Here is a 41916-nt window from a genome sequence, read left to right as displayed (position 1 = left end):
CAGAGGTTTCATTCAGAAAAAAAATTGAAGAATCTGCTGATATGTCTGCCAGACTGGAACAAGAACGAGATACATATATGAATATATGTGAAAAAAATGAAGAAAGTAACCGTGAAATCCAACAGCGGATGAATACCATATCAAAAGAAAAGGAAGAGCTAACCATTAAGCTGCAGGAACGTGAAGATGGACTAGTATCCCGGGATGACCTAGTGGAATATGAATCCATTGTTTTGGAAAATGAGGAATTGAAAAAACAACTCGACGCTTATAAAAAAAATATACATGATTATGCTGAACTAAATAAACAACTAAATCAATTAAAGGCGACTGTCAAGGATTTAAATACTCAAATAGAAGATTATGAAGAAAATGAAGCAACCCAACAATCCTATGACATAATCTTGGCTGAGAATGAAATTATTAAGCAAAAATATGAAGAGGCTGTTTATGAAAGCAGCATGGCATTGGCTGAAAAAGAGTCCTTTATTGAACAAAATAAAAGAATATCCGATAGTTTAATTGCAGTCAATGAAAACAATAAAGAATTAAGAAATGCGATAACAACCTCTAAACTGAAAACCAGGAAAATGATTGCTGAATTTAAAGCAAGAGCTTATGAATGCGAACAAAATCATCGAAAAAACATTGATGAAATTGCCGGAAATATTTCAAACACCTTAAAGATTCTTCATAATGAAAATAAGGATATTGCAAATCTCATTAGCAGTCCATTTGAAGAATTCGAAATTGAAACAGAAGATACGAATGAGGAGTTGGGATCAACTGCATCATTTGTTGAAGGGTTAGAAGCCATAGCCACCCTCACAGCTTCCCTGGAGAAAAAACTTCTTTCTAAAAAGAAACATTAAGTTAAAGCATGTATTAGAAAACTAAAAAAAGATGCTTTAAATTAAAAAAAAGTGATAACAAAGAAACAAATTATTTGCTTGGGAGGTTTATCAGTGAATGCTAAAGAAATAATAGTCGGGAAAAAATTGGAATTTGAAGTGATCGCTACATTAGATTCAAAAATAAGTAAAACCTATAATAGTCAGTTTATAGAAATTATTAGTAATACTGAAGTTGTTATGTCTTCTCCAGTGGAAGAATTCGAAGCTATATTACTTCCGTCAGGGACAAAAATCAGGGCAGTTTTCTTGCATGAAATTCATGGCATGCTGGGTTTTGAAGGTACCATCACTCATATCGAAAAAAACGAGGCATTAATATTGTTTCATACTAGAATTGACGATAATTTCACACTGATTCAAAGACGCAAATATTTCAGGATTGACCATTATCTTGAAGCAGAATACCATTTAATTGAAGAAGTTAATGTCCCGTACAAAAGGGCTTTGATCAAAAATATCAGTTACCACGGTGCACTCATTGAAATCGATGAGAATATCCCCGAAAATTCAATAATTGATTTGATCATATGGCTCTCAGATAAGCCTGACATAAAAATGAGATGCAGTATCATTAAAATTTCGGAAAGTGAAGTTAGAGGAATGAAAAAATATGAGCTTAACCTGAGTTTGATCTATATGAATCAGCGTGATAAAGAGAGTCTTAAAAAGTTCATTACAAGAAGTGTGACCTGTTAAAAAAACAGCAATCAAATAGAAGGGTCCATATTTAATTCCCGGGCCATTTCGACTTGCTTTAATTTGTAATCCATTCGGACTTCTTTGGGCCTTTTTCCAAGGCTTTTTTTTAACGTTGGCAATTTCCTTTTCCTTTCGTCTCATCATCAAAAAAATATTTGTTTTTAGTTTCTGTGTATATGGTATAATCCACTGATTGCACAGGCAATGTTTCAGTGATCAGGCCTGGCAGAATTGACCATGGGCTTTAGATTTTAATTAAAGGAGAATAGAGTATGACAGTTGATAACAAATTAATGGAAGCCACCGTGGTTAAATCAAATGATTTGATTTGTAACATGAAAAGTAAATTAGATTTAAACGAACAGAAAGTTGTTTTTTATTACCTGAGTCAGATTTCCCAAATGGACCCTTGTTTTAAAACAATCACAGTGTCTTTAACTGAATTCTGCGACCCCACTGACTTTGATTGTTGTAACCTAAAGCAAGTCATTAAGCATTTAGCAGGTCAAACCATTAAAATTCAAGAGAATGAGAAAATAATCAGCATGCAGTTATTTGAATCCATTGGCTTTGATCAGGAAAGCGAGTTGATGGAAATGCGTCTGGCTGATTCATTAAAACCTTACTTCCTGGGACTGACCGATTCATTTACATGTCTCCCGCTTAAAAGCGTCTTTTCGTTGAGATCCGGCACGAGTGTTCGGCTTTATGAAATATTGAAATCACAGGACAAGGTGAAGAGCATGGCCTTCACAATTGACGAATTAAGTGCGTTAACCGACGACGATGAGGACCTTGACGAGGATGAAGACCTTGACGACGGCACGATGGTTTTGTCAAGCAGAGAAATCTTAGCTTTTGCGGTGGATGATATTAATCAACACACCGATCTGGCGATTACCTATGCGTACATCGAACCGGACACCATTCGTTTTAACATTAAATGAAAAATCAACCATTTTAAAAAGCAGGTTTCCTCTTCGTTATAAACAGAGGGAAGGTGTTTTTTTTACGATTCGACAAGGATATTTACAAATATATCAAAGCAAATATAGAAATTTCGAATAGTTTAAACCATGAATATCTTAATGAACAAACATTGGGTTTGAGCATCAGTTTTTTTATATTCAAAAAGAGTTTCTTAAATCTAAAGGGTTGTGATAATATATTCGAAATGATTATTGAGGAGAATAAATAATGGATGAAAAGATATATTGGATCTGGTTTATGGGCCTTGAAAAAATATCCCTGAAACAAAAAAATATAATGATTAATCGATATAGTTCTCCTCAAACAATTTTTTCTTTAAGTCAAGAGTCCATGAAAAAATCAGGGATTTTAAAAGAAAAAGGATTGGATTATTTTTTGCAGTCAAAAAATTTAGATAATGCAAAACAAACAAGGGATTATATGGAAGTCCATCAGATTGAATTAATCACAAGGGAATCCTCTTACTATCCGGAGTCACTAAAAAATATTTATTTACCACCAGTTGCTTTTTTCACAAAAGGGGATGTTACCTTACTTGAAAATAGTTTGACCATTGGTATTGTCGGTTCCCGTAACCCAACTGTGCAAGGTGAGAAATACGCTAAGGGGTTTGCCAAAGCCCTTGCCACTGTTGGCATTACAATCGTCAGCGGTTTGGCATCCGGCATAGATGGTAACAGCCATTGGGGGAGCCTTGATGAATTGGGTAATACCATTGGGGTTTTAGGGACAGGAGTAGATGAATGTTATCCAAGATCGAATCAAAAACTTTACGATCGGATGGCTGAGAAATCCTTGATTATCAGTGAATTCAACCTGGGAGAAAAGGCATTGCCCTTTCATTTTCCCCTTAGAAATCGAATCATCAGCGGTTTATCCCAGGGTATTTTGATTATTGAAGCCCGAAAAAAAAGCGGATCATTGATTACAGCAAACCATGCTCTGGAACAAGGGAAAAATGTGTATGTTATTCCTGGAGATATTTGTTCGGTTCACTGGGCCGGGGGAAACCAGTTATTAAAAGAAGGTGCTAAATTGGTTACCGAACCCAAAGATATTCTGGAGGATTATGTTATTCCAGGAAACACTTCGGAATGGGAAAATAATTTCACCCCTGAAATCCAAATGAAAAATATAAGTGATCCGGATGAGAAAAATTTATATGATCTTATTCGTAAAGGACACGTCACCATTGATCAGCTTGTATTAATTTCAGGATTACCAGTAAATCAGGTGAACAGCTTATTAACCATGATGGAAATTGAAGAAGTCATCCAAATTAAGTACGGAAATATAATATTGACTTAAGGTGTCTGGGTTATATTATATGGCAGCATTTGTAATCAAATGTTTTTTTTGCTATAATGTTGCTGCTTATGAGTTGTTATAGTTATATATATGAATAAAAAATACAAGGAGGTATTCAATGGCTAAAACCTTAGTTATTGTTGAATCACCGGCAAAAGCAAAAACAATTAAAAAATATTTGCCTAAAGGATATGAGGTTGAAGCGACCATGGGTCACGTCATCGATCTCCCTAAAAGCCGAATCGGCATCGATATAGAAAATAATTTCACCCCAGAATATATTAAAATTCGAGGCAAGGCTCAGCTCTTGAAAAGCCTGAAAAAAGCCGCCAGCAAAGCGGATTTTGTTTATTTGGCAACTGACCCTGACAGGGAGGGAGAAGCAATCTCCTGGCATATGGCCAATTTTTTAGAAATCGACTTAAATACCAAATGTCGAATTGAGTTCCATGAAATTACAAAAAAAGCAGTCAATGCGGCCATCGATAATAAACGAAACATTGATATTGACTTAGTTAACTCCCAACAGGCGCGGCGGATTCTCGATCGACTGGTTGGATATTCGCTGAGTCCTTTTTTGTGGAAAAAAGTCAAAAAAGGCTTAAGTGGCGGACGTGTTCAGTCCGTGGTTACCCGTATCATCGTTGATCGTGAAGAAGAAATTGCAGCCTTTATTCCTGAAGAATATTGGAATCTTGATTTGTTGCTTAAAAAAATGAATGATGACAAACAATTCATTTCAAAATTTTATTCGGAAGATAAAAAAAAGAAAACCATTTTAAATGCAGAAGAGGCTTGCCGTCTGGAAAAAATTGTTTCCGAAAACCCCATAGTGGTGGATAAGGTTAAAAAACGGATTCGCAACCAGAAACCTCAACTCCCATTTACCACCAGTACGTTGCAACAGGAGGCCTATAAGGTGCTTGGCTTTACAACCCAAAGAACCATGCGATTGGCCCAGCAACTTTTTGAAGGTGTCAATATTGAAGGCAGTGGTTTAACCGGTCTGATTACCTATCTCAGAACCGACTCTACCCGAATTGCCGATGAAGCGGTTCAGGAATGCAAGGTTTACATAGAGGATCATTTTGGTGATGAATATCTTGGTAAAGAAAAAAAAGTTGTCAAGAAGAAAAATGTCCAGGGTGGCCATGAAGCCATTCGTCCGTCCACAGTAGTCATTACCCCGGCAATCGCACAGGGATCTCTTGAAAAAGATCAATATCGATTGTACAAGCTCATATGGGATCGACTCCTCAGCAGTCAGATGTCAGATGCCCAGTATTTTGTTACCGATGTTGATGTTGCCTGCGGGAATTTAATTTTTAAAACCAAAGGCGAAATACAAAAATTTGATGGTTTTACAAGAATTGGAAAAAATGCAAGTCTAAGCGATGACAGTATTCTTCCCGAATTGGTTGAAGGTGAACCTCTGGAACGGATAAAAACATCAACAGAACAGAAGTATACCAAACCACCGGCCCGTTATACTGAGGCCTCTCTGGTCAAAATTCTGGAAGAAAAAGGGATCGGTCGTCCAAGTACCTATGCACCAACCATTGCCACCATTAAGAATCGTGATTATGTTGAGGTCGTTGAAAAGCATTTTAAACCCACCGAACTAGGCGTAACCGTTACGGCCTTAATGAAGGAATACTTCAGTGATGTTGTGAATGTTACCTTTACCGCTGAAATGGAAGATAAGTTGGATGTGGTTGCTGAAGGTGAGCTTGATTGGGTTGAGGTATTAAAAAACTTTTATACGGGATTTGAGAAATCATTGACCAATGCCCAGGAAAATGCCGAAGCCATTACCATTCCAGATCCTGAATCAGATGTGGACTGTGAGTTATGCGGCCGTCGAATGGTCATTAAAAAAGGAAAGTTTGGCCGGTTTCTGGCATGTCCCGGATTTCCTGAATGCAAGAATACAAAACCTTATTTCGAAAAAACAGGAGGTCTCTGTCCACGATGTGGCGGCGAAATTGTTAAAAGAATGTCTAAAACAGGACGTACTTTTTATTCATGCAGTAACTATCCTGAATGTGACTATATGAATTGGGATTTACCGGTTCCCGACTTATGTCCCCAATGCGGATCCACATTGTTTCAAAAAGGTTTGGGGAAACGAAAAATCCTGTATTGTGACAAGCAGGATTGTGAATATAAAACATCTAATTAAGTTTTAGAGTGTAAGATCAGTGCATTAATTAATATTTGGAAAAAATTAAAGTAGAAAGAGGAGAATATCATGTTTCATGCAACTACAATTGTTGGTATTCGTCATAATGGGGAAGTTGCTATTGCTGGGGATGGACAAGTCACCATGGGCGAAAGCATCATTATGAAAAATAATGCTAAGAAAATCAGAAGAATCTATCATGACAAAATTTTAGTCGGCTTTGCAGGTTCGGTAGCTGATGCATTTACGCTTGTTGAAAAATTTGAACACAAAGTAGAGCAATACAACGGTAATTTAAAACGTGCTGCAGTTGAATTGGCAAAGGAATGGCGTTCAGATAAGATCTTAAGAAAACTTGAGGCATTACTCATTGTTATGGATCAGACAGAAACCCTGATTTTATCAGGTAATGGGGAAGTCATTGAGCCGGATGATGATATTGCAGCCATTGGTTCCGGTGGATCCTATGCCCTTTCAGCCGCACGGGCTTTAAAAAGTCATTCAAGTCTCAGCGCAAAAGAAATAGTTTATGAATCATTAAAAATCGCATCTGAAATCTGTGTTTTTACTAACGACAATATTTCGGTTGAAGTATTGTAGAAATGGATGAATGGAAATGAAAGAATTAACACCTAAAAAAATTGTTGAAGAGCTGAATCGTTATATTATTGGACAGGAACCGGCTAAAAAAGCAGTGGCTGTTGCGCTTAGAAATCGATATCGACGAAGCTTATTATCCGAAGAGTTAAGAGAGGAATTCACGCCTAAGAATATTATCCTTATGGGACCTACCGGGGTCGGTAAAACAGAAATCGCAAGACGAATGGCAAAGCTTGTTAAGGCGCCTTTCATTAAGGTCGAAGCAACAAAGTTTACGGAAGTTGGGTATGTGGGCAGGGATGTCGAATCAATGATCCGCGATCTCGTGAGTACTTCAATACGTAAAGTTCAGCAGGAAAAAATGAAGGAAGTTTATGCTGAAGCAGGAGCGAATGTCAACAAGATTATTCTTAACATACTGGTCCCTTCAAAAAAGAAAAAAGAAACCATAAAAAATCCTTTTGATTTATTTATGAAACCTTCACAACCAGCGACACCCAGCCAAAATCAAATTGACAGTGATGCTGAAAAAGAACAGACAAAAAAAGAAAAAAGAGAAGCACTCGCAAAGGATCTCGAAGCAGGACTCCTTGAAGATGAAATCATTGAAATAGAAGTTGATGATGATGGTTCAAAATCTATTGGTATTATGCAGGGTATGAACAACGATAGTATGAGTATTAACATGAATGATATTCTCGGGGATCTGATACCTCAGAAAAAGAAAAAAAAGAAAGTGTCTGTTGCAGATGCTCGAAAGATTCTCATTAATCAGGAAGCCCAAAAGCTCATTGATATGGATCAGGTACAGGAAATTGGTATTCGTGAGGCCGAACAGAACGGGATTATTTTCATTGATGAAATTGATAAAATTATTGGAAATGGCAGTAATCAAGGTCCGGATGTTTCAAGAGAAGGGGTGCAACGGGATATTTTACCTATTGTTGAAGGAAGTACCGTCAATACAAAATATGGTCCGGTAAAAAGCGATTTTATTCTTTTTATTGGTGCCGGTGCCTTTCATGTTTCGAAAATTTCTGATATGATCCCGGAACTTCAGGGACGATTTCCAATCAGTGTCCAGTTGGATAGTCTTACCGAGGATGATTTTATCCAAATACTCACGCAAACAGAAAATTCGGTTATTAAGCAATATCAGGAACTCATCCGAACAGAAAATGTTAATATAATTTTTGAAGATGGATCCATTGAGCACATTGCTAAAATTGCCTTTTTACAAAATGAAGAGGAAGAGAATATTGGTGCCAGACGTCTTCATACGGTGATGGAAAAGCTGTTGGAGGAAATTTCTTTTTATGCTTCTGACTACGAACAGGATGATTTTGTGATTGGTAAAGAATATATTGAAGGTGTTTTCAAACTATCTGAAAAAGTTGATAATTACCAGAAGTATTTACTTTAATCCATCATAATCCATTATTAATGTAAATAATACTTGTAACCATCAAAGCCTTATGTTATTATTTTAAGGTATGTATTACACACATTCTCTGACAGGGATCGGGTGCCTGATTTCAGGTCGAATTTTCTGAGTGATGAGAATGGAGGAAAAAACCTAGGAGGAAAATTATTATGGCATGTGTTTCAATGAAACAATTACTGGAAGCTGGGGTGCACTTCGGGCATCAGACTCGACGATGGAATCCAAAAATGGCTCCATACATTTTCACAGAAAGAAACGGAATCTATATTATCGATTTACAGCAAACTGTGAAAAGAATCGAAAAAGCTTATAACTTTGTAAAAGAATTAGCAGCAGAAGGCGAAGAAATTCTGTTTGTGGGAACAAAGAAACAAGCTCAAACCAGTATTGAAAGAGAAGCAAAACGTAGCGGAAGCTACTGTGTTAATCATCGTTGGTTAGGTGGAACCTTAACAAATTTTGGTACCATCAGCAAGCGAATTGATCGTCTTCATGAATTAGAACAAATGGAAGAAGATGGCACTTTTGCTCTTTTACCTAAAAAAGAAGTTATTAAATTAAAACGCCAACGTGAAAAATTGCAAAAATTCTTAGGCGGTATTAAAGAAATGAAGGGCATCCCTGGTGCGATTTTTGTCATTGATACCAAAAAAGAAAGAATTGCGATTGCGGAAGCTAAAAAACTAGGCATTCCAATTATTGGAATCGTCGATACAAACTGTGATCCTGATGAAATTGATTATATTATTCCTGGTAATGATGATGCTATCCGTGCCGTTGCTCTAATCTTATCTGTTATTTCAGATGCGATTATTGAAGGACGTCAGGGAGAACAACAAGAAGAAGAAGCGCTGCCAGTTGCTCAGACAGCACCAGTTGCTCAGACAGCACCAGTTGCTGAAGTAGTCAGTGCTGTGGAAACTGTAGCCGTTGAATCTGTAGTTGTTGAAAAAGTAACAGAATAATTTTATAAAAAAATTCCAGGAGGATAAATGTGGACGCAAAATTAGTAAAAGAATTAAGAGCAAAATGCGGTGCCGGAATGATGGACTGCAAAAATGCTTTAGTAGAAACTGATGGAGACATAGAAACAGCGATGACACTTTTGAGAGAAAAAGGTCTGGCTGCAACGAATAAAAAATCAGGAAGAATCGCAGCGGAAGGCATCGTAGATTCTTACATTCATATGGGTGGGAAGATTGGTGTATTGTTAGAAGTAAACTGTGAAACTGATTTTGTGGCAAAGAATGAAGGCTTTAGAACATTCGTTAAGGATGTCGCCATGCATATTGCAGCAAGTAACCCTCTTTATATTTCAAAAGATGAAGTGCCAGCTGAAGAAATCGAAAAAGAAAAAGAAATTCTTCGCGCACAGGCATTAAACGAAGGAAAACCTGAACAAATCGTTGATAAAATGGTTAAAGGACGGATTAGTAAATTCTATAAAGAAATTTGTCTGCTAGAACAACCTTTTGTTAAAAATTCAGATTTAACCATTGAAGATCTGGTTAAAGAACAAATAATGACCATTGGTGAAAATGTTAAAATCAGACGATTTGCCCGTTTCCAAATGGGCGAAGGTTTAGAGAAAAAGACTGAAAACTTTGCGGAAGAAGTCGCTAAGCAATTAAACACATAAGTTTAAAAAAAAGGACACATCAGTGTTCTTTTTTTACAGTTAATGGCGTTGTAAATTTTAAACAATTAAGATATAATATGACAAAGGAAAGTATGACACAAGAAAGGGGGGTTATTTTTGGAACCGAAATATAAACGCGTAATAATTAAATTGAGTGGTGAAGCGATGTCAGGTCCGGCAGGACATGGTATCAATACGCCCACAGTAATGGCTATTTGCGAACAAATCAAAGAGGTTTTTGAACTGGGAGTAGAAATTGCTATTGTTGTTGGTGGTGGAAATTTCTGGCGTGGTCGAAGTGGTGAAGGTATGGATAAGTCCACTGCTGACTATATGGGAATGCTTGCAACAGTTATTAATGCTCTGGGTTTACAGGATGTTCTTGAAGAAATGGGTGTGCCTGTTCGGGTGCAAACAGCCATCGAAATGAAACAGATTGCGGAGCCTTATATTCGGCGAAAAGCGATCAGGCATCTGGAAAAAAGAAGAATTGTTATCTTTGCTTCAGGTACCGGTAATCCCTTTTTCACAACGGATACAACAGCTGCATTAAGAGCAGCAGAAATCGATGCAGAAATCATCCTGCTGGCAAAAAGTATTGATGCTGTTTATGATTCAGATCCTTTAATAAATCCTGATGCGAAACGATATACAGAATTAACGTATATCGAGGTTTTAAATAAAGGTCTTAAGGTAATGGATTCAACAGCAACATCATTATGTATGGACAATCATATTCCAATTCTTGTATTTGGTTTAAATGATCCAAAAAATATTCTGCGTGCCATAATGGGCGAAAAAATTGGTACAATTATTCAGGAGGTGTAGATCATGGTAAATGATATAAAAGCAACTACGGTCGAAAAAATGAACAAGGCCCTTAATAATCTTAATGAAAGCTTATCCAGCTTACGAGCAGGAAGAGCAAATCCAAGAATTCTTGATAAGGTACTTGTAGATTATTACAATACTCCAACCGCACTCAATCAGCTTGCAAGTATCAGCACACCTGAAGCAAGAATGATTGTTGTCCAACCCTATGATTCAACAGCAATACCTGCCATTGAAAAAGGAATACTAAAATCTGATCTTGGATTTAATCCTTCAAATGATGGTAAAATCATTCGGCTGCTTATTCCTCAACTCACAGAAGAGCGTCGAAAAGACCTGGTAAAGCTTGTTAAAAAATATGGTGAAGAATGTAAGGTTGCCATCCGTAACATTCGAAGGCATGCGATCCAGGATTTAAAGGATAGCCAAAAAGAAGGTTTGATTACTGAAGATGACTTAAAACAAGGTGAAAAAGAAATCCAAAAGTTTACAGATGATGAGATTAAAAACGTTGAACTCATTCTAAAAGATAAGGAAGCAGAAATTTTAGAAGTGTAGTTGTTTTTATGAGATATGAATTTATTAATTGTAGGTACAATTCAATAAAATTTCATTAAGAGTGGGGTAACCCACTCTTAACTATTTTTACCGCAAAGGTAATTCATAGTAATTCAGACAAAAAGGAGATTTTATGAAAAAAGTTTCAAGAGAAGTTTTATTAGAAGAACTAATTACTCCGGCTGTAGAATCTCTCGGCTATGAGTTGGCAGATCTTATTTTCGAAAAAAGAGGTAAGGATTGGTTCTTAATACTTTTTATCGACTTGGATGAAGGTATAACAATGAATGATTGCGAAGTAGTCAGTCGAGCGATCAGTGATGTTCTTGATGAAAGTGACCCCATTGAACAAAGTTATTTTCTGGAAGTTTCATCTCCGGGAATAGATCGTCCGATAAAGAAAGAACGTCACTATGTGGCAAATATTAATAAAAAAATAACCATACATCTCTTTGCGCCATTGAACGGAAAGAAAGACTACTCTGGGATTTTAAAATCTTATACCAGTGAGTCGCTCTCTCTTGAACTTGAAACCGGTGAGATTATTCATATGGATAATAATAAAATAGCTAAAGCAAATGTTTTGGATGAGTTGAATTTCAAAGCTCAACCTAAACCTGAATAATATGGAAGGCGGAAAAAATTATGAACCCGGAGTTTATCAGAGCTCTAGATAAAATTCAAGAAGAGAAATCAATTGATAAAGAAGATTTAATTGAAGCAATTGAGGCGGCTATTACCACAGCATATAAAAAAAATTATGGTAATGCCCAAAATGTTGAAATTAATATAGATCGCGAAAAAGGGGATATCCAAGTTTTTGCAATGAAAGAAATTATGGAAGTTCCGGAAAATGATCTTTATCAGATCTCACTTGAAAAAGCAAGAGAAGTTGATCCTAACTATAAAGTTGGCGATCTTTTTAGGAAAGAAGTACGGCCAAGAGATTTTGGTAGAATTGCTGCACAGAATGCCAAGCAATTAATCATCCAGCGAATCAAAGAAGCAGAAAGAAATATTATTTATAACGATTTTCTTGAACGACAGGACGAAGTTTTAACAGGTATCATCAAACGTATTGAAAAAGGAATTGTCTATGTTGAGGTTGGAAAACTTGAAGCGGCAATGCTTCCCTCTGAACAAACACTGGGTGAAACTTATGAAATTAACCAGAGGATAAAAGTCTACTTGCTAATGGTTAAGAAGACAACTAAAGGTCCCCAGGTTAATGTTTCAAGAACTCATCCGGGATTGGTAAAACGCCTTTTTGAATCAGAAGTGCCAGAAATATTTGATGGTATTGTTGACATTGTTTCAATATCCAGAGAAGCAGGTTCAAGAACAAAGGTTGCGGTTAAAGCAAATGATCCGAGCATTGATCCGGTAGGAGCATGCGTTGGCCAAAAAGGCGTCCGGGTTCAAAATATTATCAATGAGCTTTCCAATGAAAAAATTGATGTCATTAAATGGAGCGAACATATTGAAGAATATATAGCCAATGCTTTGAGTCCTGCAAAGGTTGTAAGAGTCATTCCTCATAAGGAAGATAAAACGGCAATAGCTATTGTTGATGACTATCAACTTTCATTGGCCATTGGAAAAGAAGGTCAAAACGTTCGTCTGGCTGCAAAGCTGACGGGTTGGAAAATTGATATAAAAAGCAAACTCACTTATGTTGGCGATCCTATGATTCCCGAAAAACCTGTAAAAAGCTCTGAAGATATTTTAATGGAATTGAAAGACGAGCTTGAACTGGAATTTTAATCGTTTAATCAATATTTTAGCTTTGTTATGATATAATATTCTCATTGTCAATATTAGAGAGGTTGAATATGAAAAAAATTCCACAGCGAACCTGTGTCATATGCCATTCAAAATATGATAAACGTGACTTATTACGGATTGTTTCAGATAATTCCGGACATATTTTCTATGATCCTACTGGAAAAGCGAATGGTCGTGGTGCATATTTGTGCAAATCCGAAGAGTGCATTAATCAATTTTTAAATAAAAATTATCTGGAACGGGCTTTTAAAAGAAAAGTGGAGAAGGAAGTCGTCGAAAGTGTGCGACAGCAACTCGCTGAAAAAATAATTACTAAATAAATACATAAAATTTGAAGGGAGGAATAATATGTCAAAATTAAGAGTATACGATTTTGCAAAAAAATATAATATTCCAAGTAAAGAATTCGTAGCCATTTTAAATCAACACAATATTCCTGTAAAAAACCATATGAGCGCCCTAACTGAACAACAAATTTCTGAATTTGAAGAAAAGTTTGATAAGGAAAAATATTTTAGGGATGCAGAAAAAAACGTACCTGTTGGTTCTCAAGAGAAAAGTCCAGTAAAGGCTGTTCAAAATGAAACTCAGGAACAAAAAAAAGAACAGGAAACAACTACTAAGAAAGAACCTGTTAAAAGTAAAAATACTTCCGGAGGTTCGTTTAAAAAACCCGGAGACAAAAAGCGCCCGGGTTCTGGAAACCAGGGATCTCAACCCAAAACACGAGATCACACTAAAAAAGAGAAAACAGCAAGAAGTGTTTATAAACGGATAAAGGATGAAAAAAAGAAAACCGTTCAGGAAAACCAAGTCTATCAAATTCCTGAAATTCTTACCGTTGGAGAACTTGCAGATATTCTTGAAATAAATGTTACTGATATCATTAAAACATTAATGATGGCTGGTACGATGGTCAGTATAAACCAGGAAATTGACTTTGATACGGCTTCACTTGTTGCTTCAGAATTTGGTTTTGAAGTTGAAGCCATTAAAATCGAGGATGTTGTTGCTAAAATCCTTGAGGAATATGACGAAGAAGAAACTGATAATGCAACCATACGTCCGGCAGTTGTTACTGTTATGGGACATGTCGATCACGGTAAAACATCTCTTCTTGACCGCATTCGTAAAACAAATGTTATGTCCAGTGAAGCAGGTGGGATTACCCAGCACATTGGGGCTTACACGGTTAACGTTAAAAATCAATCAATTACATTTATTGATACACCGGGTCATGAAGCCTTTACAGCAATGCGTTCGCGTGGGGCTCAAATTACGGATATTGCGGTTCTGGTTGTTGCTGCAGATGACGGCGTTATGCCACAAACAGTAGAAGCCATTAATCATGCTAAGGCAGCCGGTGTTCCGATTTTAGTTGCTATTAATAAAATTGATAAACCAGGTGCTGATCCTGATCGTGTCAAACAGGATTTAACCAAATATAATCTTGTCGTAGAAGAATGGGGCGGTGAAACCATCGCTGTGCCTGTATCTGCTAAAACAGGAGAAGGTATAGACAGCTTGCTTGAAATGATCATCATGATGTCGGAAATGGAAGAATTAAAAGCTGACGCCGGACGTGAAGCTCGAGGGAGTGTCATTGAAGCCCAGGTAAAAAGAGGCAAGGGCCCAGTAGCAACACTATTAGTTCAGCAGGGAACTTTGCATGTAGGAGATTCCATTATTTCAGGTACAACTTATGGTAAGGTAAGAACCATGGTTGATGATAAGTCAAAGCGTCTTAAAAAAGCAGGGCCTTCAGTGCCGGTTGAAGTTTCAGGACTTTCTGATATTTTGGTTGCCGGAGACGATTTTATTGTTCTTGAAAATGAAAAAGAAGCCCGACAATTAGCAGAAAAACGCAAGGAACTTCAAAAAGGCGAAAAAGTACGTCGTACAAATATTTCTTTGGATGATCTCTTTAGCCAAATTACGGATGGTAATATTCAGGATATTAACATTATTATTAAAGCTGATGTCCAGGGGTCTATTGAAGCCATTATTCAATCCCTTGAAAAACTGGACAATGCTTCAGTGAGAATCAATGTAATTCATGGTGCGGTTGGTGCCATTAACGAAACCGATATTCTGCTTGCATCCACATCCAATGCTATTGTTATTGGATTTAATGTTCGACCTGATAAAAATGCATTGAAATTGGCAGAAACTGAAGAAGTTGATATTCGTCTATACCGTGTAATTTATGATGCCATTGATGACATAAAAAAAGCGATGGAAGGCATGCTGGCACCAGAATATCGTGAAAAAATTCTGGGAAATGCTGAAATACGAGAAGTCTTTAAGATTCCAAGTATTGGTACAATTGCCGGTTGCTATGTTACTGATGGGAAAATCAATCGAAACGATGACATTAGAATTATCAGAGATGGAATTGTTGTGTTCGAAGGCAAAATTGAATCTTTAAAACGTTTCAAAGATGATGTTAAAGAAGTCAGTACCGGATATGAATGCGGTATTGGTATTGAAAATTACAACGATCTAAAAACTGGTGATGTTATTGAAGCATTTACCATGGAAAAAATTGAAAGATAAACAATTGTTTTTCTTTCATAATGAAGGAGGCCAAAATAATGGCATCACATCGCAGTGAAAAAATTAATGGACAAATTCAAAGAGAATTGAGTTTGATCATTATTCATAAAATGAAAGATACACGGATCACAGACAGTAATTTAAGTATTACCAGTGTTAAGGCAACCACAGATTTAAAAACAGCGACGGTCTATGTCAGTGTTTTTGGAAATGAAGCTCAGAAAAAGGCAGTGATTGATCTTTTGAACAATGCAAAGAGTTTTTTAAGATCAAGTCTAGGTCAAGTCATAAAAGTCCATTCTGTTCCCGCATTAGTATTTGAAATTGATGATTCTGTTGAATATGGAATGCACATCGAATCTATTTTAAAAGACATAGAGGATAAGAAAAAGTTGAAGGAATCAAATGAAGAAGATTCCGAATGAAATTATTGAATGTTTAAATGAAAACAATAGTTTTCTTATTTTATTACATCAAAAACCTGACGGAGATGCAATCGGCTCAGCTATTGCCTTGGGAAAAGGATTAAAAGAGTTGAACAAATCTGTTGATTATTATATTGAAATGCCTATTGAAGAAAAATTACTTTTCTTTCCAGAGATTAAGTGTTTTAATCAATCCTTAAAGGACGAATATGACATTATTATTTTTCTGGATTGCTCCAGTTACGAATTTTCTTTCAAGCCTGAACCATTTCCCAGGGCGAAGGCAAACATGGTTATTGATCATCATAAAAGCAATAATTGTTTCGGCGATCTTAATTTTGTGGAAATTACAGGAGCAACGGCTGAAATTGTATTTCGTATCATAAAAAAATTGGGCGTTAAGATAAGTGAAGAAATTACAGATGCTGTCTTTACAGGGATTTCTACAGATACTGGAAGTTTTCAGTTTTCAAATGTTACTGCAGATACGCATACAATTCTTAGTGAAATATACATGATTAAATCAGACTTTGCACCTTTGTCAAAAAGATTGCATAGCCAGAAAAATTTTTGCCAAATGAAAATGACGGGTGCTGCAATACACTCTTTGGAGATAATGACAGATACACCCATTGCAATAATGGTTCTGGATCATGATACCATTACAAGCTACGGTGGGACACTGAATATTAGTGAAGATGTTGCAAATATCGGCCAAAACACCAGTGGTGTCATTATTACTGCACTTTTGAAAGAAGTTAAAGAAGGTGAGTATCGGGTATCCCTTCGAGCAAAAGCTCCTTTTGACATACATAAGGTTGCCTTAAAATATGGTGGTGGCGGTCATGAACGTGCAGCAGGATTTAGTTTTAGCGGAGATATTGACCTTTTGAAAAAAGATCTTCTCGATGTTTATCAAACCCAGTGTGATTTAATTGACTGAGTATAATGGGTATCTCAATGTTTACAAGGAAAAAGGGATGACGTCCCATGATGTTGTTTTTAAAGCACGAAAAATTCTGAAAACAAAAAAAATAGGACATACCGGTACTCTTGATCCTGATGCTGAAGGCGTTCTCGTTTTATGTATTGGAAAAGCCACTAAAATGGTTGAATACATCATAGAGCATGAAAAAACCTATGAAGCTCAAGTGATTCTTGGGTTTGAAACCGATACTGCTGATATTTCCGGAAAGGTTATTAAGGATGGCGGATCAAAGGTTACTGATGATGCCTTTAGAAAAGTATTAAACCAATTCACCGGAAATATCATGCAAAAGCCGCCTATCTATTCAGCAATAAGAATTAATGGAAAAAAGCTGTATCATTACGCAAGAAATGGCGAAACCGTTGAAATACCATTTCGTCCTGTTTATGTATCAAAACTGACGCTTCTTGATTTCTCAGAGGAAAAACAAAGTGCAAAAGTGATGATCACCTGCTCAAAAGGAACGTACGTGCGATCGTTGTGCCGGGATATCGGTATGGCTCTTGGTTCCTATGGTTGCATGGGTAGTTTGCTTCGCCATAAGGTTGGTGATTTCACAATTGACACAGCGCATAAACTTTCTGAAATAGAAGAAAAAGAAGCCGGAAATCAATTGAATGATTTCATATTTTCCATGGAATATTCCCTTGACCGGTATCGACGTGTTACCGCCAATGAACAAGGTAAAAAATTTCTGATCAATGGGAATAAGCTTTACCAATGGAATGCGGTTGAATCTTTTGATACGTATCTTCCATCAGAAATATTGCGTTTATATGTTGACAACGAATTAGTGGGCATGGGTTCTTTTTACCCAAGTGAAGAAGATGCCTATGTAAAACCAGTAAAACTATTGTGAGGCAGATAATGAAAAAACTAGCATACAAGGGAGACGAAATTGTTTTAGCCCTTGGTTTTTTCGATGGTGTTCATCTGGGGCATCAAGCCCTCTTAAATGAAACAATTAATATCGGAAAAACCAAGGGATATAAAACAGGTGTCGTGACATTCAAAGAGCATCCATTAGAATTGATTTTCCCGAAATATTCACCTTGGTTAATTACTTCAAATGATGAAAAACAAGCTATGATTCTTGAACTGGGAATTGACTATGTTTTTTTAAACGCTTTTAATTCAAAACTCATGAAGCTTACCCCGGAGAAATTTATTGTGGATTATCTTTTAAAGAAATATAAGGTAAAGACAATTGTGGTGGGCTTTAATTATAATTTTGGATATAAAGGAACGGGAACAACAGCAGATTTAATAGCCCTGGGCGAGAAATACGGATTTACAGTTTCAATTGTACCACCATGCATAGTTGACAAAAATCGAGTGAGTTCTTCTTATGTGAGAGAATTGATCAGTTGTGGACAGGTAGAAGAGGTAAAAACATTTTTGGGCCGGGACTACGCATTAACCGGAAAAGTTGTTGAAGGGAAGGGTCTTGGTCGACAATATGGGATTCCAACCGCAAACCTGCAACTACAGAAAAAGATTGTTTTGCCAAATACCGGGGTTTACTTTACTTATGTTTATCATAAGGGTGAATGCTTTTATGGTCTTACCAATTTAGGGTTTAATCCAACTTTTGAAAAGCATCCCTTTAGCATTGAAACTTATATTTTTAATTTTGAAGAAGATATTTATGGGGATGAAATTACAATTGTTTTTAAGAAAAAAATTCGCAATGAGATTAAATTTAATAATATTAATGAATTAATTTTACAGATTAAAGATGACATAGAGTATGTGAGAGAACATTATATTAATTAAATCCATTTACACTCCATGCCATTTATGCTATGATTACTAAGTTAATTCCATTCTCTTAGTTTTTTGATACTCCAACAAAATTCTCAGTCTATGGATAATTTATTCAAAAAGGAGATTTTAAAATGATTAGCAAAGAATTAAAAGCACAAGTAGTCGAAGACTACAAAACACACGAGGGTGATACTGGATCACCTGAAGTTCAAATTGCACTATTAACTGCAAGAATTAATGACCTTAATGGGCATCTTCAAATCCATAAGAAAGATCATCATTCACGCCGTGGTTTATTAAAACTTGTTGGACAGCGAAGAAGACTTTTAACTTACCTTAAAGGTAAAGCTATCAATCGATATCGTGAACTAATCCAAAGATTAGGCTTAAGAAAATAATCTGGGGCGGAGTATTCCGCCTCTTTTTTTTAAAAAAAAAAGAAAGTGAGAAAAAATGAATATTTTTGAAACACAAATTGCTGGTCGTCCGTTCCGGGTGGAAATTGGTGAGGTTGCCCAACTCGCTAAGGGCGCTGCCATGATTAGATATGGTACAACAGAAATTTTGGCTGTGGCTTCAGCCTCTAAGAAACCACGTGAAGGTATGGATTTTTTCCCTTTAAGTTGCGATTATGAAGAAAAACAATATTCAGTAGGGAAATTTCCCGGTGGTTTTATTAAACGTGAAGGCCGACCAACTGAAAAAGCAATATTAAGCAGCCGACTCATTGATCGACCCATCAGACCGCTTTTTCCTAAGGGATTTAGAAATGATGTCCAAATTATAACGACAGTTATGTCAGTTGATCAGGACAACGCCCCTGAAATCGTTGCAATGATTGGCTCATCCATCGTATTATCCATTTCAGATATTCCTTTTAATGGTCCAACTGGAGCTGTTGAAATAGGATACCTTAATGGAGAATACATTGTTAACCCTAATGAAGAACAACGCCACCTCAGTGAGCTCAGCTTAATCGTATCTGGAACAAAAGATGCCATTATGATGGTTGAAGCCGGTGGAAATGAAATTTCTGAAGCAGTTATGCTTGACGGAATTTTACTGGCACACGAAGAAATTAAAAAAATATGCGCTTTCCAGGAAGAAATCATCGCTGCTGTAGGAAAAGCAAAAAAAGATTATGTTCTTTTTATACCTACCGAAGAAATGAAGGCAGAAGTTGTAGCCTTTTTAGGCGATCAATTGACAAGTGCAGTTAAAACAGCTGATAAGCTTGAACGACTGGAAAATATCGATGCAACAAAAGATCTCATTAGAAAACATTTCTCCGAAATTTATCCAAACCAGGGAAATGAAATTGATGATGTCTTTAGTTCCCTTTTGAAAAAAGAAATAAGACGTCTTATTCTTGAAGATCGCATTCGTCCTGACAATCGTAAGACGGATGAAATCCGACCCATTTCTGCAAAGGTTGATTATCTTGCCAGACCCCATGGTTCTGGTTTATTTACCCGGGGCGAAACCCAGGTTTTATCAGTGGTGACATTGTCAGTCTTGAAGGATGTTCAAATTCTTGATGGTTTGTCCAATGATAATTCAAAACGATATATTCATCATTATAATTTCCCTTCATATAGTGTCGGTGAAGCACGTCCATCCAGAGGTCCCGGACGACGTGAAATTGGACATGGTGCCCTTGCAGAACGTGCATTGATGCCAATGCTCCCTTCAGAGGAAGAATTTCCCTATGCCATTCGGGTGGTTTCAGAAGTTCTCAGCTCAAACGGTTCCACTTCACAAGCCAGTGTCTGTGGCAGTTCCATTTCACTAATGGCGGCTGGTGTACCATTAAAAGCACCGGTTGCAGGAATTGCAATGGGTCTCATAAAAGAAAATGACCAACTTGCAATTCTTTCAGATATCCAGGGAATGGAAGATGCCCTGGGAGACATGGATTTCAAAGTTGCTGGAACCGAAGCCGGGATTACCGCTATCCAAATGGATATTAAGGTGGATGGTATCAGCAAAGAAGTATTAACCGAAGCACTGGAACAGGCACGAATCGGTCGACTTCATATTTTAGGTATTATGAATGAAGAAATTAAAGCACCACGAGCTGATTTATCACCCTATGCTCCACGTATTATTATTCTTCAGATTAAACCTGGAAAAATCAGAGATGTTATTGGTTCCGGCGGAAAAGTAATCAATAAAATTATTGATGAAACCGGAGTTAAGATAGATATTCAGGATGATGGTCGAGTGTTCATCGCATCCTTGGATACTGCTTCAGGTAATAAGGCAAAAGAAATCATTGAAAATATTGTACGTGAAGTTGAGATTGGAGAAGTCTTTACTGGTACAGTTGTAAGAATTATGAATTTTGGCGCGTTTGTATCCATACCAGGTGATAAAGATGGCCTCATTCACATCTCAAAGCTTGCCAACGAACGTGTCAATGCTGTTGAAGATGTTGTAAATATTGGCGATAAAGTTCTCGTTAAGGTCATGGAAATTGATGGCCAGGGTCGTATTAACTTATCTCGTAAGGCTATGCTGCCTAAGGAATAGTGACTATTTTGAAAACATGTAAAATAAAAATATTCAATGATTCAGAACATTCTCTTCCTGAATACCAGACAGTGGGATCAGCAGGAGTTGATTTACAGGCAAACCTCAGTGAAATGATTTTACTGCACCCACATCAGGTTTACCAGATTCCAACCGGCATATTTCTTGAAATACCGGTTGGAATTGAAGCCCAAGTCAGAGCACGAAGCGGTTTAGCTCTTAAACATGGTCTTTCTCTGGTTAATGGTATTGGAACCATAGACTCCGATTTTCGTGGAGAAATTAAGGTTCTTGTGATAGTTTTAATTGATAAACCTTATCAACTTCAGCCAGGTGAAAGAATTGCCCAAATGGTTTTTTCAGAGTATATTAAAGCAGATTTTTCAAAAGTTAATACCATTGAAGCATTAGAAAGCAGTGACCGTGGGGTTGGTGGCTTTGGTCACTCAGGAAAATAAAATTTAATCGTTCTAATCACATAGTTTAAAGTAAGCTTAACCATGAAAATTAAATTTTCAATGAATGCTGCACCACTTTCCAATCGTAGTATTATAAAATAATCACAAGGTGCAGGTATTACCTGCACCTTTTATTATATCTTTAATTAAAGTTAGAGGAGAATAATGGCCGTAAAAAAAAGTAATTCTAAAAATCAAACAAAAAGAAAAACACCAGGACGCCGCAAAAAAAGCAATTCAACTAAAAAGCTATTTAATAATAACTTAGTGATAGGTTTATTTTTCATTGCCATCGGAATATTTTCGGCTTTTGCCTATATTTTTGGCGGTGGAGTGGTAGGAAACATTGTGAAACAGGGATTTATCTATTGTTTTGGAGTACCCTTACTTTTTGTATCACTTTATCTCTTTGTGCTCGGCGTTTTATTCTGTCTGAATAAAATTGAAGATTGGGCCCGAAATTTTTTCCTGATCGCTATTTTATTAATCAATATAATGATTGCCTTTAGTATTTACATTCCTGATTTTTCAGGATATAGTGTTTTACAACTCTTTAGTTTAGCCCAATATGGTCAATACGGTGGGATTATCGGTATCTTACTGGCAGCCTTATTCGTGAAATTATTTTCTTCCAACGGAACCGTTTTAATTATATTGATTAGTTCAATTATTATCTTAGTTATTATCTTTAAAAACAGTCTGAAAAAATACTGGGAATATATCAAGGAAAAGAATAAAGATGCACCTTCATTAAACGAGCGTATTTCAGAAAAAATTGAAATCGCCAAGGATAAAAAGAGAATTAAAGATGAAGTCAAAGCTACAAAAAATCATAGCTCAGAGACAACGATGATACCACCGGTCAGTGATTTAATAAATGACGGTTCATTATTTGAACCACTTCAGATTAATGAAAATAAATCTTTTTTTGAATCAGCAAATAAAATAGATAAGGGTCAAAAAAAGAAACCCTTCGGTGATCCCTTTGGTTTCACTGAAGAAGAAATTGCGAATCAAGAGACAACGCCGATGAAAATCAATGAGCATTTTCTTAACCCGATTGAACCAATGGCCGGGGTGGCAGACAAAAATACAAACAAAAATAATGATGAAACGAAGATGATAAATAAAAACGAAGAAGAAACAAAACTCATAAATCTTGAAAACATCACGATCGAAGAAATGACACCGGATTATGTATTTCCGTCCATGGACCTTTTGAATCCCCAAGTGGTAAAAAAGAAATCCAAAAAAGATGATGTTATGAAAAAAGCAAAAATAATCGAAGAAACACTTAAGAATTTTGGGGTTAAGGCAAAAATAATTGAGGTCAACGTTGGACCCAGCATTACCCGTTTTGAACTTCAGCTTGACCCCGGAGTAAAGGTGAACAAGTTTGTCAGTCTATCCAATGATTTAGCCCTGGCCCTGGCAACCTCTGATATTCGAATTGAAGCCCCTATTCCAGGAAAAGCAGCGGTTGGAATTGAAGTTCCCAATGATGTTTCAGAAATTGTTGGTTTACGAGAGATCATCGACACACCTAAATTTATCGATAGTAAAAGTCCATTGACCTTTGCACTTGGAAAAACACTTTCGGGAGAAAGTGTGATTGGGGATATTGGAAAAATGCCCCATATGCTCATTGCAGGAGCCACAGGTTCCGGGAAAAGCGTATGCATTAATAGTATTATTGTCAGCCTAATCTACAAATCTTCACCGGATGAAGTGCGATTTATTATGATTGACCCTAAAATGGTTGAATTAAATCAATACAATGCCATTCCACATTTACTTATTCCAGTTGTAACGGATCCTAAAAAAGCTGCTTATGCTCTTAATTGGGGCCTGAAGGAAATGACCGATCGTTATATATTGTTCAAGAATAATAATGTGAGAGACATAAAAGGTTATAATCAATTGATGACGACACAGGGTGAAAAAAAACTAGCCCGGATTGTCATTGTCATCGATGAGTTGGCAGACCTGATGGCCACTTCACCCAAAGAAGTTGAAAATGCCATATGCCGGATAGCTCAACTGGCTCGGGCCTGCGGTATCCATTTAATCATTGCTACCCAGAGGCCATCAGTGGATGTTATTACCGGACTGATCAAAGCCAACATTCCATCGAGAATTGCTTTTTCAGTCGCATCCAATACGGATTCTAGAACGATTTTAGATATGGGTGGTGCTGAAAAACTTCTTGGCAAGGGCGACATGCTTTATTTTCCTGTCGGGCAATCCAAGCCAACCCGGGTACAGTGTACCTATGTGTCGGATTCAGAAATAAATGCGGTGATTGACGCCGTGGAAATCAAAAAAGGCATCCAATACGATCCTGCCATTGAAGAAGCCATTTCAAAAGAACCGGAAGTCAAAACAAAAACCAGACAAGGGGATGCGCTCATTGATGATGCAATCACCATTGGTTTTGAATATAATCAGTTATCAACATCAATGCTACAGCGAAAGTTACAGGTAGGATATGCCCGGGCCGGAAGAATTATTGATGATCTCGAAGAACGTGGGGTTATTTCAGGCCCCAATGGCAGTAAACCACGAAAATTATTGGTTTCTCAAGATGAATATAATAGTCGGGAGTAGGTGAAAAATGAAAAATAAAACCATTCATGTGACAACATTAGGCTGTGATAAAAATACCATTGATTCGCAACTCATGTTGGGGCTTATCCAGGAAAAGAACTACAGCATTCAAGAAGATCCTCAAAAAGCGGAAATTATTATTGTCAACACCTGTTGTTTTATTCAGGAAGCCAAAGAGCAATCCATTGATTATGTTCTTGAATATGCAGAATATAAAAAAAGCGGGCTTTGTAAAATTTTGATTGTGGCCGGCTGTATGGCAGAACGCTACCATACAGAATTAAACGAAGAAATTCATGAAATTGATGGATTTTTAGGCGTCGGTCATTTTGATGATATCATTGATCTTTTGAATAATTTTGAAGGCTCTGATCATACTAAATACATGGGTGACTTGGACAAAGAGTGTATTTCTGACGTCAAACGTTATATCCCAGAGGGGTCTGTCACTGCTTTTCTAAGAATCAGCGAAGGATGTGACCATGGCTGTACCTATTGTATTATTCCGAAGATCAGAGGAAAGTATCGGAGTCGAAAGATTCAGGATATTTTCAATGAATTAACCTACCTGCAGGAAAAAGGTATCAAAGAAGTTATCTTAATTGGCCAGGATATCGCACCTTATGGTGCAGATCTCAATGAAGGGTTTGATTTACCCGGTTTACTGGAAAAAATAGCAAAAGAGACTCACTTTGAGTGGATTCGAATGATGTATTTGTATCCGGAGGGAATTACACCTGCATTACTGGGTGTTGTCAGGTCATATGACAGTATCTGCAACTATTTCGATATCCCGCTGCAACACACCGTTGATGATATCCTGAAACGAATGGGAAGAAAAATGTCGTTGCAAAAAATAAAGGACATCACCACTTTAATCCGGGATGCTATTCCTGATGCGGTTTTGAGAACTTCCATTATCACAGGTTTTCCAGGAGAAACCGACTCAGACCACTTAGCATTACTGGAAGCCATAAAAGAATTGAAATTTGACCATTTAGGAGCATTTAAATATTCTCAGGAAGAAGATACCCCGGCGGCATCTTTTGATGACCAAATTTCAGAAGATATCAAAGATGCGAGATTTAAAGAGATCATGATGATCCAGCAGGCAATTTCTCTTGAAAAAAATCAACAGCACCTGGGACAAGTTTTAAAGGTTCTCATTGAAGAGTTTGATGAGGAGTCTTATATGGGTCGATGTTACGGAGATGCCCCTGAAATCGACGGCTCAGTCATTGTGGATAGTAAGGGAGCCTCACTTACTATCGGAAATTTTTATCCGGTAAAGATTGTTAATGCACTCGAATATGATTTGATAGGAGATATTGAAAATGAATTTACCAAATAAAATTACGGTTCTTAGAATGCTGATGATTCCTTTTTTCATTGCCGCTTTATTAATTGATTTTCCATTTCATCAACCCATTGCTGCGGCACTTTTTATTATTGCCGCATTAACGGACAGTCTTGATGGTTACCTGGCACGGAGTCGAAACCTGGTAACAGATTTCGGGAAGTTCATGGATCCGTTAGCGGATAAGCTGTTGGTGTGTTCTGCACTCATATGCTTTGTCGAGTTGGGGTCGGTCCCGGCCTGGATCGTTATTATCATCATTGCCAGAGAATTTGCCATTACAGGGCTTCGAACCCTGGCCGCATCAGACGGTATTGTGATTTCAGCCAGTAAATGGGGAAAAGCAAAAACAATGTCACAGATGATTGCCATCGTGATTATTCTGTTTAACAACTGGCCATTCGCTTTAATTAATTTTCCTGCTGATATGATTATGATTTATATAGCACTAGTCTTAACCATTTTTTCCGGCGTTGATTATTTTATCATTAATAAAAAAGTATTCCGTTCAATGTAGTTGGTCGTGAAAATAAGTTGATAAACAAGATATTACAATGAAAACCTCTTTGAAAGGAATCAAACAATGAAATGTGAAATCATATCAGTTGGAACCGAGCTATTAGTCGGGGATACTCTTAATACCAATGCTCAGTATTTATCGAGGGAGCTCTCTTTACTGGGGATCCGGGTTATTTATCATACCACCGTTGGGGATAATCCCAAACGATTGGAAGATGTTATAAAAATCGCCTTGGAGCGAAGCAATTTGGTGATCACAACGGGTGGTCTTGGACCAACCCAGGATGATTTAACAAAAGAAGTGGTTGCAGATCTTTTCGGAAAAGAATTAATTCAGGATGAAAAGGTTAAAGAAGATTTACTGCAGTATTTTGCAAATCGGGAATTTGTGATGACTGATAATAATCTCAAACAAACCTTTATTCCGGAAGCGGCTGAAATACTCCATAACCCAGGGGGGACGGCACCGGGAATAATGATTAAAGAACAGGGAAAAACAATTATTTTGCTTCCGGGCCCACCGAGAGAAATGATGGGTATTTTTGAAGGAGCTGTTTTAAAATTAATTAAAAAAGACCGGAACAAGCTGGTTGTTTCCAGATATTATAATTTATCTGACATCGGAGAATCAGCCGCCGAAGATCGATTACTGGACCTTATTGATGTTCAGGAAAATCCAACCATTGCCACCTATGCAAAAATGGGAGAAGTGCTGATTCGGATTACCGCCAATGGCAATGATGAAAAAGTGATCAATGGGTTATTGGATAAGTATGAAGCGATCATGATTGAGCGTTTCGGTGAGAATATCTTTACATTTTCCAGAGATTCCCTGAGTGAAGCAGTTGGAAAATTATTAATTGAAAAAAATGTGACCATTGCCACTGCAGAATCCTGTACGGGTGGCTTAATCGCATCGCAATTGACTGAAATATCCGGAATTTCAAAAGTCTTCGGCATGGGGATTGTATCATACTCAAATGAAGCAAAACAAAAGATTCTTCATGTTAGTGAGAATACGCTTTTAAAATTTGGTGCTGTCAGTCCCGAAACCGCCCGGGAAATGTGCGACAACCTTCAGAAAATATCCGGGGCGGACCTGGCAGTCTCTGTTACCGGCATTGCCGGACCTGAAGGAGGATCCGAAGAAAAACCGGTCGGCCTGGTTTATATAGGGCTGAATTATAAAGGAAATACAAAAGTAACCCAGTGGCATTTTAAAGGTGATCGAAAAATAGTTCAGCAAAAAACAGCAACTAAAGTATTTCATCTTATTCGAAAGTCTGTTGTTGACAAAGGTGAGTAAGTTAACTATAATAGAGGTAGAACGAATGTTCTTAATAACGAATAGGATGGTTGCAAATGGCTGAAAAAATAAAAACAAATGAGAAATTGACTGATAAAGAAAAAGCACTGGATGCTGCCCTGAAAAATATTGAACGAAGTTTTGGAAAAGGTGCGGTCATGCGCCTGGGAGACGAAGGAACAAAACTTGATATTGATTTCATATCGACATCTTCCATCGGCCTTGATATTGCCCTTGGTATTGGCGGGGTTCCCCGAGGACGTGTTATAGAAATCTTTGGACCTGAATCTTCAGGTAAAACAACCATTGCCCTTCATATTATTGCTGAAGCTCAAAAGATGGGTGGGAATGCAGCTTTTGTCGATGCTGAGCATGCTCTGGATCCGATTTATGCCAAAGCTCTGGGTGTTGATATTGACAATCTTCTGGTTGCGCAACCGGATACCGGCGAACAGGCATTGGAAATTGTCGAAGCATTGGTAAGAAGTAATGCCATTGATGTCATCGTTATTGATTCCGTGGCTGCCTTGGTGCCACGGGCAGAAATTGACGGTGAAATGGGGGATTCCCATGTCGGACTCCAGGCACGATTAATGTCACAGGCATTAAGAAAACTGGCAGGCGTTATTAAAAAATCAAATACTTCGACGATCTTTATTAACCAGTTAAGAGAAAAAATTGGGGTGATGTATGGAAATCCGGAAACAACTTCAGGAGGACGTGCACTAAAATTCTATTCTTCGGTAAGAATTGATGTTCGCCGAATTGAAACTCTTAAAAAAGGTACAGAAATGGTCGGGAATCGAACCCGGGCAAAAATTGTCAAAAACAAAATCGCATCACCTTTTAAACAGGCTGAATTTGATATTATGTATGGCAAAGGTATTTCAAGAGAGGGTGATCTTCTTGATGTTGGGGTTATTTTTGAAATTGTGGATAAATCAGGTTCATGGTTCTCTTACATGGAACAGCGTTTAGGACAGGGAAGAGATAATTCAAAAGAATTTTTAATGGCCAATCCCGAGGTAGCAGATGCCATCGAAAAAGAAATTCGAGCAAAAAATGCTTTGGATAAGATTGAAAGTCAGCCAGAGGAAAAAATCAAAGAAGACATCGACCAAAACGAAGCTGAAGGAATGAATGTTCTTTAAAACGAAATAAGTAACGAAAATCCAAAAAGAATCTCTATTATGGGGTTCTTTTCGGGTTAATCTTAAAAATATAATGGAAGTATGGGCGTTGTTTCTTGACACTAATTTTAAAAAAGTATAAAATAGAGATTATGATGAGTATAATAAAGAATTGACTATGAATTTTATAGGGAGGTGAAAATTATAGGCACACAAACAATTATCATATTTATTGGAATTATTGGAATTGTATTAGCTTTTGTTGTCGGATATCTTATTCGAAAGAATATTGCCGAAGGCAAAATTAATAATGCTGAACTAAAAGCAAGTACGATTGTCAAAGATGCAGCAAAAGAAGGCGAAACTTTAAAAAAGGAAATTCTATTTAATGCTAAGGAGGAATCCCTGGTTTTAAAAGAAACCATTGAAAAAGATAACCGAGAACGTCGAGCCGAACTTCAGAAAATGGAGAATCGACTGGTTCAAAAAGAAGAGAATCTTGAAAAAAAATTGACAAACCTGGAGCGTAATGAAGAAGCCCTGGGCAAAAAAGGAAAAGATTTAGAGAAGAAAAAAGAAACACTTGAGGAGTTAGTCGACGAACAAGTGAAAGAGCTTGAACGTATATCCGGTATGACTTATGACGAAGCAAAAACAATTTTGCTTGACGATGTCAGCAAAGAAACACGTCGTGAAGCTGCGATTATGATTCGCCAAATTGAGGTGGAATCAAAAGCCGTTGCTGATAAAAAAGCGAAAGAGTTAATTGCACAGTCCATACAACGCTGTGCTGCAGACCATGTAGCAGAACATACCATTACCGTAGTAAACTTACCAAACGATGAAATGAAGGGCCGTATTATCGGACGTGAAGGTCGAAATATTCGAACCTTGGAAACACTCACCGGGATTGACCTTATTATTGATGACACACCGGAAGCAGTTATTCTTTCCGGTTTTGATCCAATACGTCGAGAGGTTGCCAGACTATCCCTTGAAAAACTAATCATTGATGGCCGGATTCATCCTGCCAGAATTGAAGAGATGGTAAAAAAATCTCAAAAAGAAGTTGAAGCCCAGATCAAGGAAGTTGGAGAACAGGCCTGTTTTGATACAGGTATTCACGGGTTGCACCCTGAAATAATAAAATTGCTTGGTCGATTGAAATATCGAACAAGTTATGGACAAAATGTACTCAAGCATTCCATTGAGGTTTCACATTTGGCCGGGATCATGGCCGCTGAGCTTGATGGAAACATTAAAGTTGCAAAAAGAGCGGGTTTATTACATGATATTGGAAAAGCCATTGACCATGAGGTTGAAGGTCCACATGTTGAAATTGGGGTAAATCTACTAAAAAAATATAAAGAAAACAAAAACATCATTCACGCTGTAGAAGCTCATCATGGTGACGTTGAAGCGAAAACGATGGAAGCGGTACTGGTGCAATCAGCAGATGCCATTTCAGCAGCAAGACCGGGGGCCAGAAGAGAAACACTGGTTTCCTATATCCAGCGACTGCAAGAACTTGAAACCATTGCAATGTCATTTGATGGTGTAGAAAAATGCTATGCTATTCAGGCCGGACGAGAAGTAAGAATTATGGTTAAACCAAATGAAGTTGACGATGATGGAATGATCTTATTATCACGAGATATTGCTAAAAAGATTGAAGCCGAAATGGAATATCCTGGAAACATCAAGGTAAATCTGATTCGAGAAACAAGAGCAAGTGACTACGCAAAATAAGGGGAGTTTATCTCCTCTTTTTTTTACTAATTAATAAAAAAGGAAAGAAAATGAAAATATTAATACTCGGTGACGTCTATGGACGACCTGGACGAAATATTCTTCAAGAACAACTTTCAAATATAATAAATCAATACAATATTGATTTTACAATTGTTAACGGTGAGAATGCTTCTGGGGGCAATGGTCTAACTGTAAAAAATGCCAAGGAATTATTGTCTTTACCCATCGATGCCATTACCATGGGAAATCATGTTTGGCAGCAAAAAGAATTGTTGGATGCCATTGATGACTATCCTCAAATTATCCGTCCCCTTAATTATACTGACCCATGTCCGGGGAAAGGGTTTCAAATTTTTCAGCATCAACATAAAAAAATCGGTATTATTAATTTGTCCGGTCAAATATTTATGCCAAATTTAGGGTGTCCCTTTAATTTAATGAAATCCCTCATGAATGAAATTAAAAATTCTGCAGATATTATTATTATTGATTTCCATGCCGAAGCAACCTCTGAAAAAATTGCCTTTGGTTATTATATGGATGGTTTTGCGACAGCGGTTTATGGAACCCATACCCATGTTCAAACTGCGGATGAACGGATTTTATCAAAAGGAACGGCTTATATTACCGATATTGGAATGACCGGGCCTTTAGATGGCGTTATTGGTGTTGATCAGGAAGTTATTATTGAGAGTATGTTGACGAAACGTCCTAAACGTTTTGTAACAGCAAAAGGAAACGTTCAAATCAATGGTATTATTTTAGAAATAAGTGAGTCTGATAACAAGGTTACAGACATTACGCGATTTTATGAAACTTATGAGGTTAAATCATGATGGAAAACAGAATGAAATCTATGATATCCGACAGGGTTAAAAACAGTAAGGATTCTTTAACATTAAGTCTGGCAGAAAAAGCTAAGACATTAAGAGATGCAGGTGAATCTGTTATCAGTTTTGGCACCGGAGAACCTGATTTTACAACCCCTGGCTATATTTGCGATGGCGCAAAAAAAGCCATCGATGCAGGGTATACAAAATATGACGCCGTTGCCGGTGTTTTAGCATTGCGAAAGGCCATTTCAAAAAAACTCAGAGATGACAACGGACTTGATTATCCACCGGAAAATATTATTGTCAATAGCGGGGCAAAATCCAGCATATCAGTGGCTCTTCAAGCCATCCTTAATCCCGGGGATGAGGTCATTATACCCAGACCATATTGGGTGAGTTATACCGAAATAATTCGATTTGCCGGAGGTGTACCGGTTATTGCCGAAACCCAAAAAGAGGATAATTTTAAACTAACGCCAGATGAACTTATATATGCCATCACACCAAAAACAAAAGCAATTATTTTAAATACACCAGTGAATCCAACCGGTGTTATTTATACCTTAGATGAGCTGTTGGCACTTTCCGAGGTTCTGGTAAGAAATAAAATTTTAGTAATTTCAGATGAAATCTATGAAGAATTTGTTTATGACAATCATAAACACATCAGTATTGCATCTCTGAATAGAGAAATAAAGAATCAGACCATTCTTGTAAATGGTTTTTCTAAAACCTATGCCATGACAGGCTGGCGGTTGGGATATGCTGCGGCAAACGCTGAAATAATTATGGGAATGACGCGGGTTCAGGGTCATACCATTTCACATCCATCCACTATTTCACAACATGCCGGAATTACTGCCCTTGAGGAAAAATCCAATACCGTTGATAATATAATTAGGATGTTTGATGAACGCCGCCTGGCAATGATTGAATACCTGAATAAGATCCCGGAATTAGATTACATTTATCCTGAGAGTACCTTCTATATTTTTGTTGATATTTCAAATATTTTAAATAATCGGAAAAATATTATTAACCCTGATACGAGTTTTGGGTTTTCTGAAAAACTGCTGGAAGTAGCCAAAGTGATTGTGATCCCGGGGGAAGCCTTTGGGATGCCGAATTACATTCGTCTTTCATTCGCAACTTCGCTTGAAGATATCGATGAAGGTTTTCGTCGAATAACCCAATTCATTGAACGTTACTAAAATCTGAATAGGCATTTGCGAAAGGTCTGTGAGCTTCGCTGTCTAGTTTACATGAAACAATCTTGTAAACTGACATCAAAGCAATTAACTGTTGTGTTTTTGAATTTCGCAATTAATTATAAAATCTAAGAAAAGAGAAAAATTAATGAAAGAATATTATGAGAATCCCTTAATTGAACGTTATTCCTCAAAGGAAATCCTGAAAATATTTTCAGCTGATAATAAGTTTCAGACATGGCGTAAGCTTTGGGTGGCTCTGGCAGAAGCTGAAAAAGAGTTGGACCTACATATAACAGATGAACAAATTAATGAGCTGAAATCAAAAATATTTGATATTGATTATGAACTGGCTGCACGAAAAGAAAAAGAGCTGCGACATGACGTCATGGCTCATGTCCATACCTATGGAGCACAGTGCCCTAAAGCAAAGGGGATTATCCATCTTGGGGCTACCAGTGCCTATGTCGGAGATAATACAGATGTGATTGTTTATACCCAGGGATTACTGCATATTCAAAAACTTTTAATCAATCTGATTAATCATTTATCAAATTTCGCATTACAGCACAAGGATTTACCTACGTTAGGCTTTACCCATTTTCAACCGGCACAGCTCACAACGGTTGGGAAAAGAGCTTGCTTATGGATCCAGGATTTATTAATGGATTTAACTGATCTTAATCATGTCATTGACCATATTAAACTTCTGGGCGTTAAGGGTACTACAGGTACCCAGGCAAGTTTTATGGAGCTTTTCGATGGGGATCAGGAAAAAGTGAAACGTATTGACCAACTGGTGGCAGAGAAAATGGGATTCAAGAAAACCTTTGCTGTCACCGGCCAAACTTACCCGCGAAAATTTGATGCCCACGTATTAAATGTTTTAAGTGGCATTGCTCAAAGTTTGAGTAAATTCGCAACAGACATTCGTCTGCTTCAAAGCCTTAAGGAAGTGGAAGAACCCTTTGAAAAAACTCAAATTGGCTCATCCGCCATGGCCTATAAAAGAAATCCAATGCGGACTGAGCGTATTTGCTCATTAGCCCGCCATATCATCATTAATTCACTGAATCCCGCCATAACCGCAGCAACCCAGTGGTTCGAACGCACACTGGACGATTCAGCAAATAAACGGATCAGTATTCCCGAAGGTTTCCTGGCAGCCGATGCCATTATCATGATTGCCATTAACGTTTCAGAAAACCTGGTTGTTTATCCTAAAGTGATTCTTCAGCACATTAATGCGGAACTTCCTTTTATGGTAACAGAAAACATTATTATGGAAGGTGTCAAACGCGGCGGCGACCGTCAGGAACTCCATGAAAAAATCAGAGTCCTGTCAATGGAAGCCGGGAATACGGTTAAGGTTGAAGGAAAACCCAATGATTTAATTGAACGAATATTAAAGGATGGCACCTTTAATTTAGCAGCGAAGGATGTTGATGCCTTGCTTGACCCCTCACTTTATGTGGGGAGAGCACCTCAGCAGGTCACCGACTTTATTAATGAGGAAGTCAATCCCATCCTTAAAGACAATGAAAATATTCTGAATCTTAACAAAACTGATTTAAAAGTATAAAAAGCCCTTGACTTTTTCCTCAAAAAATCATATACTGCTACTGTTGCTGACGCAGGGGTATAGCTCAGCTGGTAGAGCAGCGGTCTCCAAAACCGCGTGCCTGAGGTTCAAATCCTCATACCCCTGCCAATTTAATTAATAAATTATAAACCCAGAAACCTGGTAATACCAATGGTTTCTGGTTTTTTTTGCCTGAAATAGTCCGAATAAAGGTTGAAAAAACTTTGAAAATTTGAAACTCTTCTTTCTGATTTCTAGGCTCACCCACCTGTTTTCAAATGGTTGGTCAAAAAAATGCCAGGATTTAGCGGGACTATCAAAAAAGAGAAATTAAATTATTTAAGAGAAGTATTATTAATAATGCAAGAAATCACAGTTAAACTTTCAAAAAATATTTCTTATAATTATAAAATCGCCATTTTCAGTTGCTAATTAACTATTATTAATCAAAAATACCGCTAAAAAGAACTTTATTATAAACAAGATGACAGTTTATAAAAAAAACTTTCAAATAGATAAAAAAAAATAACGAAATATCTTTATAAAATAGGCCGTTTAAGGTATAATGAAGAGAAATACAAAATACCATTAAATAAGAATTTGGAGGATGGACAATGAATCGAATGTTTTCGGAAATTACCCCTGAAATTATTGCCTATAGCGAATTATGTACTAAAAATAGCACCATTGAAACAGAACTTTACAAAAAATTTAAGGTTAACCGAGGTTTGCGTGATTTAGAGGGGAATGGTGTTCTCACCGGATTAACGGAAATTTCAGAAATTCAAGCGTTCACCTTTGAAAATGGTGTTAAAATCGGAAAAGAAGGTAAGTTATTCTATCGCGGGATTAACATTGAGAATCTCGTGAATGGATTTGTAAAAGAAAAACGCTTTGGATTTGAAGAAGTCACCTATCTGCTGCTTTTTGGAGATCTTCCAGATCGCAAAGAACTCACCGATTTTACAAATATTCTCGGAAAATACCGAAGTTTACCGACGACCTTTGTACGTGATATCATTATGAAAGCACCGAGCTCAGACATGATGAACACACTTGCCCGAAGTGTTCTTACCTTATACTCATATGATGATAATGCCAGTGATGTTTCGATCCCTAACGTTTTAAGACAATGTTTAGAACTCATTGCCTTGTTTCCACTTTTGGCTGTTTATGGTTATCAGGCTTATAAACATTATAATGATGGACAAAGTCTGTATATCCATACACCACAGCCCGAACTTTCAACCGCAGAAAACATCTTGCATATCCTGCGCCCGGATAGTCAGTACACAGAGCTTGAAGCTCGAATTCTGGATATTGCTTTGGTGCTTCATGCTGAACATGGCGGCGGTAACAACTCAACCTTTACCGCTCATGTGGTATCATCCTCAGGTACGGATACCTATTCTGTGATTGCAGCTTCACTGGGTTCACTTAAGGGGCCGAAACATGGCGGCGCCAATATTAAGGTTGTTCAAATGTTTGATGATATGAAGGCTACCCTTGATGATTGGACAGACGAAGAACAGGTAAGGAAATATTTGGTGGATCTGCTCCATAAAAGAGCCTTTGATAAGGCGGGTTTAATCTATGGAATGGGGCATGCCGTTTACTCTGTTTCCGATCCCCGAGCAGAAGTCTTTAAAGGCTTTGTAAAAAGTCTTTCAGAAGAAAAAGGTCTCCATGAAGAGTTTGAACTATATTCCATGGTGGAACGTTTAGCTCCGGAGGTTATTGGCGAAGAACGTAAAATTTATAAAGGTGTTAGCGCCAATGTCGATTTTTTCAGTGGCTTTGTTTATAATATGTTAGGTTTACCATTGCAATTATTTACGCCGATTTTTGCCATGGCCCGTATTTCAGGGTGGAGTGCACATCGTTTGGAAGAGCTCATTAACGCCGGTAAGATTATTCGTCCTGCTTATAAAAATGTGTGCGAACGATCTGAATATATCCCATTAGAAGAAAGATAACAGTATCAAAAAGCCTTTAAATGGGCTTTTTTTTTTGATTTAGACCAATTAAGGTGATGGTGGCTTTTCTTTGTTGGCTCTGACATACTGACTTTTTTATATTAAGCAAAACAGTCGATTAGGCTCTTTATTGAAATTGTTTCTTTAAAAACAGTACTGCTTAGGGTATAATGATACATACGTAAAATTGAGAGGTCAAAACGATCAGAAATTTTGAAGACTTAACGCGAGTAAAAAATGTGGGCCTAAGTCCAAGACTTGTTGTTGCGGCTGAAGCTGATACACTCAAAGCTGTTTCAGATGAAAAAAAAAAGCATTTGATTAGGGCTATCTTAATTGGCAGCTACAGTTCCCATTGTACTGACATCACGGTCGGATTTTTATCAGAATAAATTAAACTCCATTGCTTTGGGTACCTACATTGCAACCCAGGGAAAGACATTATAATGCCAGAGAGGATCAAAAATTAAAAATGAAGAAATTATTAACAGGAAATGAAGCGATCGCACGTGGTGCCTGGGAAGCTGGCGTAAAATTCGCCACGGCCTATCCCGGAACCCCCAGTACTGAAATACTGGAAAATGTGGCGACCTACAGTGAAATTGTATCGGAATGGGCACCCAATGAAAAAGTCGCCTTGGAAGCTGCGGCTGGTGCCTCTATTGGCGGAATCCGAACCCTTTGTGCCATGAAACACGTTGGCGTGAATGTGGCCACCGACCCGCTTTTCACCTTTGCCTATCTCGGGGTTAATGGTGGTGCAGTATTAGTCTCTGCTGACGAACCGGGAATGCATTCTTCACAAAATGAACAGGATAATCGGAATTACGCCAGACATGCCAAGGTTTGTATGTTTGAACCCTCGGATAGCCAGGAAACAAAGGATATGATAAAAGAAGCTTATGCTGTCAGTGAAGAATATGATATGCCGGTTCTTTTTCGAATGACCACCAGGGTGTGTCACTCTAAATCCATCGTTGAATGTCAGGAGCGTGTGGAAGTACCAGACAAGCCCTATGAAAAAAACATTCGAAAATACTGTCCATTGCCGGCCTTTGCAAAAGGGATGCAGATAAAACTTGCTGATAATTTTAAACGTTTGGAACTTTATTCAAATAACTCACCTTTTAATTTTATTGAAGATAATGGTTCAGACATTGGGGTTATTGGTTCCGGGGTTGCCTATCGATATGCCAAAGAAGTCTTTGGCAATAAAGTATCATACATGAAAATCGGGTTTAGTTACCCTCTGCCGTTGGAAAAGATTTCAGATTTTTCTAAGGGTAAGAAGACCCTGTATATTTTCGAAGAAAACGATCCAATTATGGAAAAGGAAATTAAAGCAGCAGGGATTCATTGTATCGGGAAAGAAATGCTTCCCTCCATGGGTGAGCTTACTCCGGATCGGATACGAAAAGCGCTGTTTGGAGAAACCATTCCTACCATTCAGCCAAATCCTGAAATGGTGTTGCCACGGCCACCGGCTCTTTGTGCCGGATGCCCTCACCGGGGAATATTCTACGATTTAGGCAAGCGTAAAGACATTATGATCTTTAGTGATATTGGATGTTACTCTCTGGGGCTTATGCCACCATACAATGCCACAGATGCTATGATCTGCATGGGTGCCAGCATCAGCGCCGGTCATGGGGTCCAAAAAGCCTTTGATATTAAAGGCGACACCAGTAAAAAAGTGGTTTCCATTTTAGGAGATTCAACCTTTTTTCATTCTGGAATTACAAGCCTCATGGATGTTACCTATAACAAAAGTAACACCCTGACCATTATCCTGGACAACCGGATTACCGGCATGACCGGACATCAGCAAAACCCCGGTACCGGTTATGATCTTAAAGGTGAAGCCTCGCCGGAGCTTGATATTAAAGCGATTGTTTCTGCCTGTGGTGTGACGAATGTTAAGACCATTGATCCCAATAACCTCCAGGAGGTTAAAGATGCCATTAACTGGGGGTTGGAAACCGATGGCCCGGCAGTTGTAATTACCCGATGGCCCTGTGTTCTGAAAAAATTATCAAGCCAGGATAAGGCTGAGTTTCCAACGGCCTTTAAGAAGATTTGTACCGTTAATGTTGAAACTTGCGTCGGATGTAAAAAATGCCTGAAATCAGGATGTCCGGCATTGGCCTTTGACAGAGTGAATAAAAAATCAGGAATTCTAAATGAGCTCTGTGTCGGCTGCGGAATTTGCCTGCAAATTTGTCCAAAGCAAGCTATTCACACGGAGGTGAGATAAATGAAAACAAAAAATATTGTATTAGTCGGTGTTGGCGGTCAGGGAACCATTCTGGCAGCCAAGCTTTTAACCATTGGTTTGATGGAAGCCGGATACGACGTAAAAATGAGTGAAATCCATGGCATGAGCCAACGTGGGGGATCGGTATCTTCGCTGGTACGCTATGGCGATGATGTCCAATCCCCGGTGATTGAAATCGGCACCGCTGACATTGTGGTTGCTTTTGAAAAAATGGAAGCTCTGCGGTCCCTGGAATACCTGAAACCAGCAGGGAAAATCATTGTCAATGACACTGAGATTTATCCCTTGTCGGTTATTATCGGAGCCAATGCCTACCCTGAAGGAATCCTTGCAGAAATCGAAAACAAGGCAAGTTGTCGGGTCATGACAGCTACTGAAATGGCAGAGACCTTAGGGAACAAAAAGGTGATGAACGTCATTCTTTTAGGGTCTGTTGTGAAATCTATGGGTCTCATGGATATTGACTGGGAAAAGATTATCCGGGATAATGTGAAAAAGAAATTTGTTGAACTTAACATAAAAGCCCTGAATGCAGGAATGGACGCTGTTTAAAATGAAAGCGGATAGTGAAAATTTCAAATTTTTCCAGCATCGTGCTTGTGAATATTTCCCTTGTCATAAGGTGAAAGATTGTGAAAACTTTAGTTGTCTTTTTTGTTATTGTCCTTTGTATGCATTGGGAAAAGACTGTGGCGGCAATTTTGTTTACACTGAAAAAGGCGTCAAAAATTGCACTCACTGTGAGTATCCCCATCAAAGAGAAAATTATGATGAGGTAGTGGAAAAAGTTATGATACTCATTAATCGTGTCAAAGAAGATTCAAATTAAATGATTTTGAAAGAGGTGGGAAAATGGATATTTTAATCGGATTTATTTTTGTAGTTGTTGCTTATTTGATTGGAAACCTTGATTTTGCTTATATTATTGTTAAATTTTTTAAACATGAGGATGTGCGGGATTACGGCAGCGGAAATGCCGGTACCGCAAATGTGCTTCGAGTCATGGGAAAAAATTATGCAATACCGGTTTTTCTTCTGGATGCACTTAAAGGCGCGCTGGTCATAATTGCCGGGAGATGGCTTGGTCTTGATTCTGTTTTTATTATTTGCGGCGGGATCGCGGTTGTGGCAGGGCATAACTGGCCAGTATTTCTCCAATTTCGAGGAGGAAAAGGAGTTGCCACATCACTGGGGGTTTTTCTTACCTATGACTGGCAAGTTACTTCCATTGCTATTGTGATTGCAATCATCGTTTTGATTGTCTGGAGAATGATTTCACTGACATCGCTTGTTGGAGCATTCGTGCTTCCGATTACTGCCATTGCTTTAAGCCGGTCCATTTTAGAAATCATTTTTGCTTTCATCCTCTTCTTCTTTTGTTTTTGGCAGCACCGATTAAACATTGGCCGGATTATTCAAGGCAGAGAAACTAAGATTGGGCAAAAAGTTAAAATGAAATAAAAAAAATCGGAGCGAAGAATAGGCTTCGATGAACAAATAGGTAGAAAACAATTATGGAAAAGGCTCTTTACAGAGCCTTTTCTTTGTGGTTGAGGGAAAAAGATCAGAAAAAAAGAAAAAACACACAAAATAAAATACAAAAAAATACATTGCTCAGCACCATATATAGGAATATACTGATAAAGCATCGCTAGATGATGTATTTTACTAAAGGAGAAATAAATAATTGAAACAATTGAATCAACTCTTTAAACGGATCTTTACAAAGGAATTAGAAAACACAGAAAAGACGGTATATGATCTTTTCAACTGGCAAACGGTCGATGTTATCCTAAAAAATTATCAAACAGGGGAAACTATTTTTGAAATGAAGGATCTGGAATTTCCCGAAGAATATTCTCAGAATGCCTGTAATATTATAGCTACAAAATATTTCAGACGCAAAGGGATCCCAAATAATCTTGGCTATGAACATAGTATGCGTGAAATTGCTGATCGTCTTGTGGGCTTCTGGACCGATGCTCTTAAAGAAGAAGGGCTTATTGAAACCCAGGAAGAATGGCAAATTTATTATGATGAGCTGGTTTATGCTTTCTTGAAACAAATGTGGGCCCCTAATTCACCACAATGGTTTAACACCGGCCTTATGCGAAACTATCAGATCAGCGGATCAAAGGATGATCTTTACTACTATGATGAAAAATCCGGCCAGGTTTTAGAATCCGAGGATCGATATTCAAGAACCCAGGCAAGTGCCTGTTTTATATTGTCCATTCAGGATCGATTGCTTGGAGATCATTCTATTTCCGAGCAGTATGTCAGTGAAACAAAGTTGTTTAAGGGCGGATCAGGGGTTGGAACAAATTTCTCAAACCTTCGCGGTGTTAACGAAGGACTCACCAGTGGCGGACAATCCTCGGGAATGATAAGCTTTCTTTTAGGTCTGGATCGTAATGCCGGTGCCATTAAATCCGGAGGTACTACTCGCCGGGCAGCTAAAATGGTGATTGTTGATATTGATCACCCGGAAATAGAAACGTTTATTAACTGGAAGTCAAAAGAAGAACAGAAGGTCAGAGATCTTGGGAAAATGGGTTATGATTTATCCATGGATGGTGATGCATATCAAACGGTGAGTGGACAGAATGGCAATAATTCGGTTCGGCTAAACGCTGATTTTATGAAAGCCGTTCTTAACTTAAAAAATGAACCGGATCATCAGATAACATTAAAAGGTCGTGTTGACAGCAGCGTTGATCGGGAAGTTCCAGTGAAGACGTTATGGAAAAGTCTGAATACCGCAACCTGGGAATGTGCAGATCCCGGCATTCAGTTTGATGATTTATTTAATGCGTGGCACACTTGCCCCGGCGGAGAAAATGGTGTGGTAGGCGAAAAGGGAAACCGGATCAATGCAACCAATCCCTGTTCTGAATATGCCTTCCTGGATGACACCGCCTGCAATCTGGCATCGATAAATGTTTTCCGGTTTTATAACCCCGATGACAAAAGTTTTAGAACCGAGGAATATGTTCATTTAGTGGGATTGATCCAGTGCACCTTGGAAGCTTCCATTTATCAGGGACAGTTTCCGACCAAAGACGTTGCCAGAAAAAGTTATTTATTCAGAACAACGGGTCTGGGTATTGCCAATGCAGCATCTTTGCTACTGGCATTAGGATACCCCTATGATTCACCGGAGAGCCGAACCCTGATTGCAGGGATAACCGGTTTGATGACGGGGGTCTCTTATTACGTTTCCGGATTAATGGCAGAAAAAGTTGGCGCATTTCCAATGTATGCCGTAAATGAATCACATATGAAGAAAGTCATTCGAAATCATAGCCGGGTTGCCGGCGCAAGAACCGATGGCTATGAAGAACTTCATTATGAACCATTAAAAATTAATCATCCACTCCTGAAAAAAATGGGCTTTAATGAAATCAGCCTTCAGCTTAAAGAAGCATGGCAACTCGCTGAGGAAGCCGGGGAAGCCTACGGTTACCGCAATGCCCAGGTATCGGCAATAGCTCCCACCGGCACTATTTCTTTTGCGATGGATTGCGGCGCAACCTCAGTGGAACCTTTTTATAATCATGTGGTTTTCAAAAGACTCATTGGCGGGGGTTCCATGGAAATGGTGAATCCGGTCATGGAAATTGCCCTGGAAAATTTGGGCTACAGATCACAGGAAATCAGTGATATCCTGACTTACATGATTGAAAAAGACGATA

37 protein-coding genes and 1 tRNA gene are annotated in these 41916 nt (G+C 37.9%); all 38 read left to right on the top strand.

Annotation, left to right across the window (positions count from 1 at the left end; all coding sequences use genetic code 11):
- A partial coding sequence (locus tag VIK44_RS09230) for a hypothetical protein (protein ID WP_331553605.1) occupies positions 1-872 on the top strand: 872 nt, incomplete at its 5' end.
- 93 nt (positions 873-965) lie between these two features.
- Positions 966-1610, top strand: a complete 645-nt coding sequence (locus VIK44_RS09225) for a flagellar brake protein (RefSeq protein ID WP_331553604.1) — start codon at positions 966-968, stop codon at positions 1608-1610.
- A 275-nt stretch (positions 1611-1885) separates the two neighbouring features.
- Positions 1886-2560, top strand: coding sequence for a replication initiation protein (locus tag VIK44_RS09220; RefSeq protein ID WP_331553603.1), 675 nt, complete (start codon positions 1886-1888; stop codon positions 2558-2560).
- A gap of 250 nt (positions 2561-2810) precedes the next feature.
- Complete coding sequence (dprA, locus tag VIK44_RS09215) at positions 2811-3911, top strand: DNA-processing protein DprA (RefSeq protein ID WP_331553602.1); 1101 nt, start codon at positions 2811-2813, stop codon at positions 3909-3911.
- Between the two features lie 118 nt (positions 3912-4029).
- On the top strand, positions 4030-6093 hold the full coding sequence (gene topA, locus VIK44_RS09210; protein WP_331553600.1) for a type I DNA topoisomerase: 2064 nt from the start codon (positions 4030-4032) through the stop codon (positions 6091-6093).
- 69 nt (positions 6094-6162) lie between these two features.
- Positions 6163-6693: an ATP-dependent protease subunit HslV gene (hslV, locus tag VIK44_RS09205; protein WP_331553599.1), complete on the top strand. Its 531-nt coding sequence runs from the start codon at positions 6163-6165 to the stop codon at positions 6691-6693.
- Between the two features lie 16 nt (positions 6694-6709).
- On the top strand, positions 6710-8116 hold the full coding sequence (gene hslU / locus VIK44_RS09200; RefSeq protein ID WP_331553598.1) for an ATP-dependent protease ATPase subunit HslU: 1407 nt from the start codon (positions 6710-6712) through the stop codon (positions 8114-8116).
- A 170-nt stretch (positions 8117-8286) separates the two neighbouring features.
- Positions 8287-9102, top strand: a complete 816-nt coding sequence (rpsB, locus tag VIK44_RS09195) for a 30S ribosomal protein S2 (RefSeq protein WP_331553597.1) — start codon at positions 8287-8289, stop codon at positions 9100-9102.
- Between the two features lie 29 nt (positions 9103-9131).
- Positions 9132-9776: a translation elongation factor Ts gene (gene tsf / locus VIK44_RS09190; RefSeq protein ID WP_333783804.1), complete on the top strand. Its 645-nt coding sequence runs from the start codon at positions 9132-9134 to the stop codon at positions 9774-9776.
- Between the two features lie 117 nt (positions 9777-9893).
- Positions 9894-10604 (top strand): UMP kinase, encoded by a 711-nt coding sequence (gene pyrH / locus VIK44_RS09185; RefSeq protein WP_331553595.1) that lies wholly within the window; start codon positions 9894-9896, stop codon positions 10602-10604.
- Positions 10605-10607: 3 nt separating this feature from the next.
- On the top strand, positions 10608-11165 hold the full coding sequence (frr, locus tag VIK44_RS09180) for a ribosome recycling factor (protein WP_331553594.1): 558 nt from the start codon (positions 10608-10610) through the stop codon (positions 11163-11165).
- A 133-nt stretch (positions 11166-11298) separates the two neighbouring features.
- Positions 11299-11790 (top strand): ribosome maturation factor RimP, encoded by a 492-nt coding sequence (gene rimP, locus VIK44_RS09175; protein WP_331553593.1) that lies wholly within the window; start codon positions 11299-11301, stop codon positions 11788-11790.
- Positions 11791-11810: 20 nt separating this feature from the next.
- Positions 11811-12929, top strand: coding sequence for a transcription termination factor NusA (nusA, locus tag VIK44_RS09170; protein WP_331553591.1), 1119 nt, complete (start codon positions 11811-11813; stop codon positions 12927-12929).
- A gap of 68 nt (positions 12930-12997) precedes the next feature.
- Entirely contained in the window at positions 12998-13270 is a 273-nt protein-coding gene (gene rnpM / locus VIK44_RS09165) for an RNase P modulator RnpM (RefSeq protein WP_331553590.1), read from the top strand.
- Positions 13271-13298: 28 nt separating this feature from the next.
- The gene (infB, locus tag VIK44_RS09160) at positions 13299-15506 is read left to right on the top strand and encodes a translation initiation factor IF-2 (protein WP_331553588.1); all 2208 of its coding nucleotides are present in this window, start codon (positions 13299-13301) and stop codon (positions 15504-15506) included.
- Between the two features lie 38 nt (positions 15507-15544).
- Entirely contained in the window at positions 15545-15931 is a 387-nt protein-coding gene (rbfA, locus tag VIK44_RS09155) for a 30S ribosome-binding factor RbfA (protein ID WP_331553587.1), read from the top strand.
- A complete protein-coding gene (locus tag VIK44_RS09150; protein WP_331553586.1) occupies positions 15912-16874 on the top strand; it encodes a bifunctional oligoribonuclease/PAP phosphatase NrnA in 963 nt (320 codons plus the stop codon). The genes rbfA and VIK44_RS09150 overlap by 20 nt, the downstream gene beginning before the upstream one ends.
- Positions 16867-17778: a tRNA pseudouridine(55) synthase TruB gene (gene truB, locus VIK44_RS09145; RefSeq protein WP_331553584.1), complete on the top strand. Its 912-nt coding sequence runs from the start codon at positions 16867-16869 to the stop codon at positions 17776-17778. Before VIK44_RS09150 ends, truB begins: the two co-directional genes overlap by 8 nt.
- An 8-nt stretch (positions 17779-17786) precedes the next feature.
- Positions 17787-18695 carry a bifunctional riboflavin kinase/FAD synthetase gene (locus VIK44_RS09140; RefSeq protein WP_331553583.1) on the top strand — a complete coding sequence of 303 codons (909 nt, stop codon included), beginning with the start codon at positions 17787-17789 and terminating at the stop codon, positions 18693-18695.
- Between the two features lie 122 nt (positions 18696-18817).
- A complete protein-coding gene (gene rpsO, locus VIK44_RS09135) occupies positions 18818-19084 on the top strand; it encodes a 30S ribosomal protein S15 (RefSeq protein WP_331553582.1) in 267 nt (88 codons plus the stop codon).
- A gap of 55 nt (positions 19085-19139) precedes the next feature.
- Positions 19140-21218, top strand: a complete 2079-nt coding sequence (locus VIK44_RS09130; protein WP_331553580.1) for a polyribonucleotide nucleotidyltransferase — start codon at positions 19140-19142, stop codon at positions 21216-21218.
- 8 nt (positions 21219-21226) lie between these two features.
- Positions 21227-21676: a dUTP diphosphatase gene (gene dut, locus VIK44_RS09125; protein WP_331553578.1), complete on the top strand. Its 450-nt coding sequence runs from the start codon at positions 21227-21229 to the stop codon at positions 21674-21676.
- A 165-nt stretch (positions 21677-21841) separates the two neighbouring features.
- On the top strand, positions 21842-24283 hold the full coding sequence (locus VIK44_RS09120) for a DNA translocase FtsK (RefSeq protein WP_331553577.1): 2442 nt from the start codon (positions 21842-21844) through the stop codon (positions 24281-24283).
- A gap of 7 nt (positions 24284-24290) precedes the next feature.
- Positions 24291-25634: a 30S ribosomal protein S12 methylthiotransferase RimO gene (gene rimO, locus VIK44_RS09115; RefSeq protein ID WP_331553576.1), complete on the top strand. Its 1344-nt coding sequence runs from the start codon at positions 24291-24293 to the stop codon at positions 25632-25634.
- Positions 25618-26157, top strand: coding sequence for a CDP-diacylglycerol--glycerol-3-phosphate 3-phosphatidyltransferase (gene pgsA / locus VIK44_RS09110; RefSeq protein WP_331553574.1), 540 nt, complete (start codon positions 25618-25620; stop codon positions 26155-26157). Before rimO ends, pgsA begins: the two co-directional genes overlap by 17 nt.
- A 66-nt stretch (positions 26158-26223) precedes the next feature.
- On the top strand, positions 26224-27465 hold the full coding sequence (locus VIK44_RS09105; RefSeq protein ID WP_331553572.1) for a competence/damage-inducible protein A: 1242 nt from the start codon (positions 26224-26226) through the stop codon (positions 27463-27465).
- A 56-nt stretch (positions 27466-27521) separates the two neighbouring features.
- Positions 27522-28616 carry a recombinase RecA gene (gene recA / locus VIK44_RS09100; RefSeq protein ID WP_414637070.1) on the top strand — a complete coding sequence of 365 codons (1095 nt, stop codon included), beginning with the start codon at positions 27522-27524 and terminating at the stop codon, positions 28614-28616.
- A gap of 174 nt (positions 28617-28790) precedes the next feature.
- Positions 28791-30344: a ribonuclease Y gene (gene rny / locus VIK44_RS09095; protein ID WP_414637069.1), complete on the top strand. Its 1554-nt coding sequence runs from the start codon at positions 28791-28793 to the stop codon at positions 30342-30344.
- Positions 30345-30394: 50 nt separating this feature from the next.
- Entirely contained in the window at positions 30395-31183 is a 789-nt protein-coding gene (locus VIK44_RS09090) for a TIGR00282 family metallophosphoesterase (RefSeq protein WP_331553571.1), read from the top strand.
- Positions 31180-32391: a pyridoxal phosphate-dependent aminotransferase gene (locus tag VIK44_RS09085; protein ID WP_331553569.1), complete on the top strand. Its 1212-nt coding sequence runs from the start codon at positions 31180-31182 to the stop codon at positions 32389-32391. Before VIK44_RS09090 ends, VIK44_RS09085 begins: the two co-directional genes overlap by 4 nt.
- Before the next feature lie 145 nt (positions 32392-32536).
- Positions 32537-33970, top strand: coding sequence for an adenylosuccinate lyase (gene purB / locus VIK44_RS09080; protein ID WP_331553568.1), 1434 nt, complete (start codon positions 32537-32539; stop codon positions 33968-33970).
- A 53-nt stretch (positions 33971-34023) separates the two neighbouring features.
- A tRNA-Trp gene (locus tag VIK44_RS09075) sits at positions 34024-34099 on the top strand.
- 485 nt (positions 34100-34584) lie between these two features.
- A complete protein-coding gene (locus tag VIK44_RS09070) occupies positions 34585-35946 on the top strand; it encodes a citrate/2-methylcitrate synthase (RefSeq protein ID WP_331553567.1) in 1362 nt (453 codons plus the stop codon).
- A gap of 472 nt (positions 35947-36418) precedes the next feature.
- Positions 36419-38200: an indolepyruvate ferredoxin oxidoreductase subunit alpha gene (gene iorA / locus VIK44_RS09065; RefSeq protein ID WP_331553566.1), complete on the top strand. Its 1782-nt coding sequence runs from the start codon at positions 36419-36421 to the stop codon at positions 38198-38200.
- Positions 38201-38773: an indolepyruvate oxidoreductase subunit beta gene (locus VIK44_RS09060; protein WP_331553565.1), complete on the top strand. Its 573-nt coding sequence runs from the start codon at positions 38201-38203 to the stop codon at positions 38771-38773. It begins immediately after the preceding gene.
- Between the two features lies 1 nt (position 38774).
- Positions 38775-39050 carry a cysteine-rich small domain-containing protein gene (locus VIK44_RS09055; RefSeq protein WP_331553564.1) on the top strand — a complete coding sequence of 92 codons (276 nt, stop codon included), beginning with the start codon at positions 38775-38777 and terminating at the stop codon, positions 39048-39050.
- A gap of 23 nt (positions 39051-39073) precedes the next feature.
- A complete protein-coding gene (plsY, locus tag VIK44_RS09050) occupies positions 39074-39682 on the top strand; it encodes a glycerol-3-phosphate 1-O-acyltransferase PlsY (protein ID WP_331553563.1) in 609 nt (202 codons plus the stop codon).
- Between the two features lie 226 nt (positions 39683-39908).
- Positions 39909-41916: adenosylcobalamin-dependent ribonucleoside-diphosphate reductase (locus VIK44_RS09045; RefSeq protein WP_331553561.1), on the top strand; the 2008-nt coding region annotated here is incomplete at its 3' end.

Source organism: Acetobacterium sp. (assembly GCF_036508315.1).
Lineage (GTDB): Bacteria > Bacillota > Clostridia > Eubacteriales > Eubacteriaceae > Acetobacterium.
This window is presented reverse-complemented; position numbering and strand designations above follow the sequence as displayed.

Coding starts and splice junctions, on each gene's coding strand:
- VIK44_RS09220 (WP_331553603.1), top strand. CDS start 1,886: ATGACAGTTGATAACAAATTAATGGAAGCCACCGTGGTTAAATCAAAT.
- dprA (WP_331553602.1), top strand. CDS start 2,811: ATGGATGAAAAGATATATTGGATCTGGTTTATGGGCCTTGAAAAAATA.
- topA (WP_331553600.1), top strand. CDS start 4,030: ATGGCTAAAACCTTAGTTATTGTTGAATCACCGGCAAAAGCAAAAACA.
- hslV (WP_331553599.1), top strand. CDS start 6,163: ATGTTTCATGCAACTACAATTGTTGGTATTCGTCATAATGGGGAAGTT.
- hslU (WP_331553598.1), top strand. CDS start 6,710: ATGAAAGAATTAACACCTAAAAAAATTGTTGAAGAGCTGAATCGTTAT.
- rpsB (WP_331553597.1), top strand. CDS start 8,287: ATGGCATGTGTTTCAATGAAACAATTACTGGAAGCTGGGGTGCACTTC.
- frr (WP_331553594.1), top strand. CDS start 10,608: ATGGTAAATGATATAAAAGCAACTACGGTCGAAAAAATGAACAAGGCC.
- rimP (WP_331553593.1), top strand. CDS start 11,299: ATGAAAAAAGTTTCAAGAGAAGTTTTATTAGAAGAACTAATTACTCCG.
- nusA (WP_331553591.1), top strand. CDS start 11,811: ATGAACCCGGAGTTTATCAGAGCTCTAGATAAAATTCAAGAAGAGAAA.
- rnpM (WP_331553590.1), top strand. CDS start 12,998: ATGAAAAAAATTCCACAGCGAACCTGTGTCATATGCCATTCAAAATAT.
- infB (WP_331553588.1), top strand. CDS start 13,299: ATGTCAAAATTAAGAGTATACGATTTTGCAAAAAAATATAATATTCCA.
- rbfA (WP_331553587.1), top strand. CDS start 15,545: ATGGCATCACATCGCAGTGAAAAAATTAATGGACAAATTCAAAGAGAA.
- VIK44_RS09150 (WP_331553586.1), top strand. CDS start 15,912: ATGAAGAAGATTCCGAATGAAATTATTGAATGTTTAAATGAAAACAAT.
- VIK44_RS09140 (WP_331553583.1), top strand. CDS start 17,787: ATGAAAAAACTAGCATACAAGGGAGACGAAATTGTTTTAGCCCTTGGT.
- rpsO (WP_331553582.1), top strand. CDS start 18,818: ATGATTAGCAAAGAATTAAAAGCACAAGTAGTCGAAGACTACAAAACA.
- VIK44_RS09130 (WP_331553580.1), top strand. CDS start 19,140: ATGAATATTTTTGAAACACAAATTGCTGGTCGTCCGTTCCGGGTGGAA.
- VIK44_RS09120 (WP_331553577.1), top strand. CDS start 21,842: ATGGCCGTAAAAAAAAGTAATTCTAAAAATCAAACAAAAAGAAAAACA.
- rimO (WP_331553576.1), top strand. CDS start 24,291: ATGAAAAATAAAACCATTCATGTGACAACATTAGGCTGTGATAAAAAT.
- pgsA (WP_331553574.1), top strand. CDS start 25,618: ATGAATTTACCAAATAAAATTACGGTTCTTAGAATGCTGATGATTCCT.
- VIK44_RS09105 (WP_331553572.1), top strand. CDS start 26,224: ATGAAATGTGAAATCATATCAGTTGGAACCGAGCTATTAGTCGGGGAT.
- recA (WP_414637070.1), top strand. CDS start 27,522: ATGGCTGAAAAAATAAAAACAAATGAGAAATTGACTGATAAAGAAAAA.
- VIK44_RS09090 (WP_331553571.1), top strand. CDS start 30,395: ATGAAAATATTAATACTCGGTGACGTCTATGGACGACCTGGACGAAAT.
- VIK44_RS09085 (WP_331553569.1), top strand. CDS start 31,180: ATGATGGAAAACAGAATGAAATCTATGATATCCGACAGGGTTAAAAAC.
- purB (WP_331553568.1), top strand. CDS start 32,537: ATGAAAGAATATTATGAGAATCCCTTAATTGAACGTTATTCCTCAAAG.
- VIK44_RS09070 (WP_331553567.1), top strand. CDS start 34,585: ATGAATCGAATGTTTTCGGAAATTACCCCTGAAATTATTGCCTATAGC.
- iorA (WP_331553566.1), top strand. CDS start 36,419: ATGAAGAAATTATTAACAGGAAATGAAGCGATCGCACGTGGTGCCTGG.
- VIK44_RS09060 (WP_331553565.1), top strand. CDS start 38,201: ATGAAAACAAAAAATATTGTATTAGTCGGTGTTGGCGGTCAGGGAACC.
- VIK44_RS09055 (WP_331553564.1), top strand. CDS start 38,775: ATGAAAGCGGATAGTGAAAATTTCAAATTTTTCCAGCATCGTGCTTGT.
- plsY (WP_331553563.1), top strand. CDS start 39,074: ATGGATATTTTAATCGGATTTATTTTTGTAGTTGTTGCTTATTTGATT.